At 70.7% G+C, this 57671-nt stretch carries 45 protein-coding genes, 4 pseudogenes and 1 riboswitch (1 of these 50 running past the window's edge); of the genes and pseudogenes, 34 read left to right on the top strand and 15 right to left on the bottom strand.

Annotation, left to right across the window (positions count from 1 at the left end):
- The first annotated feature begins 271 nt into the window (after positions 1–271).
- The 4 genes from ACFYM6_RS09110 to ACFYM6_RS09125 are packed head-to-tail and all read left to right on the top strand — an operon-like array spanning position 272 to position 4813.
- Positions 272–2551, top strand: coding sequence for an FAD-dependent monooxygenase (locus ACFYM6_RS09110; protein WP_387273773.1), 2280 nt, complete (start codon positions 272–274; stop codon positions 2549–2551).
- A 23-nt stretch (positions 2552–2574) separates the two neighbouring features.
- Positions 2575–2868, top strand: coding sequence for a putative quinol monooxygenase (locus ACFYM6_RS09115; RefSeq protein WP_387273775.1), 294 nt, complete (start codon positions 2575–2577; stop codon positions 2866–2868).
- Positions 2865–4091, top strand: coding sequence for a cytochrome P450 (locus ACFYM6_RS09120; protein WP_387273777.1), 1227 nt, complete (start codon positions 2865–2867; stop codon positions 4089–4091). Before ACFYM6_RS09115 ends, ACFYM6_RS09120 begins: the two co-directional genes overlap by 4 nt.
- 59 nt (positions 4092–4150) lie before the next feature.
- A complete protein-coding gene (locus tag ACFYM6_RS09125; RefSeq protein WP_357445205.1) occupies positions 4151–4813 on the top strand; it encodes a TcmI family type II polyketide cyclase in 663 nt (220 codons plus the stop codon).
- Positions 4814–4858: 45 nt separating this feature from the next.
- On the opposite strand, the gene ACFYM6_RS09130 is transcribed toward ACFYM6_RS09125, so the two are convergent.
- The gene (locus ACFYM6_RS09130; protein WP_198940372.1) at positions 4859–5026 is read right to left on the bottom strand and encodes a hypothetical protein; all 168 of its coding nucleotides are present in this window, start codon (positions 5024–5026) and stop codon (positions 4859–4861) included.
- A 169-nt stretch (positions 5027–5195) separates the two neighbouring features.
- On the opposite strand from ACFYM6_RS09130, the gene ACFYM6_RS09135 reads away from it, so the two are divergent.
- Positions 5196–5579, top strand: a complete 384-nt coding sequence (locus ACFYM6_RS09135; RefSeq protein WP_387273779.1) for a DUF1622 domain-containing protein — start codon at positions 5196–5198, stop codon at positions 5577–5579.
- A gap of 11 nt (positions 5580–5590) precedes the next feature.
- Here the strand turns inward: ACFYM6_RS09135 and ygiD are convergent, their stop codons facing one another.
- Positions 5591–6460, bottom strand: coding sequence for a 4,5-DOPA dioxygenase extradiol (gene ygiD / locus ACFYM6_RS09140; protein ID WP_387273781.1), 870 nt, complete (start codon positions 6458–6460; stop codon positions 5591–5593).
- 306 nt (positions 6461–6766) lie between these two features.
- Between ygiD and ACFYM6_RS09145 the strand changes: the two are divergent.
- The 3 genes and pseudogenes from ACFYM6_RS09145 to ACFYM6_RS09155 all read left to right on the top strand — a co-directional run bounded on the left by ACFYM6_RS09145 (position 6767) and on the right by ACFYM6_RS09155 (position 9102).
- Positions 6767–8367: pseudogene (locus tag ACFYM6_RS09145) on the top strand (HAD-IC family P-type ATPase).
- A gap of 33 nt (positions 8368–8400) precedes the next feature.
- Entirely contained in the window at positions 8401–8691 is a 291-nt protein-coding gene (locus ACFYM6_RS09150; RefSeq protein ID WP_387273783.1) for a GNAT family N-acetyltransferase, read from the top strand.
- Between the two features lie 129 nt (positions 8692–8820).
- Complete coding sequence (locus tag ACFYM6_RS09155; protein WP_387273785.1) at positions 8821–9102, top strand: hypothetical protein; 282 nt, start codon at positions 8821–8823, stop codon at positions 9100–9102.
- Positions 9103–9484: 382 nt separating this feature from the next.
- Here ACFYM6_RS09155 and ACFYM6_RS09160 read toward each other — a convergent pair whose 3' ends face one another.
- Both ACFYM6_RS09160 and ACFYM6_RS09165 read right to left on the bottom strand, forming a co-directional pair.
- Complete coding sequence (locus ACFYM6_RS09160; RefSeq protein ID WP_387273787.1) at positions 9485–11296, bottom strand: sulfatase; 1812 nt, start codon at positions 11294–11296, stop codon at positions 9485–9487.
- A gap of 28 nt (positions 11297–11324) precedes the next feature.
- A complete protein-coding gene (locus ACFYM6_RS09165) occupies positions 11325–12062 on the bottom strand; it encodes a CDP-alcohol phosphatidyltransferase family protein (RefSeq protein ID WP_387273788.1) in 738 nt (245 codons plus the stop codon).
- Positions 12063–12155: 93 nt separating this feature from the next.
- Between ACFYM6_RS09165 and ACFYM6_RS09170 the strand changes: the two genes are divergently transcribed.
- The 7 genes from ACFYM6_RS09170 (at position 12156) to ACFYM6_RS09200 (ending at position 17929) form a co-directional block, all read left to right on the top strand.
- On the top strand, positions 12156–13133 hold the full coding sequence (locus tag ACFYM6_RS09170) for a dehydrogenase (RefSeq protein WP_387273790.1): 978 nt from the start codon (positions 12156–12158) through the stop codon (positions 13131–13133).
- A gap of 3 nt (positions 13134–13136) precedes the next feature.
- Positions 13137–13535: a 6-pyruvoyl tetrahydropterin synthase family protein gene (locus ACFYM6_RS09175; RefSeq protein WP_387273792.1), complete on the top strand. Its 399-nt coding sequence runs from the start codon at positions 13137–13139 to the stop codon at positions 13533–13535.
- 4 nt (positions 13536–13539) lie between these two features.
- Positions 13540–14574, top strand: a complete 1035-nt coding sequence (locus tag ACFYM6_RS09180) for a glycosyltransferase (protein ID WP_387273794.1) — start codon at positions 13540–13542, stop codon at positions 14572–14574.
- Positions 14571–15383, top strand: coding sequence for an SAM-dependent methyltransferase (locus tag ACFYM6_RS09185; protein WP_387273795.1), 813 nt, complete (start codon positions 14571–14573; stop codon positions 15381–15383). Before ACFYM6_RS09180 ends, ACFYM6_RS09185 begins: the two co-directional genes overlap by 4 nt.
- 224 nt (positions 15384–15607) lie before the next feature.
- Positions 15608–16513 (top strand): lysylphosphatidylglycerol synthase domain-containing protein, encoded by a 906-nt coding sequence (locus ACFYM6_RS09190; protein ID WP_387274530.1) that lies wholly within the window; start codon positions 15608–15610, stop codon positions 16511–16513.
- Between the two features lie 70 nt (positions 16514–16583).
- Positions 16584–17231: a GTP cyclohydrolase II gene (gene ribA / locus ACFYM6_RS09195; protein ID WP_387273797.1), complete on the top strand. Its 648-nt coding sequence runs from the start codon at positions 16584–16586 to the stop codon at positions 17229–17231.
- Positions 17228–17929 carry a RibD family protein gene (locus ACFYM6_RS09200; protein ID WP_387273799.1) on the top strand — a complete coding sequence of 234 codons (702 nt, stop codon included), beginning with the start codon at positions 17228–17230 and terminating at the stop codon, positions 17927–17929. Before ribA ends, ACFYM6_RS09200 begins: the two co-directional genes overlap by 4 nt.
- Before the next feature lie 81 nt (positions 17930–18010).
- Here ACFYM6_RS09200 and ACFYM6_RS09205 read toward each other — a convergent pair whose 3' ends face one another.
- The 5 genes from ACFYM6_RS09205 to ACFYM6_RS09225 all read right to left on the bottom strand — a co-directional run bounded on the left by ACFYM6_RS09205 (position 18011) and on the right by ACFYM6_RS09225 (position 22468).
- Positions 18011–18766: an amino acid ABC transporter ATP-binding protein gene (locus ACFYM6_RS09205; protein ID WP_387273801.1), complete on the bottom strand. Its 756-nt coding sequence runs from the start codon at positions 18764–18766 to the stop codon at positions 18011–18013.
- Complete coding sequence (locus ACFYM6_RS09210; RefSeq protein WP_387273803.1) at positions 18763–19560, bottom strand: amino acid ABC transporter permease; 798 nt, start codon at positions 19558–19560, stop codon at positions 18763–18765. The genes ACFYM6_RS09205 and ACFYM6_RS09210 overlap by 4 nt, the downstream gene beginning before the upstream one ends.
- 41 nt (positions 19561–19601) lie before the next feature.
- A complete protein-coding gene (locus ACFYM6_RS09215) occupies positions 19602–20462 on the bottom strand; it encodes an ABC transporter substrate-binding protein (protein ID WP_387273805.1) in 861 nt (286 codons plus the stop codon).
- A 103-nt stretch (positions 20463–20565) separates the two neighbouring features.
- Positions 20566–20691 (bottom strand): hypothetical protein, encoded by a 126-nt coding sequence (locus ACFYM6_RS09220; RefSeq protein ID WP_387273807.1) that lies wholly within the window; start codon positions 20689–20691, stop codon positions 20566–20568.
- 32 nt (positions 20692–20723) lie between these two features.
- Positions 20724–20835: riboswitch (SAM riboswitch) on the bottom strand.
- Positions 20836–20917: 82 nt separating this feature from the next.
- On the bottom strand, positions 20918–22468 hold the full coding sequence (locus ACFYM6_RS09225; protein ID WP_387273809.1) for an NAD(P)/FAD-dependent oxidoreductase: 1551 nt from the start codon (positions 22466–22468) through the stop codon (positions 20918–20920).
- Between the two features lie 236 nt (positions 22469–22704).
- Here ACFYM6_RS09225 and ACFYM6_RS09230 point away from each other — a divergent pair, with 236 nt between their 5' ends.
- Positions 22705–23970, top strand: a complete 1266-nt coding sequence (locus ACFYM6_RS09230) for a hypothetical protein (RefSeq protein ID WP_387273811.1) — start codon at positions 22705–22707, stop codon at positions 23968–23970.
- On the opposite strand, the gene ACFYM6_RS09235 is transcribed toward ACFYM6_RS09230, so the two are convergent.
- A complete protein-coding gene (locus ACFYM6_RS09235; protein WP_387273813.1) occupies positions 23963–24511 on the bottom strand; it encodes a hypothetical protein in 549 nt (182 codons plus the stop codon). The genes ACFYM6_RS09230 and ACFYM6_RS09235 overlap by 8 nt on opposite strands.
- A gap of 157 nt (positions 24512–24668) precedes the next feature.
- Here ACFYM6_RS09235 and ACFYM6_RS09240 point away from each other — a divergent pair.
- Positions 24669–24923, top strand: a pseudogene (locus ACFYM6_RS09240) (GNAT family N-acetyltransferase); the annotation flags it as partial.
- A 56-nt stretch (positions 24924–24979) separates the two neighbouring features.
- A complete protein-coding gene (locus tag ACFYM6_RS09245) occupies positions 24980–25390 on the top strand; it encodes a type II toxin-antitoxin system Phd/YefM family antitoxin (protein WP_387273815.1) in 411 nt (136 codons plus the stop codon).
- Positions 25391–25484: 94 nt separating this feature from the next.
- On the opposite strand, the gene pgi is transcribed toward ACFYM6_RS09245, so the two are convergent.
- Positions 25485–27119: a glucose-6-phosphate isomerase gene (pgi, locus tag ACFYM6_RS09250; RefSeq protein ID WP_387274532.1), complete on the bottom strand. Its 1635-nt coding sequence runs from the start codon at positions 27117–27119 to the stop codon at positions 25485–25487.
- A 245-nt stretch (positions 27120–27364) separates the two neighbouring features.
- Between pgi and ACFYM6_RS09255 the strand changes: the two genes are divergently transcribed.
- From ACFYM6_RS09255 to ACFYM6_RS09265, 3 genes are all read left to right on the top strand, one after another.
- Positions 27365–29308 carry an ABC transporter ATP-binding protein gene (locus tag ACFYM6_RS09255; RefSeq protein ID WP_387273817.1) on the top strand — a complete coding sequence of 648 codons (1944 nt, stop codon included), beginning with the start codon at positions 27365–27367 and terminating at the stop codon, positions 29306–29308.
- Positions 29309–29401: 93 nt separating this feature from the next.
- Positions 29402–30451 carry an aldo/keto reductase gene (locus tag ACFYM6_RS09260; protein ID WP_387273818.1) on the top strand — a complete coding sequence of 350 codons (1050 nt, stop codon included), beginning with the start codon at positions 29402–29404 and terminating at the stop codon, positions 30449–30451.
- A 63-nt stretch (positions 30452–30514) separates the two neighbouring features.
- Positions 30515–31054 carry an RNA 2'-phosphotransferase gene (locus tag ACFYM6_RS09265; RefSeq protein ID WP_387273820.1) on the top strand — a complete coding sequence of 180 codons (540 nt, stop codon included), beginning with the start codon at positions 30515–30517 and terminating at the stop codon, positions 31052–31054.
- A 109-nt stretch (positions 31055–31163) separates the two neighbouring features.
- On the opposite strand, the gene ACFYM6_RS09270 is transcribed toward ACFYM6_RS09265, so the two are convergent.
- Together ACFYM6_RS09270 and ACFYM6_RS09275 are read right to left on the bottom strand one after the other, a co-directional pair.
- Entirely contained in the window at positions 31164–31679 is a 516-nt protein-coding gene (locus ACFYM6_RS09270; protein WP_387273821.1) for an NUDIX domain-containing protein, read from the bottom strand.
- A gap of 165 nt (positions 31680–31844) precedes the next feature.
- Positions 31845–32405 carry an NADAR family protein gene (locus ACFYM6_RS09275; RefSeq protein WP_387273823.1) on the bottom strand — a complete coding sequence of 187 codons (561 nt, stop codon included), beginning with the start codon at positions 32403–32405 and terminating at the stop codon, positions 31845–31847.
- Positions 32406–32608: 203 nt separating this feature from the next.
- Between ACFYM6_RS09275 and ACFYM6_RS09280 the strand changes: the two genes are divergently transcribed.
- Entirely contained in the window at positions 32609–33667 is a 1059-nt protein-coding gene (locus ACFYM6_RS09280; protein WP_387273825.1) for a WxL protein peptidoglycan domain-containing protein, read from the top strand.
- A 416-nt stretch (positions 33668–34083) separates the two neighbouring features.
- Here ACFYM6_RS09280 and ACFYM6_RS09285 read toward each other — a convergent pair whose 3' ends face one another.
- On the bottom strand, positions 34084–34893 hold the full coding sequence (locus tag ACFYM6_RS09285) for an alpha/beta fold hydrolase (protein WP_387273827.1): 810 nt from the start codon (positions 34891–34893) through the stop codon (positions 34084–34086).
- A 130-nt stretch (positions 34894–35023) separates the two neighbouring features.
- Between ACFYM6_RS09285 and ACFYM6_RS09290 the strand changes: the two genes are divergently transcribed.
- The 6 genes and pseudogenes from ACFYM6_RS09290 to ACFYM6_RS09315 all read left to right on the top strand — a co-directional run bounded on the left by ACFYM6_RS09290 (position 35024) and on the right by ACFYM6_RS09315 (position 49418).
- A complete protein-coding gene (locus ACFYM6_RS09290) occupies positions 35024–35617 on the top strand; it encodes a TetR/AcrR family transcriptional regulator (protein WP_387273829.1) in 594 nt (197 codons plus the stop codon).
- 219 nt (positions 35618–35836) lie between these two features.
- Complete coding sequence (locus ACFYM6_RS09295; protein ID WP_387273831.1) at positions 35837–44896, top strand: DNRLRE domain-containing protein; 9060 nt, start codon at positions 35837–35839, stop codon at positions 44894–44896.
- Between the two features lie 24 nt (positions 44897–44920).
- The gene (locus ACFYM6_RS09300; RefSeq protein WP_387273833.1) at positions 44921–45340 is read left to right on the top strand and encodes a hypothetical protein; all 420 of its coding nucleotides are present in this window, start codon (positions 44921–44923) and stop codon (positions 45338–45340) included.
- Positions 45341–45440: 100 nt separating this feature from the next.
- Positions 45441–47453 (top strand): polymorphic toxin-type HINT domain-containing protein, encoded by a 2013-nt coding sequence (locus ACFYM6_RS09305; protein ID WP_387273834.1) that lies wholly within the window; start codon positions 45441–45443, stop codon positions 47451–47453.
- A 76-nt stretch (positions 47454–47529) separates the two neighbouring features.
- Positions 47530–48069, top strand: a complete 540-nt coding sequence (locus ACFYM6_RS09310; RefSeq protein WP_387273836.1) for a hypothetical protein — start codon at positions 47530–47532, stop codon at positions 48067–48069.
- Between the two features lie 530 nt (positions 48070–48599).
- A pseudogene (locus tag ACFYM6_RS09315) lies at positions 48600–49418 on the top strand (IS5 family transposase).
- Between the two features lie 381 nt (positions 49419–49799).
- Here the strand turns inward: ACFYM6_RS09315 and ACFYM6_RS09320 are convergent.
- Positions 49800–50414, bottom strand: a complete 615-nt coding sequence (locus tag ACFYM6_RS09320) for a dihydrofolate reductase family protein (protein WP_387274534.1) — start codon at positions 50412–50414, stop codon at positions 49800–49802.
- A 266-nt stretch (positions 50415–50680) separates the two neighbouring features.
- On the opposite strand from ACFYM6_RS09320, the pseudogene ACFYM6_RS09325 reads away from it, so the two are divergent.
- The 6 genes and pseudogenes from ACFYM6_RS09325 to ACFYM6_RS09350 form a co-directional block, all read left to right on the top strand.
- Positions 50681–51253, top strand: a pseudogene (locus ACFYM6_RS09325) (RNA polymerase sigma factor).
- Positions 51254–51276: 23 nt separating this feature from the next.
- On the top strand, positions 51277–51792 hold the full coding sequence (locus tag ACFYM6_RS09330; protein WP_387273838.1) for a hypothetical protein: 516 nt from the start codon (positions 51277–51279) through the stop codon (positions 51790–51792).
- The gene (locus ACFYM6_RS09335; protein ID WP_387273840.1) at positions 51735–53435 is read left to right on the top strand and encodes an IS701 family transposase; all 1701 of its coding nucleotides are present in this window, start codon (positions 51735–51737) and stop codon (positions 53433–53435) included. Before ACFYM6_RS09330 ends, ACFYM6_RS09335 begins: the two co-directional genes overlap by 58 nt.
- Positions 53436–53496: 61 nt before the next feature.
- Complete coding sequence (locus ACFYM6_RS09340; RefSeq protein ID WP_387273842.1) at positions 53497–56223, top strand: tetratricopeptide repeat protein; 2727 nt, start codon at positions 53497–53499, stop codon at positions 56221–56223.
- Between the two features lie 125 nt (positions 56224–56348).
- On the top strand, positions 56349–57044 hold the full coding sequence (locus ACFYM6_RS09345; RefSeq protein ID WP_387273844.1) for a hypothetical protein: 696 nt from the start codon (positions 56349–56351) through the stop codon (positions 57042–57044).
- A protein-coding gene (locus ACFYM6_RS09350) for a DUF2306 domain-containing protein (protein ID WP_387273846.1) crosses the window boundary here: on the top strand, positions 57041–57671 show its 5' portion. It continues 38 nt past the right edge of the window; 631 of the gene's 669 nt are visible here — the first part of the coding sequence; it begins with the start codon at positions 57041–57043; its stop codon lies off the right edge, out of view. The genes ACFYM6_RS09345 and ACFYM6_RS09350 overlap by 4 nt, the downstream gene beginning before the upstream one ends.

Genomic DNA, 57671 nt, shown 5'->3' on the forward strand with positions numbered 1-57671 from the left:
ACATCGACCGCCGCACCTACAAGGCCACCACCAGAATCGACGTCATCACCGACGACCCTTGACGAACCAGCCACCGCCCTAACTGAACGGCGTTGCGACTAGTCCGGGCCCGTCCCCACGGCGTCACCGGTCGCGGACTGCCCGCCGCCCGCCGGTGACGGCGGGTTGACGCGACCTCCGGCAGGGTGCGCAGGACGACGTCGTGGTGGTCCGGGCCCGCTGGCCTCGACAGGTCCACCGTCTGCCCGCGTAGGCCGTCGAAGGAGACCTCATGATCAGGACGATGGTCCGGATGCGCGCGCGTCCGGGGTGCGAGCCCGCCGTGGCAGCGGCGTGGCGGACGGCCGCCGGGCAGATCGCCGGCCTGGCCGGCAACCTCCGGCAGGACCTGCTGCTCGACGCCAGCGACCCGCGCGTGTTCGTCGTCGTCACCGAGTGGGCCGACGAGTCGGCCCTGCGCGACTACGAGAACGGGGCGGTCGCCGGGCGCTTCGCCGGCGCCGTCCGGCCGCTGGTCGAGCCGCCCGGCCCGGGCAGCTACCGGGTGATGCGCGATCCCGGCGGCGCCGGCTCGACGATCTTCGTGGACGTCGAGGTCACCGTGCCGGCCGCCCGGCTCGCCGAGTTCGAGCGCGGCTACGCCGAGGTCCTCACCCGGATGGCCGGGATACCCGGGTACGTGCGCGAGGAGCTGCTGCGCGAGCCCGGTGCGGACATCTTCCACATCTTCGCTGAATGGAACAGCGAAGCCGAGTTCCACCGCTGGATCGGCGACCCGGCGCACGCCGAGCAGGAGGCTGGGCCGATCGCACCGTTCCTTCTCGACTTCCGGCGCCGCCTGTTCCACGTCGCGGCCGATTCCGGGAGCACCTGGGCACTGAGTACCGGCAGGGAGGCCGACGTGGACAGGACAACGGACGTACTGGTCGTCGGGGCGGGGCCCACCGGGCTGACCGCCGCCGTCGAGCTGGCCCGGCGCGGTATCGAGTGCCGGGTGATCGACAAGCTGGCCACGCCGCCCGGGCAGGCGGACAAGGCGATCGGCGTGCACTGCCGCACGATGGAGCTCTGGGAGGACCAGGGCATCGTGCGGGAGGCCATGGACGCCGGGCTCTGGCTGACCGGGAACATGGTGTTCGTCAACGGTGTGGAGACCCACCGGATGAGCTGGGAGCTGCCCGAGCTGCCGTACGCCCACCTCGGCCTGCCCCAGTACGAGACCGAGCGGATCCTCACCGAACGGCTGGCCACCCTCGGCGTACGCCCGCAGCGCGGCGCCGAACTGGTCGAGTTCACCCAGGACGACGACGGCGTGCTGGCCACGGTCGCGACCGCCGACGGTGGCCGGGAGACGGTCCGGGCGAAGTACCTGGTCGGCTGCGACGGCGCGCACAGCCGGGTCCGCGAGCTGCTCGGCTTGACCTTCACCGGCGGGCTCGGCCGGTTCCCGCAGCTGTTCATGCTCGGCGACGTCGACGTGGACTGGGACATGCCGGACGGCCACCTGCTCCGGTTCCTGCACGAGACCGACGGCCGGATGGACGGGATGCTCGTCTGCGTCCCGCTGCGCGGCGAGGCCCGGTACCGCATCGCGACGTTGGCGCCGCCCCGGTTCTTCGCCCAGACCGGCGGGCAGGACGCACCGCCGGGGTTCAGCGAGGAGCTGGCCGCGCCGACGCTCGCCGACGTCCAGGCCGCGCTCGACCACCTGGCCCCACCCGGCACCCGGGCGTCGAACCTGCGCTGGTCGTCGGTGTTCCGGATCAGCCACGGCATCGTCGACCGATACCGGGACGGCCGGGTGTTCGTGGCCGGCGACGCCGCGCACCTGCACCCGCCCGCCGGCGGCCAGGGCATGAACACCGGGATCCAGGACGCCTGGAACCTGGCCTGGAAGCTGGCCCTGGCGGTACGCGGAATCGCGGCACCCGGACTGCTCGACAGCTACGAGACCGAACGGCGCCCGGAGGGCGAGGAGATCGTCGGGCGCGCGGTCCGGATGGCCTTCACCGACGAGCTGGACCGCGAGGACCTGAAGCGTCAGTTCCTCCAGGAGATGTCCATGCTGCTCAGCTACGCCGACAGCCCGCTCGTCGGCGAGTGCCTGACCGACCCGGACGCGCTGCGGCAGGGCCCCCGGCCCGGCGACCGCGCCCCCGACGTCGGCGGCCTGCGCCGGCAGGGCGTCGGACACCCGCTGCGTCTGCGCGACCTCACCCGCGGCACCCGGCACACCCTGCTGGTGTACGCGGACGGCTCCGCCGACGAGGCGGCGCTGGCCGCGATGAAGAAGCTGTACGCCGAGGTCCGCGGCCAGACGGCCGGGGAGGTCGACGGGTACCTGCTGCTCAGCCCGGACGCCCAGGCGCCGCGGCTGCTCGCGCCGCCGCTGGTACGCGACGACGAGGGCCAGTTCCGCGCCACGTACGGGGTCGCCGGCACCGCCCTGTACCTGGTCCGGCCGGACGGGCACGTCGGGTTCCGCAGCCAGCCGATCGACGCCGACGCGCTCCGCAAGCACCTGCACCTCGTGTTCGGCGGTGCGCGATGACCCGGGTGCGCACCGTGCTCGCGATGCGGACCAGGGAAGGCTGCGAGGACCGCTTCGAGGCGGAGTGGCTCTCCGCGGCCGAGGAGATCCGCACCCTGGACGGCTGCCTGCACCAGGACCTGATCCGCGACGCCGACGACCCGCGCAGCTACCTGATCATCAGCGACTGGGCGGACCGGGAACGGCTGGACGCCTTCGGCCGCAGCGAGCACCGGGACCGGCTCCTGCGCATGATCCGTGAGCTGCGCGAATCCGCGCAGCGGCACACCTACCAGGTGCTGCACAGCGTCGGCAGCGAGCCCGAGGAGGCGAGATGACCGAGCAAGCCGTACCCGCTTCGGAGTTCTACACCGACGAGTTCGCCGCCGACCCCTATCCCAGCTTCGCGCGGCTGCGGGACGACCGACCGGTGTGCCCGGTCAGCTCGCCCCGCTTCGACCAGTACCTGATCACAAGGTACGACGACGCCAAGACGGCGCTGACCGACCCGCGACTGTCCAAGGACCTCTACGGCCCCGGCCAGCACTACCTGCGGCTCTTCGGGCCGAACTCCGAGGGCCTGAACAAGAACATGCTCAACTCGGACCCGCCGGAGCACACCCGGTTGCGCCGGATCATCTCGCAGGCGTTCGCGCCGCGTCGGATCGACGCGCTGCGGCCGCGGGTGGTGCAGATCGTGGACGGCCTGCTCGACAGGATCGTCCCGCAGGGCCAGGCCGAGCTGATGCACGAGTTCGCGATCCCGCTGCCGATGATGGTGATCTGCGAGCTGCTCGGCATCCCGGAGGCCGACCACGGGCGGGTGCTCGACTGGACCCAGGTGATCCGGACCTCCGGGTCCTCCCGCCGCCCTCCACAGGAGGAGCGGGCGGCCGTACAGGAGGCCCAGCTGAAGCTGCACGACTACCTCGTCGACCTGATGCAGGCCAAACGCGCGCACCCGGCCGACGACATCATCGGCGCGCTGATCGACTCCTGTGACCGGGATCGGGCATTGTCCGAAGCGGAACTGGTCACCACCACATTCCTGCTGCTGTTCGCCGGGCACCAGACGACCGCGGACTTCCTCGGCAACGCCACGCTGGCCCTGCTGACCCATCCCGAGCAGCTGGAACTGCTGCGCACCACGCCACACCTGCTGCCGTCGGCGATCGAGGAACTGCTCCGGTTCGACGGCCCGCTGCCGGTGGCCAGCCCGCGGATCGCCACCGAGGACGTCGAGTACGAGGGGGGGTGCATCCCGCGCGGGTCGATCGTCGGAGTGGTGATCAATGCGGCCAACCACGACCCAGCGCACTTCACCGACCCGGACCAGCTGGACCTACGGCGCGTCCGCGGCCCGCACCTCGGCTTCGGCCACGGCGTCCACTACTGCCTGGGCGTCTCGCTGGCCCGGATGGAGGCGCAGATCGGCCTCGGTGCGCTGCTGCGCCGGCTGCCGGGGCTGCGGCTCGCCGTGCCGGTCGCCGAGGTACGCCGGCTGCCGGCCGCGTCGCCGTTCCGGGGCCTGCTGGAGCTTCCGGTCACCTTCGCCGCCTAGCACCTCCGGCGCGCCGCGTCCCCGTCCGCCTACCACCGAAACCCACCCAAGGAGCAGCCATGGTCTTCCGGAACGTGATCGTCTGCCGCATGGTCCCCGGCAGTGAGAACATCGTCGGCGACGTCTTCGGGCACTACGACAAGACCACCCGACCGCAGGACCTCGGAGTCATCGGGCGGATCCTGCTGTCGCACCACGACCTCTACATCCACGTCATCGAGCGCAAGCAGGACCCGAAGGTGTCCGGCCAGACCCGTGGGCTGCCCGCGTTCCAGAAGATCGCCGAGGCCATCGGCCCGTACGTGACGCCGTACCCGAGGTACTGGAAGAACCCGTCCGACTCCGTGGCGAAGGAGTTCTACCAGTGGGTGCCGGACGGGAAGGGGCCCGAGGACACCACGCTGACCATGATCGTGGGCCGGATCAAGCCTGGCGCCGAGCCCGACGTGGCGCGCGTCTTCACCGAGTCCGACGCCGGCCCGCTCCCCGCCGAGCTGGGGGTCACCGGGCGCTGGCTGTACGCCATCGACGACGTCTACGTGCACCTGCTCGAGCAGGACGCGTCGCTCGCCGAGGCCATGCGGCACAACCACGACAAGCCGGCCTTCAGCAAGGTGATGGAGGACCTCAGCCCCTACATCAGCCCGTACCGTCCGGACATCTGGCGCGGGCCGCAGGACTCGGTGGCCAAGCCGTTCTACCGCTGGCGAGCCGAGGACTGACCAGTACGACCGGGGTGGGGGCGTCGGCGGACGCCTCCACCGTCGTCACTCGTCCACGACGGTGTCCGTCTCGCCGTCGTGCTGGAACCGCACGGGCTGGTGCTCGTCGGGCCGTGGGTTCTGCGACGGGGTGTGGTGCGGGTCCCCGTCGGGGGAGAAGAGCACCTCGTCGGTCTTGTGGGTCTTCTCCTCGTCCTCTTCCGGCTCCGTCACGTCCGCTCCTCGCCAGCTGCGCCTCGCCTGTGTTCCCACCCTAGGTGGGCGGGATGGGCCGCCGCAGGCTTTCCCGTCGTCGCACTCCGAACTGCCGAAACCGCCCAGACGGCGGCCGGAGATGCGGGATGGTGGGTCCCGCAGCGAGCCGGGTGCCGGGGGGTGACGGATGCCGACCAGGGACATCATCCAGCTGATCGGCGAGTTCCTGGACCTCGCCGGGGTGCTGGTCATCGCCGTGGGCGTCATCATGGCCACGGTCGTCTTCGTGCGCGGCTGGTGGCGGACCCGCCGGCTGGTCGACGTCTACCCGCCCTACCGGCAGGGCGTCGGGCGGGCCATCCTGCTCGGCCTGGAGTTCCTGGTCGGTGGTGACATCATCCGAACCGTGGCGGTCTCGCCCACCTTCGCCAGCGTCGGCGTGCTGGCCCTGATCGTGCTGGTCCGGACCTTTCTCAGCTTCTCGCTCGAGGTGGAGATCGACGGCCGGTGGCCCTGGCAGGGCCGGAATCCGGCGACCGGTCTGAGCGCGGGCCCCCGGGCGGGGCGGTAATTCCGCGGCGGTCAAATGTTGGCTGAGTCCGGCGGCACTTCCCGCGGGAGCGCGGGTGCGCCGGCGGCGGGCTTCTCCTGGCGGCAGTTGAGCCCCAGCGTGTACGCCGTCATCGACAGCGACCCGTACGCGTATCCGTCGACCAGCACGTCCGGCCGGCCGTCGGCGGCGCCGGCCAACCCGGCCAGGTAGAGCAGCGGGATGAAGTGGTCGGGGGTCGGTACGGCCAGGTCGAAGTCGCGGTGCCCATCCAGCCGGGCGGCCTCGGTCGGGCTGCCCCGCATGATGTCCCGGGCCGCGTCGTCGAAGCGCCGCGCCCAGTCGAAGCCCTCGTCGGTCAGCCGTGGGTCAACTCCACCCAGGTTGTGCACCACGTTGCCGCTGGCCACGACGAGGATGCCGCGCTCGCGCAGCGGCGCGAGCCGGGCGCCGAGGTCGAGGTGGTAGTCCAGCGGCTTGAACGCGTTGATGCTGAGCTGCACCACCGGGATGTCCGTGTCAGGGAAGGCGTGCGTCAGCACCGACCAGGTGCCGTGGTCGATGCCCCACGAGTCGAGGTCGGCGCCGACCCAGGTGGGATGGACCGCGTCGCTGATCTCCTCGGCCAGTTCGGGCAGTCCGGGCGCCGGGTAGCGCACGTCGAACAGCTCCTGGGGGAAGCCGTAGAAGTCGTGGATGGTGCGCGGCCGGGGCATCGCGGTGACGGCGGTGGCGCCGATGTACCAGTGGGCGGACACCACCAGGATCGCCCGGGGCCGGGGCACCGCCCGGCCGAACTCCCGCCAGGCGGCCGTGTAGCGGTTGACCTCCAGGGCGTTCATCGGGTTGCCGTGCCCGAAGAACGCCGCCGGCATCGCCGTCTCGGTCGTCTGGCTGCTCATGCCGTCCTCCGGCTCCGTCGTGAGCCGAGCGTAACCCGGGGTGGCCGTCCGCACCGGCCCACCGCCGCGGTACCGGCAACTCGGCAACCACCCCGAGCCGTGCCTACCGGGCTGTGGCCCGCCACGTCCGGCACTTGTTGGTCTGGTCTCGCCGCTTTGCCCGTGCGGCGGGGAGCAGGGAGCCGTAGCGTGCGATGGAACCCGCGGGAGGCGAGAGCGGTGGACCACAGCGGCAGGCGGCCCGGCGGTGCCGGCGGCCGGGCGGCGCACCACCGGCACGACAAGCACACCGGCCACGACCCCGCGATGTTCCGCCGTCGGTTCTGGCTCTGCCTGGCGCTGACCGTGCCCATCCTGCTGACCAGTCAGCTGGTGATGAGCTGGCTGCACTATTCGCTGCACGTCCCAGGTGTGACGTGGGTGGGTCCGGTGCTCGGCTCGGTGGTGTTCGGTTACGGCGGTTGGCCCTTCCTGGTCGGGGCCGTCCGAGAGGTGCGGGACCGGGCCCCCGGCATGATGCTGCTGATCGGGCTGGCGATCACCGTGGCCTACCTCGCCTCGGTGGCGACCACCATCGGCGTCTTCCACCTGGACTTCTGGTGGGAGCTCGCCGCATGGTCACGATCATGCTGTTCGGCCACTGGCAGGAGATGACGGCGATCGGCCAGGCGCGCGGGCCCTGGCCGCGTTGGCCGCCCTGCTGCCGGACGAGGCCGAACGGGTCGGGCCGGACGGTTCGGTGCAGCGGGTGGCGGTGGCCGGGCTGCGCCCGGATGACCTCGTGCTGGTCCGCCCCGGCGGGCGGGTGCCCGCGGACGGGCACGTCGTCGAGGGCGCCGCCGAACTGGACGAGTCGATGATCACCGGGGGAGTCGCGACCGGTGCCGCGGGGAACGGGGGACCGGGTGGCGGCGGGCACGCTGGCCACCGACTCGGCCCTGCGGGTACGCGTCGACGCGGTGGGGGAGGACACCACGCTGGCCGGTATCCAGCGGCTGGTCGCCCAGGCGCAGGAGGCCGGCGGCCGAGCCCAGGCGCTCGCCGACCGGTCCGCCGCGTGGCTGGTCTACGTCGCCACCGCCACCGCCGTGGTCAGCCTGGTCGTCTGGGCCGCGCTGGGCCGGGTGGACGAGGCCGTGGTACGCACCGTCATCGTGCTGGTGATCTCCTGCCCGCACGCGCTCGGCCTGGCGATTCCGCTGGTCATCGCCCTGTCGACCAGTGTGGCGGCGCGGGTCGGGATCCTGGTGAAGGACCGCCTGTCGCTGGAGCGGATGCGCAGCGTGGACGTGGTGCTGATCGACAAGACGGGCACGCGCTGGAGGACGAGGTACGCCCCGAGGCCCGCCAGGCGATCGTCGAACTGCGGCAACTCGGGGTCCGGAAGATCGCGATGATCACCGGGGACGCCCGCCCGGTGGCGGAGGCGGTGGCGGTCGACCTCGGGTTCCGGCCCGACGTGGACGAGGTGTTCGCCGAGGTGCTGCCCGCCGACAAGGACGAGATCGTGGCGGGCCTGCGGGAGCGCGGCCACCGGGTGGCGATGGTGGGGGACGGCGTCAACGACGCGCCCGCCCTCGCCCGCGCCGACGTCGGGCTGGCCATCGGCGCCGGTACGGACGTGGCCATCGAGTCGGCCGGTGTCGTGCTCGCACCCGCGCGGTGTCCCCGCCGCGGTGCGGCTGTCCAAGGCGTCCTACCGCACGATGGTCCAGAATCTGATCTGTTCGGCCGGCTACAACGTGGTGGCGATCCCGGTGGCCGCCGGTGTCTTCGCCTGGGCCGGTGTCTCGCTCAGCCCGGCCGCCGCCGCCGTGCTGATGTCCGCGTCGACGATCGTCGTGGCCCTGAACGCCCAGACACTGCGGTGGGTGCGGCTGACTCCCGGGGACCCGGGAGCCCGCTGACCGCCGTGGTTGGATGGCGGGGTGCAGTTTACCGTGACAGACGTACCTGAGCGGGAGCGATTCGAGGCGCGGGACGAGGCGGGGACGCTCGCCGGGGTGGTCACCTATCAGCTGACCGGCAGCATCATCGCCTACACCCACACCAAGGTCGACCCGGAGTTCGAGGGTCAGGGGGTCGGATCGACCCTGGCCCGGGCGGTGATGGAGGACGCGCGGAGCAGGGGCCGGACGGTGGTGCCGATCTGCCCGTTCCTCAGCGGGTGGCTGGGCAAGCACCCGGAGTACGAGAAGCTCGTGGTCCGGTCGACCCGGAAGATCAAATAGACGGCGCACCCGGCCTGAGAATTCCCTGAGTGACGGACGCCTCATGGACGGTGACCGGTCGCCCGGGGCAGGTTTGACGTCAACCTGCTCCGGTCATCGAACCCGGAGCGAGGACGAGAGGGGAAAGGGGTGCCCGAGGCGAACCGCATCCGGCCCAGTCACGACGCAGTGCTGCCGGACGACGTGATCGACACGCTGCTGTGGCGGGTGGCGTACGACGTGGCCGCCGCTCACCAACCCGACGCGACGGGCACCTGTGCCAGTCCGCTCTGCGTCGACCAGGGCGTGCCCTGCGCGCCACTGGTCTACGCCCGCCGGGCGATGCTGGTGGCCCGGGGCGGCGGGCGGCGGTACGCGACCCAGGAGGCGTCCGACCCGATGGCAAGCGACCGGCGGCGCGACGCCGCCTGACGACGGCGCACCCAGCGACCCGCGGGGTCGCCGACACTTGCCGCGGTCTGAGCCCGGCGCCGGCTCGCCGGCTGCGGCACCGAGCGTCGCGGAGACGCGACCACGTCACCGCCCCCGCGCCGAAGCTGCTGCCGGCCGTGGCGGAGGTGCTCCTCGCCCCGGACCTGCCGCGGGGCACCCTGGCGGAGGTTCTCCTCGCCCACTACAGACCTGATGGCGTAAACGATTCAGGCCCGGTCGCCGTGGGCTGAGTCGGTTACGCCATCAGCTCGAAAGAGCCCGACGAGGACAGGCCTGCGGGCCGATCCAGCTACGTCATCAAGTTCGTCGGCGGCACCGCCCCTCCAGGCCTGCCGACCACCCGGAGCATGGCGCGGCCGGCTCAGTGGGTCGGGCCGAAGGCGGCGAGGAACCGGTCCCGGAAGGCGTCCATCGGCCACACCGGGGCCTGCGCCCCGGGGCGTAGGCCGTCCTGCCAGCCCCAGCCGGCGATCCGGTCCAGCACCCTCGAGTCCTTCGCCACGATGGTGATCGGCACGTCCCGGCTGGCGTGCTCGCCGGTCACCGGCGCCGCCGGCTGGTGGTCGCCCAGGAACACCAGCACCAGGTCGTCCCCGCCATACGTCAGCACGTACGAGACCAGGGTGCGCAACGTGTACTCGATCGACTGCCGGTAGCCGGCGCGGATCCCGGCGCTGTCCCGCTGCACCGGGCCCTCGATCCTGGCCTGGTGGAAGATCGTGCCGTCGCCGACCGCCGCCCATGGCACCGGCTGGGGGATCGCCGACCACGGCGAGTGGCTGGAGATCAGCGGGATCTCCGCCATCAGCGGGGCGTGCGGTTCCGCCCGTTCCAGCCGCTGAAAGGTGGCCAGGGCGTACTGGTCGGGCATCGGCGCGTAGCTGAACTTCGGGCCGCGGTAGGCGAGCTTCTCGGCGTCGTAGTAGCGGTCGAACCCGAAGAACCTCCCCTCCGGCCACGGCTGGGTGGCGGCCGGCATCACCCCGACGGTCTGCCAGCCGGCCCGGTGGAACGCACCGTTCAGGGTCAGCCGGTCGCCGGCCAGCAGGTCCCGGTGGCGCTGGTCGTTGTCGATCCACAGCCCGGAGAGCAGGGTGTCGTGCGCCAGCCAACTGCCGCCGCCGAAGGTGGGCGAGCGGAGGAAGCCGCTGCGCGCGTCGTACCCGGCCGCCCGTAGCCGCCGGTAGCCGTCGTCGAGCACCGCGGCCACGCCCGGCGCGAGCCCGGGGGCCTCGACGGCGTCCCGGCCGTAGCTCTCCACGAACGCGACCAGCACGTCCTTGCCCCGCAACCCGGTCAGCAGCCGGTCACCGGGGACGTCCCGGTACGCGTCGACGGACACCTCGCGGGCGAACGCGACGCGGTCCCGCAGCCCGGCGCGGATCTGTCCGGCGTGTGCCGCGACCAGGGCGGTGGCGTCCCGGTCGGCGACCGGCACGCCGGCGGCGAGCCGGACCCCGAACAGGGCGCAGCCCAGCCAGAGCACCGACAGCGCCGCGACCACCCGCACCGAGGTGGCCCGGTGCCGGACGGCGACCCGGGCCAGCCGCAGCACACCCCAGGCCATCAGGACCGGCAGGCCGACGGCGAGCAGCAGCGCCCCGGCCGCCGCGGCGACCGCGCCGGTCCGGCCGACCGAGTCGGCGAGGAAGCCGAAACCGTCGTCGAACAGCCCCCAGTCGAGCAGCACGTCGAATGTGCGGCCCCGGGCCACGAAGAAGCCCATGTCCAGCAGCTTGAGCAGGCCGAGCAGCCCCAGCACCAGGCCGAGCAGCACCGCGACCGGCCGGCGGGCCCGGGCCGGGAGGACGAGCAGCAGCCCCGCCGCGACCAGCCCCTCCAGCGGGATCCGCAGGAACGCGCCCGGCTCGAGCCGGTGCAGCTCGTCCGGTACGACCAGCGCCGCCACCACCAGCACCGCGGCGAGCCCGGTGCCGGCCCCGGCCAGGATCCGGCGCCCCCGCGCCGCCGCCACCTCGCGTGGCGTGGTCGGCGCCTCCGGCGCGATCGCCCCGCCCGGTAGCGTCGGCTCCTTCGGCGGCCCGGCCTCGCCCGGCAACGTCGGCTCCTTCGGCGGGCCGGCCTCGCCGGGTGCGGGTGCCGAGGCCGGGGTGCGGGGCGGCGGGACGGGCGGGCCGACGGCCAGCCGCCGCCGGGAGATGAGGGGTGACACGGCGACGTCCTTTCCTGCGGGGGTGAGCTCAGACCGGCTGGTGAGCGGGGATCCGGGCGGGCGGGGCTGCCGCACCGGCCGGGCGGTTCCGCCAGAGCCAGGCCACATCGTGGCCGAACGACTCGACCAGCAGGGCCAGGGCGCCGGCGACCAGCGCGGCGGTCGCCACCGGCGGCAGCAGGTGACTCGCCGCGACCGCCAGCACCACGCCCTGCGCCGCCGCGACGACCTTGCGCCAGTACCGGGGCGGCAGCGTGCCGCGCATCCAGGGCAGCAGCCAGCTCGCCGCGACGAAGGCGTACCGCATGCCGCCGATGGCGAGCACCCAGCCGCCGACGGACGGCGCCAGGTGGGCGCTGAGCACGAGGATTAGGAACGCGTCGACCTCCATGTCGAACCGCGCGCCCAGCGCGCTGGCCGTGCCGGTACGCCGGGCCACCACGCCGTCGACCGCGTCCAGCGCCAGCGCCACGGCGGTGAGCGGGACCAGCACCGCCACCGGCGCCGGCCCGGCGCCGCCCGGCACCACCAGGGCCAGCACCCCGCCGACCAGCAGCGCCCGGGCCAGGGTCACCCGGTCGGCCGGGCCGAGCCGCTCCGCGCCGCTCGCGCGCAGGCCGCGCCACAGCAGGCCGCAGAGCACCCCGCCGTACGCCAGGCCGGCGAGCCAGCCCGGCATGCCGATCCCCACCGTGCCGGCGAGCCCGGTCAGCAGAACGAACTGGACGATCAGCCCGACCAGTGGGCCGTTTCGAACCGTGGACACCCTGCCTCCGTGTCTATGATCGACAACCCCTGTCCATCAACACGGGAAATCCGGCCGACCGGTTCGGTCCGGATGCGGAGCAGAGGAGAATCGGTGACCCGGCAAGCCCGCGCCTTCTGGCTCCGCGCCCCAGGCGAGGGTGAACTGCGCCCGGTCGAACTCCCCCCGCCCGGCCCCGACGAGGTGCTGGTCCGCACCCTCTTCTCCGGTGTCAGCCGGGGCACCGAGACCCTGGTCTTCACCGGCCGGGTCCCCGCCGACCAGTACGCCAGCATGCGCGCCCCGTTCCAGGAGGGCGACTTCCCGGCCCCGGTGAAGTACGGCTACCTGAGCGTCGGCACGGTCGAGGAGGGCCCGGACGCGCTGCGCGGGCGGATCGTCTTCTGCCTGCACCCCCACCAGACCGGGTACGTGGTGCCGGCCGACGCGGTGGTGGCCGTACCCGAGAACGTGCCGGCGGCCCGGGCGGTGCTGGCCGGCACGGTGGAGACCGCGGTGAACGCGCTCTGGGACGCCGCGCCGCTGGTCGGCGACCGGGTGACCGTGATCGGCGCGGGCATGGTCGGCTGCTGCGTGGCCGCCCTGCTGGCCCGCTTCCCCGGCGTACGCACCGAGCTGGTCGACGCGGACCCGGCGCGGGCCGGGGTGGCCGCCGCGCTCGGGGTCGACTTCGCCCTCCCCGCCGACGCGGCCGGCGACCGGGACCTGGTGGTGCACGCCAGCGCCACCGCCGCCGGGCTGCAACGCGCGCTCGACCTGCTCCGCCCGGAGCGCAGCGTGCTCGAACTGAGCTGGTACGGCGACCGCCCGGTCACCCTGGCCCTGGGCGGCGCATTCCACTCGAAGCGGCTGGGCGTGCGGAGCAGCCAGGTCGGCACGGTGTCGCCCCGGCGGGCCGACCGCAGCTACGCCGACCGGCTGGCGCTGGCCCTGGAACTGCTCGCCGACCCGGTGTTCGACGCGCTGCTCACCGGCCGGTCCCGCTTCGCCGAGCTGCCCGACGCGCTCGACCGGCTCGCCTCGGGCCGGCTGCCCGCGCTCTGCCACCTCATCACCTACGACGAGGAGTGATCCGTGTTCAGCGTGACCGTCCGGGACCACATGATGGTCGCCCACAGCTTCCGGGGTGAGGTGTTCGGCCCGGCCCAGCGGCTGCACGGCGCCACCTTCGTCGTCGACGCCACCTTCCGCCGGGCGGAGCTCGACGCCGACGGGATCGTGGTCGACATCGGCCTGGCCACCGAGCAGCTCAAGGCCGTGCTCGGCGAGCTGACCTACCGCAACCTGGACGACGAGCCGGCCTTCGCGGGGGTGAACACCACCACCGAGGTGCTGGCCCGCACGGTCGCCGACCGGCTCGCCGAGGCCGTGCACGCCGGCCGCCTCGGCGCGGGCGCCCGCGGGCTCGCCGGGATCACCGTCACCCTGCACGAGTCGCACGTCGCCTGGGCCAGCTACGAGCGGTCACTGTAGCCGGATGACCGTCGTCCACGTGGTGCTGCCGGGCGACATCGACGACCCGGCCACCCCCAGCGGCGGCAACGCGTACGACCGGCGAGCCTGCCACGGCCTGACCGCCCTCGGCTGGGCGGTGCGGGAGCACCCGGTGCCCGGCGGCTGGCCGCGTCCCGGGCCGGGGGAGCGGGCTGCCCTCGCCGGGGTGCTCGCCGGGTTGCCCGGCGGCGCGCTCGTGCTGCTCGACGGGCTGGTCGCGTCCGTGGTGCCCGAGGTGCTGGCGCCGCACGCCATGCGGCTGCGCCTGGTGGTGCTGGTGCACCTGCCGCTGGAGGACGAGGCCGAGGCGTGGACTCTGGCGCTGGCCGCCGGCGTGGTCACCACCAGCGAGTGGACGCGCCGCCGGCTGCTCGACCGGTACGCGTTGCCCGCCGGCCGGGTGTGGTCCGCCCCGCCCGGCGTGGACCCGGCGCCGGTCGCCCCCGGCTCACCGGCCGGCGGCCGGCTGCTCTGCGTCGCGGCGGTCACCCCGGTCAAGGGGCACGACGTGCTCGCCGCCGCCCTGGCCACCCTCGCCGACCTGCCCTGGACGTGCGACTGCGTCGGCGCGCTCACCCGGGATCCCGGCTTCGTCGACCGGCTCCGGCGGCAGCTCACCGACGCCGGCCTGGCCGACCGGGTCCGGTTGCCGGGCCCGTGCACCGGCACCGCTCTGGACGCCGCGTACGCCGCCGCTGACCTGCTGGTCCTGCCGTCCGGGCAGGAGACCTACGGGATGGCGGTCACCGAGGCCCTCGCCCGGGGCGTACCGGTGCTGGGCAGCGCGACCGGCGGGCTGCCGGAGGCGCTCGGGCACGCCCCGGACGGGGCCCGTCCCGGCCTGCTCGTACCTCCCGACGACCCCGCGGCGCTGGCCGCGGCGCTGCGCGGCTGGCTCACCGGGCCGGACCTGCGGACCCGGCTGCGCGGCGCGGCCCGACGCCGGCGGGACACCCTCACCGGCTGGACGATCACCGCGGACCGGCTGGCGACGGCCCTGACGGAGGCGACGGCATGACCACCCTGCTCCCACCCGACTTCGCCGACTGGCTGCGGCTGCGCGAGCCCGCCGACGCGGCGGCCCGCTCGGCCGAGCTGGTCGACGCGGTCCGCCACCGGCTGCCGGCCCACCGCCCGGTGGTCGTGCACGACCTGGGCAGCGGCACCGGCTCGATGGCCCGCTGGCTCGCGCCCCGGCTGCCCGGACCGCAGCACTGGGTGCTGCACGAGCGGGACGGCGACCTGCGGGCGCTCGCCGCCGCCGAGCCGGTGCACGTGGCCGCCGACGGCAGCCCGGTCACCGTGGAGACCTGCGGCTCCGACATCACCCGGTTGCGGGCCGCTGACCTCGCCGACGCCCACCTGGTCACCGCGTCGGCGCTGCTGGACATGCTCACCGCCGAGGAGATCGAGCAGATCGTGACCGCCTGCGCCGGCCACCCCACCCTCTTCGCGATCTCCGTGCTCGGCCGGGTCGAGTTCAGCCCGGCCGACCCGCTCGACGCCGAGTTCGCCGCCGCGTTCAACGCCGACCAGCGCCGCACCGTCGACGGGCGGGCCCTGCTCGGGCCGGACGCGGTGGACGCCACCGTGGCGGCCTTCCGCCGCCGGGGGGTCGGCGTGCAGGTCCGCGCCAGCCCGTGGCGGCTCGGCCCGGACCAGGCGGCGTTGACCGCCGAGTGGCTGGTCGGCTGGCTCGACGCGGCCGTGGCGGAGCGGCCGGAGCTGGCCGGCGCGGTCGGGGCGTACCGGGACCGGCGGCTGGCCGAGGCGGCGGCCGGCCGGCTGCGGGTGGTGCTGCACCACGCCGACCTGCTGGCCGGGTGAACCGTGGCGCCCCACGGCACGTGACAACAGGTGGATCCAAGGAGGACGGGTTGTCACATGCCAGCATCGTCACGACCACCAAGGCGCTCCCGGACCCTCCCTCCGGCCACTCCGGCTCGGCGTGTCTGACGCCACGCCGCGACCCGGAGCAGCCGGTCGCCCGCTCCGGCCCGGCCGCCGTCGAGGCCGGCCCGCCCCCGGCGACCCGGTCGCCCTGGCCGTGGATCCGAGCGCTCGGCGGGCTCGGGGTGCTCGCCGTACTGGTCTGGTCGGTGGGCACCGGCCCGTTCCTGGCCGGGCTGCGGCTGATCGACGCGCCGGCCCTCGCCGCCGCGCTCGCCATCGGGGCGGTCACCACGGTCTGCTGCGCCTGGCGCTGGTCGCTGGTCGCCGGCGGGCTGGGCATCCGGCTGCCGCTGCCCGCCGCCGTGGCTCACTGCTACCGGGCGGTCTTCCTCAACTCCACCCTGCCGGGCGGGGTGCTCGGCGACGTGCATCGGGCGGTCCGGCACGGCCGCGACGCCGGGGATGTGCTCCGGGGCGTCCGGGCGGTGGTCTGGGAGCGTACCGCCGGGCAGGTGGTGCAGCTGGTCATCGCGCTGGCCGTGCTGGCCGTGCTGCCCTCCCCGGTCCGGCCGTACCTGCCGGCGGTGGTGGCCGGGCTGGCCGCCGCCGGGCTGGGACTGGTGCTGCTGGCCCGGGCGGTGCCCCGCTCCGGCGCGTCCAGGTGGGCCCGGGCGGCGCGTACCGCGGTGGCGGACGTCCGGGCCGGGCTGGTGGCCCGACGGACCTGGCTCGGCGTGGTGCTGGCCTCCGCCGTGGCGGTCGCCGGCCACCTGGCCACCTTCCTGATCGCGGCGCGCACCGCCGGCGCCGACGCGCCGCTGTCCCGGCTGCTGCCGCTGACCCTGCTGGCCCTGCTCGCCATGGGGGTGCCGGCGAACGTGGCCGGTTTCGGGCCGCGCGAGGGGGTGGCCGCCTGGGCGTTCGCCGCCGCCGGGCTTACCGCCGCCCAGGGCGTCGCCACCGCCACGGTGTACGGGGCGCTGGTCCTGGTCGCCAGCCTGCCCGGCGCGGCGGTGCTGCTGGTGCGCCGGTTCCCTTCGCGGGTGTCCGGCGACTGTCGGTGATCCCGCCTACGGTGAGGGTGCGAGGTGTGCGTTGCCGGCGCGTCCGGCAGCCCCGGACGAAGGAGAACGGATGGACGAAGCGCTGCCCACGGCGACGGTCCGGACCCAGGTCACGGTCCCGTTGCGGTTCCCCGACGGGTACGTGACGGCCGCCCGGGTCTACTCCTTCCACGGCCTGGTGGACGGCCGCGAGCACCTCGCCTTCGGGCTCGGCGACCGGGCGGGGGACCCGGCCGCCCCGGACGCGTCCCCGCCGCTGGTGCGCCCGCACAGCGAATGCCTCACCGGGGACGTGTTCGGCAGCCAGCGCTGCGACTGCGGTCCCCAGCTGCGGGAGGCGGTCGAGCGGATCGCCGAGGCCGGCGGCTACCTGCTCTACCTGCGCCAGGAGGGCCGGGGCATCGGCCTGTACGCCAAGCTCGACGCGTACGCCCTCCAGGACGGGGGCCTCGACACGTACGAGGCGAACGTGGCGCTGGGCCGGGGCGCCGACGAGCGCGACTACACGGTGGCCGCACAGATGCTCGCCGCGCTGGGCGTGACCCGGGTGGACCTGCTCAGCAACAACCCGGACAAGGCGGCCCAGCTCGACCGGCTGGGCGTGACGGTGGTCGACCGGGTGCCGACCGGGGTGCACCTGTCCCCGGCGAACGCCAGCTACCTGGCGGCGAAGGCGACCCGCGCCGACCATGCCCTCGACCTGCCGTTCGTGCCGTGACCGCCCGGCCGTACGTGCTGCTCAGCTGCGCAATGTCGATCGACGGCTACATCGACGACGCCTCCACCGAGCGGCTGCTGTTCTCCAACGACTCCGACTTCGACCGGATCGACGCGGTCCGGGCCGGCTGCGACGCCATCCTGGTCGGTGCGGCCACGGTCCGCCGGGACGACCCGCGGCTGCTGGTGCGCTCCGACCGAAGGCGGGCCGACCGGGTGGCGCACGGCCTGCCGCCGTCGCCGGTCAAGGTCACCGTCACCGGCAGCGGCGACCTCGACCCGACCGCCCGCTTCTTCACCCTCGGCGACGGGGCGAAGCTGGTCTACTGCCCGCGCGGCGCGGTGGAGAAGACCCGGGAGCAGGTGGGCGCGGTGGCCACCGTGGTCGACGCCGGCGACCCGGTCACCCCGGAGGCGGTGCTCGCCGACCTTGCCGCCAGGGGCGTACGCCGGTTGATGGTCGAGGGCGGCGGCAGCGTGCACGCCCAGTTCCTCGCCGCCGGCCTCGCCGACGAGCTGCACCTGGTGGTGGCGCCGTTCTTCGTCGGCGACGGTCGGGCGCCCCGCTTCGTCGCGGACGGGCGCTACCCGTGGCACCCGGGCCGCCGCGCCCGGGTCGTCGAGGTACGCCAGATCGGCGACGTGGTGCTCACCCGGTACGCCCTCTCCGACCGCTGCGACGGACGCGGCGGCGGGTAGCGGCGCGAGGTCGGCGAGGTGGCCGTGTCCCGACGCGCCGGACACCGCCGCCTCGCCGAACTGGCGCAACCGGTCGGGCGCTCAGAGCACCTGGGACAGGAACCGGCGCAGCCGCGGGTGCTCCGGCGCCTCGAAGACGGCGGCCGGCTCGCCGGCCTCCAGCACGACGCCCCGGTCGATGAACGCCACCGTGTCGGCCACCTCGCGGGCGAACCCCATCTCGTGAGTCACCACCACCATGGTCATGCCGGCGGCGGAGAGGTCGGCCATCACCCCGAGCACGCCCTTGACCAGCTCCGGGTCGAGCGCCGAGGTGGCCTCGTCGAAGAGCATCACCTGCGGCCGCAGGGCCAGCGCCCGGGCGATCGCCACCCGCTGCTGCTGCCCGCCGGAGAGGTGCGCCGGCCGGGCGTCGGCCTTGGCGGCCAGCCCGACCAGCTCCAGCTGGGCCCGGGCCACCTGCACCGCCTCGTCCTCGGAGAGCTTCTTCAGCTTCCGCAGGGCGAGGGTGAGGTTGCGCAGCACGGTCATGTGCGGGAAGAGGTTGAACTGCTGGAAGACCATGCCGATCCGCTGGCGCAGCGCGTCCGGGTCGTCGCGCAGCACGCTGCGGCCGTCCAGCAGCACGTCGCCGCGGTCCGGCTCGATGAGCCGGTTGATGGTGCGCAGCAGGGTCGACTTGCCGGATCCGGACGGGCCGATCACGCAGGTGGTGCCGCCCCGGGCCACGTCCAGGTCGGCGCCCCGCAGCACCTCGTGCGCGCCGAAGGCCAGGTGCACGTCCCGGACGGCCAGGCTGACCGAGGTGTCGGTGGTGGCGGTGGCGGTGGCGGTCATCGCGGGTCCCTCCGTCCGGTGGCGGGCAGGCCGGTCTCCCCGGCCAGGGCCAGGCCGGCGTCGTCGGCGTCGTCCGGGGCGACGGCGACGGTGCGGCCCTGCCGCAGCCGGCGGTCGATCCAGTTGACCGCGTGGGTTAGCGGCACGGTCAGCGCCAGGTAGAACAGGCCGGCCAGCAGCAGCGCCGACTCGTTGCCGGTGGTGGCCGCGTAGTCCTGGCCGATCCGGAACAGCTCGCGCTGGCTGGCCACCAGGCCCAGGAAGTAGACCAGGCTGGAGTCCTTGATCAGGGCGATCAGCTGGTTGACCCACGCCGGCAGCACCCGGCGTACCCCCTGCGGGACGATGACCAGCCGCATCGCCTCGCCCCAGGAGAAGCCGAGGGCCCGGGCCCCCTCCAACTGGGCGGCCTCCACGCTCTGGATGCCGGAGCGGAAGATCTCCCCGATGTAGGCGGCGGCGATCAGAGACAGCGCCAGCACCCCGAGCGGGTAGGGGTTCGGCCCCCACACCTGCATGCCGAGCGGCGCCAGGCCGACGCCGATGAGCAGGATGGTCGCCGCCGCCGGCAGGCCGCGGAACACGTCGGTGTAGACCCGGGCCGGCCACCGCAACCATCGGGTACGCGAGATGCCCGCGATCGCCAGCAGCATGCCCAGCACCGAGCCGAGCAGGGCGGCGGAGACCGCCAGGATCAGCGTGTTCGGCAGCCCGACCGTCAGCATCTCGGGCAGCGCCTCGCGCATGGAGTCCCAGTCGAAGAAGGTCTCCCACAGGGTGCTCAACGGATCCATCAGACGTCTCTCCTACCGCCCCGCTCGTTCGTCGTCGTACGTCAGGAAGCCGCCGACGGCGACGGCACCGCGACCGCGCCGCTGCCGGGCTTGAAGTCGGCCGGGATCGGCCGGCCGGGGTAGTACTGCGCCTGCAGCTTGCTCCAGGTGCCGTCGGCGATCACCTCGTCGAGGCCCTTGTTCAGCGCCTCGCGCAGCTTGTCGTTGCCCTTGGCGAACGCGTATGCGGTCGGGGCCGGGCTGAGCTGCTTGGCGGCCACCTTGATCTTGCCGTTGCTGTCGGCGGCGGACTTGTCGCCGATCTCGGCCGGGGCGATCCAGGCGTCGGCGGTGCCGGCCTTGAGCTGGTTGATCGCGCCGTTGTAGTCGGGCACCCGCACCGGGTTGAGGTTCTCCCGGGTGGCGTAGTCGTCCTGCACCGTGCCCTGCACGACCACCACCCGCTTGCCGGCGAGCTGGTCGAAGCTGGTGATCGACGAGCCGGCCGGCACGTCCAGCCCGAAGTAGCCGAAGTCGTAGCCGTTGCCGAAGTCGACGGTCTTCTTGCGGGCCTCGGTGATGGTGATGGACGAGCTGCCCACATCGAACTTGTGGTTGTTGACCTGCGAGAGCAGGGCCGAGAAGTCGGTGCCGACGAACTCGACCTTCAGGCCCACCTTGGCGGCGACCGCGCTGAGCAGGTCGTTGTCGAAGCCGGTGAACTTGCCGTCCTTCAGGTAGACGTTCGGCGGGGCGTCGGTGAGCGTGCCGGCCCGCAGCACGCCGGCCTGGAGCAGGCCGTACGGGTTGGCGGCCTCGCTGGTGGCGCCGCTGTTGGCGCCGCAGGCGGTCAGCGCGGTGGCGGCGAGCACGGCGGCGGCGCCGAGCGCGGCGACGCGAGTCAGGGCAGGAAGGAATCGCACAGGTGTCTCCAGGGTCGAATGGCGACGTGGGCGTACGCCGCCGACGGCGCGCCCGCGACGGACGAGCCGGAAGGGATGGTGCGGAAGGAAGGGAGCTGAGCGCTCAGCGCATTCGGCGACAGGCGTCGCTGCACACCCGCATCAGGTCGACGTGCCGGCGCTTGACCAGCGCGAAACCGGCCGGGTAGGCGACGCCGTCGGCGGGCAGGGTGCGGAAGTGAGCAGACACGGTTCTCCCTGGTCGGTGATGACCTGGGTACCAGGCCACGCTTGCACCGGCGTGCTGCCGATGCCTGGTCCTCACCCGGGGCACCCCACCGCGGAGGAGGGTTGCCGGCCAGCGAGCCGGGGCTTGGCGCTGGCGCTCATGACCTGGCGAGAAGGCTAGCAGCAGTCCCGCCCGGGACGTCCAGCCGTTATGACCACCCTCACGTCACAGCCCTTACCCGGCCGGCTCAGGGTCGCCGTGCCGGAGCGGGCCGGGCGGCCCGGACCGACCCGATCCGGCGGTACCCGACGCGGCCGCTCGGGCGGGCGGGCACGATCGGGGCATCCCGGCCCGTGCCGTGCCGGCCGTCGCCGGACGACCGCTGCTCGTGGTACTCCTGCTCGACGTTGACGGTCCAGACGTCGTGCCGGGTGCCGTGGGCGATGTTCTCGGCGGTCAGCATCGCCGTCAGCATCGAGTGGTCCTGGTTGTTGTAGCGGTGCATCCCGTTGCGCCCCACCGGGTGCACGTTCGGCACCTCGCGGGCCAACCAGTCGCGGATCACGTCCAGGTTCCGCTGGTACCGCTCGTCGTAGACCGGGTACGCCTTCGGCATCCGCACCACGTGGCCGGCCTTTACGCAGCCGGGCCGGACCAGACCGAGCCGCTCCAGCTCCGCGGTGGCGAGCGCGACGAGTTCCTCGTCCGGGGTACGCCACATCTCGTCGTCCTCGAAGACGAAGTACTCCAGCCCGAGACAGGTACGCCCGTCCTTGACCAGGTACGGCGACCAGGAGCCGAAGTTCTGGATGCGGCCCACCCGCACGGCCGGATCGTGCACGTAGATCCAGTTGTCGGGGAAGGAGAACTCGGCGGGCACCACCAGGGCGACGGTCAGAAAGTCCCGGTAGCGCAGGTCGTCGGCGGCGGCGCGGACCTCGGGCGGGGCCGCCGGGCGCATGGCGTGGACCAGCGCGGAGATCGGCATCGAGCAGACGACGTGGTCGGCCCGCTCGGTGCGTTCCCCGTCCGCGTCGGCCACGGTCACGCCGGTCGCCCGCCGGGTCGCGGGATCCCGGTGCACGGCGGTCACGCGGATGCGGGTAGCCACCGATCCGCCCCGCTTCTGCACCTCCTCGGCGCAGCGCTCCCACATCATTCCGGGCCCGAACTTCGGGTACTGGAACTGGTCGATCAGGCTGGTCACGTCCGTGCGGTTGCGCCCAGGCAGCAGGGCGTTGCGTAGCGCCTTGGCGAGCGAGAGGTTCTTGATCCGCTGCGCCGCCCAGTCGGCCTGCAACTGGTCAGCCGGCATCCCCCAGACCTTCTCGGTGTAGGTCTTGAAGAAGATCGAGTAGAGCCGCCACCCGAACCGGGCCGACACCCAGCCCTCGAAGTGCGACTGGTCCTTCGGCGGCCGCAGCCGCGTCCACGCGTACGAGCCGAGGCAGCGAACCGCCTCGGCGATGCCCAGGTTGCGCAGCGCGTTGCCGGCGTTCAGGGGGTAGTCGAAGAGCGCACCGCGGTAGTAGATCCGGCTCATCCGGGGTCGGAGCAGGAAATCCTCGTCCGGCAGGATCTCGTGCCAGAGGGCCTCGACCCGGGCGACCTTGGTGAAGAACCGGTGCCCCCCGATGTCGAAGCGCCAGCCGTCCCGCTCGACCGTGCGGCTGATGCCGCCCACGACGTCGTCGGCTTCGAAGACACGGACGGGCTCGCCGTGGCGCAGCAGTTCGTACGCGGCGGTCAGACCCGCCGGTCCCGCGCCGATGATCACGGTGCCGTTGTCGTCGCCCATGCTGCCCGGAGCCCCCCGCTGCCGTGTCGGATGCGGCAGCGCGCATACCCGTCCGGCGCCCCTTCTCACCTGTGTCGGCCGGGCGAATCTCACCCGCATCCGGTCCGCCGCGGCTCCGTCCGTGGACACAATCCACTTGGTTCGGCGACGACCACCGGTGGGTGAGGTGCCAACGGGATGTCGGGGACTCCGCGGTCCGGCGGTCGGTCGCGGTCGCGACGACCGGTGGGGGACGGATGGGTGGTGGGCTGCGGGCGGGCCGTGCGGCCCCGGTTGCCCGCCGCTCCCGCCTCCGCGATCGGCTGCGGCCGCCGGCCCGTGCGGCGTCCGGGCTCGCCGCCCGGGTGCCCGCCCCCTGGGGTTTTGTGCTCGCGGTCTTCGTCGGGTCGAAGGTCGTGCTCAGCCTGATCGGCGTGGCCGTGCTGGCCGCCTGGGACGGGGTGCCCGGCGCGCCACCCGCAGACGAGACGCTGATGCGCGCCCAGCAGCACGATGTGTCGCCGCACCGGTGGATCTCCCTCTGGTTCGCCTGGGACTCCTTCCTCTACGACCATCTAGCCCAAGTGCCGCTCGACCGGCCCTGGCGCGACTTCGGCTTCCCGCTGCTCTACCCGTTCCTCGCCCGGCCGTTCGCCGTGCTGCTCGGCGGGCACACCGCGTGGGCACTGCTGCTGGTCAGCAACGCCGCCCTCGTGTTCCAGCTCTACTACGCCCATCAACTCGGCGGTCGCCTGCTCGGCGACAACGGCGCGGACGCCGCCGCCTCGGGGCGTCGGTTCACCCGCTACCTGCTGCTCCTGCCGGCCGCCTTCCTGTTTCAGGCGGCGCTGACCGAGTCGCTCTTCCTCTGCCTCGCCCTGGCCGCCTTCTGGTACGCCGAGCAGGGCCGCTGGCCGCTGGTCGGGATCGTCGGCTACTTCCTCGCGCTGAGTCGCTCGATCGGCTTCCTGGTGGTCGTCCCGCTCGCCCTGGTGCTGCTGCGCCAGCACGGCTACCGCCTCGGGCTCCGGTCGCTCGGTTGGTACCTGAGGATCGGCTGGCCGCTGCTGCTCGTACCGGCCGGGTGGCTGACCTTCATGGCGTTCGGCAAGTGGCAGAGCGGCGACTGGTACGCGTACAAGCATGCTCAGGAAGAGGGCTGGGGCATCAGCGTGCAGAATCCGCTGGGGGTGATCAGCCACGGGCTGACCGGCTCGTCGGGCGACGCCCTACGGGCCTGGGTCGCCGTGGCCGTGTTGGTGATGGCGCTCGTCGGCCTGCGTCGGGCCGAGCTGCCTTACCTGGTCTACACGGTGATCGTGGTGCTGGTGCCGCTGTCGATGGGACCGCCGGTGTACCGGAGCCTGCTCCGCTACCTGCTCGCCGCCTTCCCGGTCGCCCTGGTGCTGGCCCGCTGGGCCCACCGAGCCACCCTCGACAGCTGGCTGACCGCCGCCCTGGCGCTGATCCAGGGCGCGCTGTTCGCGGTGTGGCTGACCTACTGGACGCACTTCATCATTTGACGTGTGTGACGTCCAGCGCGGCGGCGAGCCGCCGGGCTTCGGTCACCAGCCGGCTGCCGCCGCCCCGGGCCACCACGTCGGCCAGGCCCGGCACCTCGATCCGTACCCTGGTCGCGGTGGCCGTCTCGGCGGCCAGGGTGAGCAGGTCCGGGGTGCCCCGGGGTGGGGTGGGCGCGGCCAGCAGCGGCGGCAGCACCGCGGCGAGCAGCCGCCAGGTGCTCAGCCGGGCACCGGCCGCGACCATGTCGCGCAGCGGCGTCGCCGCCCGGGTCAGCGTCACCTGGCCGTCCGCCGCCAGTGCGCGCAGGTGCCCACCCACGGCCGGCGCGTCCAGGTTTCCGGCCGCGGCCAGCATCAGCAGGGCGTCGAGCGCGGCGACCCGGTCCACCTCGTGCCGGGCGCACAGCCCGTACGCCAGGGCCAGGTCGAGCGCCGGACCGCCCGCGCCGGTGCACTCGGCCAGCGCCGGCAGGATCGTGGCGCCCTCGCGGACGTCCTCCTGCGCTGCCTCGGCGATCTCCCGGAGCAGGTGGGCGGCCACCAGGCCCCGGTGCCCGGGCAGTACGGCCGGTCAGAGGTCGTCCCAGCCGCTGTGGTGCCGCCCCACCGGCCGGGCGTGACGGTGAGCAGACCGAGCGGGTCCGCCACGCCCTCCAGTGGCGTCGTGGCGACCAGCGTCCGCCGTACCGGCAACCGCCGCCGAGGGGCAGGGACTGGTCACCCGCGCCGCCCGGGTGATCATCGACTGGGCGGTCCGGGAGCGTGGCATCCACCGGGTGGAGTGGGTGACGAAGGCCGGCAACGAGCGCAGCATCGCCGTCGCCCGACGGTTGGGCATGCGCCGCGACGGCGTCCTCCGCGCGGCCGCCCCGGGCCCGACCGGCCGGGCCGACATGGAGGTCTGGTCGGTGCTGGCACCGGAGTGGACGGCAGAGGCCCCGGCCGCCCGCTGAGCCGCGTCACCGCCACGCGGCGCAGTTTTGTCGTACCCGGGCGTGAACATCTGTCCATGGCTGCCCCCGCCCTGGCCGACCGGTCCCCCCAGCCGCGCGCCCTGCCGCTGCGCGAGGTCCGCACCCGGCTCACCCAGCTCGTCGCCCTCGCCGAGCTGACCGACACCGTCACCGTCGTCACCCGCGACGGCGACACCCGCCCGGTCGCCGCGATCGTGCCCGCCCCGGCGGCGCGCACGGCGGCCCAGGCCCGGGCCGACGCCGAGCGGATCGCCGCGATCAGCGCCGGCTGGTCCCGCCGCCTCGAGGAGCTGCACCGGCAGAGCAGCCGGCGGCACGCGGCCGAGCGGCGCGCGCTCACCGACGCCCTCGCCGAGGTCTGGGCCGAGCTGGAGCGCCGCGTCCCGGCCGGCGACCCGGCGCTGGCCCGGCTCCGGGCCGCCCACGCCGAGTTCCTCCGCGACTGACCCGCGCGACCGGCCCAGCGCCCGCCGGACCGCCATACCTCGGAGCCCTTAGCGGTCGCTCCTCGGCATGGCGGTCACCGCGCCGGAATGCGGGTCAGTCGCGGCCGCGCTGGGCTCGGTAGCGACGGATCAACGCCGCAGTCGACGAGTCCACGTCGCCGAGCTCGGGGTGGGAACCGGTGAGCTTGGGCGCGAGCTGGTTGGCCATCACCTTGCCCAGCTCCACCCCCCACTGGTCGAACGGGTTGATGTCCCAGACCGTGCCCTCGGTGAAGACGATGTGCTCGTACAGGGCGATCAGCTGGCCCAGCGTCGACGGGGTCAGCTTCGGCGCGATGATCGACGTGGTCGGGTGGTTGCCCGGCATCACCCGGTGCGGCACCACGTCGGCCGGGGTGCCCTCCGCCTCGACCTGCTCCCGGGTGCGGCCGAAGGCCAGCGCGGCGGTCTGCGCGAAGAAGTTCGACATGAACAGGTCGTGCATGTCGCCCAGGTCGTGGTTGGGCTGGCTGAACGCGATGAAGTCGGCCGGGATCAGCCGCGTCCCCTGGTGCATCAGCTGATAGAAGGCGTGCTGGCCGTTGGTGCCCGGCTCGCCCCAGAAGATCTCCCCGGTCGGGTACGTCACCGGCCGGCCGTCGACGGTCACCGACTTGCCGTTGCTCTCCATGGTGAGCTGCTGCAGGTATGCCGGGAACCGGTGCAGGTACTGCGCGTAGGGCAGCACCGCGTGGGTCTCCGCGTCGAAGAAGTCCGTGTACCAGACGTTCAGCAGGCCCAGCAGCGCCGGCACGTTCCGCTCCACCGGCGTGGTCCGGAAGTGCTCGTCCACGGCGTGGTAGCCGGCCAGCATCTCGCGGAACCGCGTCGGCCCGATCGCCAGCATCACCGACAGGCCGACCGCCGACGGCAGCGAGTACCGGCCGCCCACCCAGTCCCAGAAGCCGAACATGTTCTCCGGGTCGATGCCGAAGTCGCGGACCCGCTGCTCGTTGGTGCTGACCGCGACGAAGTGCCGGGCGATCGCGGAGTCGTCGGCGTCCAGCCCGGCGAGCAGCCAGCGCCGCGCCTGATCGGCGTTGGCGAGAGTCTCCTGGGTGGAGAACGTCTTGGAGACCACGACGAACAGCGTGCTGGCCGGGTCCAGGTCGGTGGTCTTGTCATGGATGTCGGTCGGGTCGATGTTGGACACGAATCGGCAACTGATCCCGGCGTCCCGGTACGCCTTCAACGCCTCGTACGCCATCACCGGCCCGAGGTCCGAGCCGCCGATGCCGATGTTGACCACGGTGGTGATCCGCTCGCCGGTGTATCCGCGCCAGGCGCCCGATCGGACCCGCTCGGCGAACGCCGACATCCGATCCAGCACCCGGTGCACGTCGGCGACCACGTCCTGCCCGTCCACCACCAGCGACGCGTCGCGGGGCAGGCGCAGCGCGGTGTGCAGGACGGCCCGGTCCTCGGTGGAGTTGATGTGCTCCCCGGCGAACATGGCGGCGATCCGGTCGGTCAGCCGGACCCGCTCGGCGAGCGCGGTGAGCAGGCGCAGCGTCTCGTCGGTGACCAGGTTCTTGCTGTAGTCCACGTGCAGGTCGGCGACGTCGCCGGTGAGCCGCTCACCCCGCTGCCCGTCGGCGGCGAACAGGTCCCGCAGGTGGGTGCCGCGCAGTTCCTCGGCGTGCTTGCGCAGGGCCTGCCATTCGTCCGTGGTGGTGACGTCCACAGCCATCAGGTCGATCTTCTCCTTCACGACGTGGTCTGCCAGCGGGCCGTCGTCGCCCCGCTGCCGGCGACCCCACCAGCCTGCCACCCACCGGAGGTGCGCGCGACGGGACCGGGCATCACCCATCCCTTGGAACGGGCGCCACGCGCCACGCCGGTTGCGACACCTGTTCGACACGCCGACTACGGGGAGACAGCGTGAAGTAGCGGATCGTACGCTCCGGTCACTGACCGTACCGGCGAGGAGGGCCCATGACGACGGTGATCGGGCCCCGGCCTCCGTCCGACGAGGACGAGCCGGCCGACGGCGCGGCGGAGCCGCTGCCGGAACTGGAGGACGGCCACTGGATGCATCGGGCCACCGAGTTTGCCCACACCAGCTTCGGCTCGGTGGCCCGCCGGCTCCCCGCCCTGGTCCGCGAGGCGGTCGCGCTGGCCTGGGCGACCAGCCGCCGGGACACCCTCGCCTCGATCGGGCTGAACGTCGCCGCCGGCGTGCTCACCACGCTGGGGCTGCTCGCCACCACCGGGGTGCTGCGGCAGCTCTTCGCCGCCGGTCCGACCCCCGACCGGATCCGCGCCGCCCTGCCGGCCCTGCTTCTCGCCGCGCTGGCGGTCACCGCACGCGGCGCGCTGACCATCGCCGCCGGCTGGGCGCAGGCCCGGCTCATCCCGCAGATCAACTACCAGGTGGAGCTGCGGCTCTTCGAGACCACCACGGCGGTCGAGCTGGCCGCCTTCGATGACGCCGGCTTCGCCGAGGAGATGGACCGCGCCCGGGACAAGGGCATGGCCGAGGCCGCGTCGATCGTCGACGACACGGTCAACCTGGTCACCGGGCTGGTGGGGGTGCTGGCCACCGCCGTCGCGGTCACCGTGATCCAGCCGGTGCTGCTGCCCTGCCTGCTGCTCGCCGCCGCGCCGGAGGCGGTGACCGCGGTGAAGATGGCCCGCCGCCGGCACCTCGACTGGCTGGGCCGGATCACCCGGCGCCGTCGGATGTGGATGCTCGCCCAGCTGATGGCCGACCGGCACACCGCCGCGGAGATCCGGGCCTACCAGATGCGGGACTTCCTGCTCGCCGAGTATCGCCGGGTCATCGGTCTGGAGACCCGCGCCGAGCTGCGGCTGGCCCGCGCGCTGACCGCCACCCGCGCGGTCGGCCTGTCGATCACCGGGGTCGCCGCGTTCGCCCTCTACGCGGTCCTCGGCGGCCTGCTGCTGACCGGCGTGGTGGCCCTCGCGGCCGCCGCGACCGCCCTGCTGGCGGTGCAGTCCGCCCGGGCCGGGCTGCGGACCGCCGTGTTCGCCACCAACTCGCTCTACGAGGACGCGCTCTACTACCAGGACTACCGAAACTTCGTCGACCGCGCCGGGCAGCGGGTGCCGGCTGGCGGCGACCGGGGCGTCGACGCCGTCGAACACATCGAGCTCGACCAGGTGACGATGTGCTACCCGGACACCAATGTCCGGGCCGTGGACGGCGTCAGCCTCACCGTCCGGCGGGGGGAGGTGGTTGCCCTGGTGGGCGAGAACGGGTCCGGCAAGACCACCCTCGCCAAGCTCATCGCCGGCCTCTACCGGCCCACCGAGGGGATGATCCGCTGGAACGGGGTGGACCTCGCCGAGCTGGATCCTCGGCAGACCGCCGGCCAGGTGGCGGTGATGAGCCAGGACTGGCGGAAGTTCCCGTTCACCGCCCGGCAGAACATCCGGATCGGCCGGCACGACCGGGCCGCCGGCCCCGCCGGCCCGACCGTCGAGGACGCCGCCCGCGGCGCCGCCGCCCACGACATGATCACCGGGCTGCCGTTCGGGTACGACACGCTGCTCGACCGGCAGTTCAAGAACGGACAGGACCTCTCCGGCGGCCAGTGGCAGCGGCTGGTGGCCGCCCGCGGCCTCTACCGGGACGCCCGGCTGCTGATCTGCGACGAACCCTCGGCGGCCCTGGACGCCCGGGCCGAAAACGCCCTCTTCCAGCACCTGCGGCGGCACCCCGACCGCGCCGTCGTCCTGATCACCCACCGGCTGGCGAACGTCCGACACGCCGACCGGATCTTCGTGCTGGACCACGGCCGCCTCATCCAGCAGGGCAACCACGACGAGCTGATGGCGCAGGACGGGCCCTATCGGGAGCTGTTCGAGCTCCAGGCCGCCGGCTACCTGGCCGAGGCGGGGGAGGGGCCGGGCTGACCGGTTGACCTCGAGTGCACTCGAACTCCTAGGGTTGCCGGACCGGCCGCCGCCCGGTCAACGCGGCGTACCCCCTCAGGAAGGAACGACCCTGTGCGTTACCGCGTTCTCGGCGGCACCGGCATCCAGGTCAGCACCCACTGTCTCGGCACCATGATGTTCGGCGCGGTCGGCAACCCCGACCACGACGACTGCGTACGCATCGTCCACGCCGCCCTCGACCAGGGCGTGAACTTCGTGGACACCGCCGACATGTACTCCGCCGGCGAGTCCGAGGTCATCGTCGGCAAGGCGCTGCGCGGCCGGCGGGACGACGTGGTCCTGGCGACCAAGGTGCACTTCCCGATGGGGGAGGGACCCAACCGGGGCGGCAACTCCCGGCGCTGGATCGTCCGGGAGGTGGAGGAGAGCCTGCGCCGGCTGGGCACCGAGTGGATCGACCTCTACCAGGTGCACCGGCCCGACCACACCACCGATGTGGAGGAGACCCTCGGGGTGCTCACCGACCTGGTCCGGGCCGGCAAGATCCGTGCCTTCGGCTGCTCGACCTTCCCGGCCGAGGAGATCGTGGAGGCGCACCACGTCGCCGAGCGGCGGGCGCTCGGCCGGTTCCGCACCGAGCAGCCGCCGTACTCGATCCTGGCCCGGGGGATCGAGACTGCGGTGCTCCCGGTCTGCCTGCGGTACGGCATGGGCGTGCTGGTCTGGAGCCCGCTGGCCTCCGGGTTCCTGTCCGGCCGCTACCGGCAGGGCCGCACCGTGGACCTCGCCGCCGGTCGGCCGGCGCTCACTCCGGCCCGCTTCGATCCGGCGCTGCCCGGCAACGCGGCGAAGTACGCCGCCGTCGAGCAACTCGTCGCGCTCGCCGACGAGGTCGGCTGCACCCTGCCCGAGCTGGCCGTCGCGTTCACCGTCGCGCATCCCGGGGTCACCTCGGCGATCATCGGGCCGCGCACCATCGAGCAGCTCGACGGCCTGCTCAAGGGCGCGTCGCTCACCCTCGACGACGCGGTGCTCGACCGGATCGACGAGATCGTCCCACCCGGCACCAACCTCTACCAGCCGGACGGCGCCTGGTCGCCGCCCGTCCTCACCGACCCGGCCCGCCGGCGCCGCCCCCTCGCGGATCGCGCCGCCGCCTGACCGCCCGGCCGCCGGCGGCTGATATCCGTCGACCGGTGCGTCGGCGTGCGCCACACTGATGGTGTGGATCATCGTGATCTGGTCCGGGTGAGCAAGCGGATGTCGCTGGCGCTGCGGCATCGCCCGGACCGGTTCGGCCTGGCGCTCGACCGGGCCGGCTGGGTGCCCGTCGCCGACCTGCTCGCCGCGCTGCGGATCAGCCGCGTCGACCTCGACGCCGTGGTCGCCGGCAACGACAAGCAGCGCTTCGCCGTCGAGCGCGGACCCGACGGTGTCGACCGGATCCGGGCCAGCCAGGGTCATTCCGTCCCGGTGGACCTCGGCCTGGCACCGACCCCGCCGCCGGACCGGCTCTACCACGGCACGAGCGAGAGCGTCCTGCCGGCGATCCGGGTCGAGGGGCTACGCCGGGGCCGCCGGCACCACGTACACCTGTCGCCGGACGTGGCGACCGCCCGCCGGGTCGGGGCGCGCCGGGGCGGTGCGGTGGTGGTGCTGACCGTGGACGCCGCCGGCATGGCCGACAACGGCTATGTCTTCTACCGCAGCGCCAACGGCGTCTGGCTGACCGACCTCGTCCCCGCCGCCTACCTGACCGCCTGACCCGCCCGGACCGCGTTGACCGTGAAGCTGTCGCCACAACACGCCGACTGGCGACAACTGGGTCAGATCGCGGTGACCGGGTGGCGGACGATGCCGTCGGAGACGAGGATCAGGGCTGCCGCTGCTCGGCGAGAAAGTCGGCCAGCACCCGGGTGTGCGTGGAGAAGGCCAGCTCGACCGGCTCGGTGAGGACCAGCCACTCGGTGGCCTCCTCGGTCGGCGCCGACGGCGGCAGGTCGCCGACCGCCCGCTCGGGCAGCACGCCGAAGACCATCATGGTGCCGCCGGCCGGCGCGCCGTGCACCGCGAACAGCCGCGCCTGCTCGGCATCGGCCAGCAGGCCGGTCTCCTCCCGCAGCTCCCGGACCAGCGCCTCCGACCACTCCTCGCCGTACTCGATGAAACCGCCGGGGAGCGCGAGCTGACCGCGGGCCGGCTCGATGTCCCGGCGGACCGCCACCACGCCCAGGCCGGTCGGCGTCCGGACCGGCAGCACCGCCACCGCGACCGGCAGCGGGTTCCGCCACACCGTCCCGCCGCAGGCCGCGCAGACCCGCGGCCAGCCGGCCTCCGCCGAATAGGCGGCGCCGCAGTACGAGCAGTGCGAGTACGGTGTGACGGTCACGCCGCAGCACGTTACCCGCCTGGCTCGTGAGCCGTCAGGCTTCGGCCCCGACGGGGCTGCGGCGCCGCCCCTCCGGCGTGAACCAGAACTACTCCCCGAACCGCCGCCCGCCATCCCCGGACACGAGCAACAGCGGCTCGTCGCCGGAGCGAGGGCGCGGGGCGGTCACGGCCGGGCCGCGCGCAGCGTGGCGCGCGCCTCCATCAGGGCGAAGCCGAGCAGATTCTCGCCTCGCCATCGGGCCGGATCATCGGCGCACGGGTCGTCGGCGGCCAGACCGATGCCCCAGATCCGGTCCACCGGGCTCGCCTCGACGAGCACCCGCTCCCCGGTGCCGAGCAGGAAGCGCCCCAGCTCCTCGTGCTGGCCGAACTTGGCCACGCTGCCGGCCACCACGATGTCGTAGCGGCGCGCCGTCCAGGTCGCCTGGTCGAAGCCGCGGACCTGCCGGCCGAGCGCCTTGGCCCGCTGCGGGTGCCCGGTGGCGAGCAGCCTGTCGGCGATCTCTGCGTCGCCGAACACCGTGGCCTTGTGCCACATCATCCAGTGCTCGGCGGTGGCGTACGTCCGGCCGTCCACCGTGAACGGCGCCGGCCACCACTGGCTAAGGCAGCCGGCGCCGACGCTGCCGTCCCGCTGCGGGCGGTGACCCCAGAAGTGCAGGTACTTGACACGCCGTCCGGACCGGACGGTGGTGACGAGGTCGGCGACGGATCGGGGCGACATGATCGACAGTCTGCCCGAGGGCAATGACCTTCCGCTGCCGCGTTTCGACGCAGCCGCAATCGGTTGGCCGGGCCGCCGCCGGTAGCCTGCGCCGACCGAGCGGAGGAGGATGCTCTGGCGGTGGCGGGGGGGGCCCCGGGGGGGGCCCCCCCCCACCGCACGTGTTCCATCCCGCCGCTCCCAGACCGTCCGAGGATCATCAGATGCACCTGCCCAAACCGCGTACGACCGCAGCAGTCCTCGCCCAGGCCACTGTCGTGGTGCTGCTCGCCGCGTTCGGCTTCCTCGCAGTAGAGGCCGGACCCGCCGCCGCGGCGGACGGCGACGTCTCCTGGGCAGTCAGGACGGCCTCCAACAACTTCGGGTCCGGCCGGCAGAACTACACCTACACCCTCAACCCCGGCGGGCAGCTCAAGGACGGTCTCGTCGTCGTCAACCACGGTGCCACGCCGCTCAACCTGGCCGTGTACGCCGCCGACGGGTTCACCACCAAGGAGGGCCAGCTCGACCTGGTCACCCAGGACGCGAAGTCGACAGGGATCGGTGCGTGGATCCACACGGATCGCCCCGACGTGACGGTCGGGCCCGGCCAGTCGGTTGAGGTGCCGTTCCAGCTCACCCTTCCGGACAACGCCGCGCCCGGCGACTACCTGGGCGGCGTCGTCACCTCGCTGACGCAGGCCAGCAAATCGGATGGGACGAATGTGGCCCGGCGTGTGGGCATTCGGATCCGCCTGCGGGTGGGTGGAGCGCTCAAGCCGAGCCTGTCGGTGGAGGATCTGCAGGTGCGCTACTCGGGCACGCCCAATCCGTTCGGGAAGGGTGACGCCACCGTCACGTACACGATCCGCAACACGGGCAACGCCATCGTCACCGCTCGGCAGGCGGTGTCCATCTCCGGCCCCTTCGGGGGCCTGAACGTCCGCGCGGGGCAGATCGAGGACTCGCCCCCGCTGCTCCCAGGTGACACCTGGAAGGTCTCCGTGCCGGTACCAGGAGTGGCTCCCGCGGTGAAGCTGACGGGGACCGTCACCCTCGTCCCACTGCTCACCGACGTGTCGGGCTCGATCGCTCCACTCGCCACCGTCGAGGCCACTACGCACGCCTGGGCCCTCCCCTGGCTACTGCTGCTCCTTCTCGCAGTCCTCTCCGGGCTCCTCGTCGTCACGGCTCTGGTTCCTCGCCGCTGGCGGGCCAAGCTCCGCGAGAACGTCCCAATCCACAAGCCCGCCGAACATTCGGTGTCTCCACTTGATGCCTGACACTCCAACGAACTGTTGGTGGGAGGGCCCATAGGCAAGCATCGGTCTACGGATCAGAAGGTTAGGGGTTCGAGTCCCTTCGGGCGCGCAAACGATCGAGGCCGTGACCAGCGGAAACGCCGGTCGCGGCCTCTCTCGTTCCCATTCTCGCTGCCGAGACTTCCATCACCGGCCTACCCAAGACCCGCGTCCAACACATCCTCACCGCCTGCGGCATGAACGCCGCCCGGATCGCCGACTGGACCCACCGCAACAACCAACCGTCGACCACCCCCGTCCGCCGTCCACGTCGTTCCTACCGCTCGGGTACGACAAGACCGCCGGCCACGCTACGACGGGTCATCGACGATGTCGCGCGATTTGTCCCGTCTGGGGCAACCCTCCCGCGGTCACCCCGACCACTCCTCGCTGTCGCGTCAGCCCGGCTGCTGGACGAAGCGGAGAATTCGAGCGTTGATCTTGTCGGCGTACTGGCCGGAGATGGCGTGGGTAGCGTCCGGCCAGAGCTCTACCTGCCCGTTCCCGATCAGCCTTCGGGCACGTCGGTGCGCCTGGGCGGGGTCGTGCATGACGCTGCGCCCGGCGACGACCGCCAGGACCGGCATCGCCAGCGAACGCAGCTGTTCATCGGTGAAGTAACCCGGCTGGGGCAGCGCGGGACGGTAGCAGCGCATCGCCGCGTCGATGACTCGCCCGACCGGATCAGCCCCCGGATCGGAACCTTGACCGTCGACCCAGCGCAGGAACCGCGGCCGTGCCCACGTCGACACGATCGGGAGGAGGGTGGGAATGGTCCGTAGCACCACGCCGATCGGTAGGCGGGCGAAGGTGTTGGCGGGGTCGAGCAGGCTCAGCGACGCCACCCGCTCGGGTCGGCGCACGGCGTAGTTGCAGGCCAGCCATCCACCGATGGACACGCCCACGACATGAGCGGCGTCCAGTCGGAGACCTGCCAGTGCGCCGTCCAGCCAGGCGGCCTGATCCTGTGCGTCCCGGATCGCCGCGGTCTGCACGCTGGCACCGGGCTCCCCGAGCAGGTCGACCGAGTACACGCGCCGGCGCTCGGCCAGCGCCGCGATATTCGGGCGCCACGACACAGTGGTTCCGTTTCGGCCGTGCAGCAGCACGATCGGGGTGCCCTCGGCCGATCCGAAGCGGTACACGCGAACGCTTCCGAAGTCCGTTCGGACATCATTCACCGCTGCGGGAGTCGGCAGGAGCCGCATTCCGTCGTGGTAGACCGCCTCGAAGTGCTGGCGGGCGGCCGGTGAGGTGAACTGACCCTTCCTCTCGCGCGACATCGGACCTCCTCGTTACAATATGATCATATTGCAACCAACCATAGGATGTTCCGACGTGCCGAAACAAGTCGATCACCACGACCGTCGCCAGCGGATCGCGGAGGCCGTCTGGCGGATCGCCGCCGACCGTGGGCTGGAGGCCGCGAGCATGAGCGCCGTCGCCGTCGAGGCCGGCGTGTCCATCGGCCTGATCCAGCACTACTTCGACAGCAAGGATCAATTAGTGGTCTTCGCGGCCGCACAGCTGCGCGAGCGCATCGACCGACGGGTGCAGGACCAGCTCGCGGCGGCCCCGGAGCCGCGGACCCCAATGACCCTGCTCCGTGCCACCCTGACCGCGCTGCTGCCCCTGACTTCCGAAGACCGCACCGTGGCCCTCGCCGGCGTCGCGGTGTTCATCCGCGCATTGCACGAACCGACACTGACCACGCAGTATCGACGCGGGCACACCCAACTGGCGGCGGCGCTCGCGGGGCAGATAGCCGCCGCCGCCCGTGCCGGCGAACTCCGCGCGGACCTGGATCCCGGGATCGAGGCGAGCATCCTGGCGGCGCTGGTCAGCGGGCTGGCCTCGGACCTCCTGCTCGGCGCCTGCCCGCCGGCACGAGCTGCGGCCATGATCGAGCGTCATCTCGAGCACCTCCGCTGAACTCATTCAGCACGAGCTCGGTGGTCGTGTCCACATTGTACCTAACCATGAGCGAGCTCCTCTTGCCGATATATCGCTGCGTATATCGGCCCATATATCGATGGCCTCTAGCCTTCACTCGTCGTGTCTCCATGGGACCGGAGGGTGATGGTGAAGAGACGTGCGAGGGGCCTCCTGATCGGGGGCCTGGCGGTGGCCTTGGTGGCCACGATGGGCGGGATGGAGGCCCTGTCGGGCCGTGATCCCGACCGGGCCGGCCGTGCCGACCAGGCGGCGAGCGGTGCGAAGGATGGCGACGACGGTCTGTTGTCGCGGATCGGTGATGCGGCGCGTGGGCTGGTTGGTTCTGGTTCGGGTGGGGCGCGGCCGGAGGTGGTCAGCGCCGGGTTGTTCCGGGACGAAAAGCCGCCGGTGGGTAAGGCGTGGCCGGCGCAGAAGCGGGTCAAGGAGTTGACCGGCGAGCGGACCGCGAACACGAAGACGTTCCAGTTGTCGGATGGTCGGACGCAGGCGGAGATTTCGTCGATGCCGGTGCATTACCGGGATGCGAAGGGTCGGTGGCAGGCCATCGACACGACGGTCCGCCCGACCAACGAGAAGGGGTACGTGCAGGGCAACCGCACGAACTCTTTCACGAGCCTGTTCGGTGACAGTTCGAAGGATCTGGTGCGGTTCGAGGCTGAGGGTCGCAGCATCGAGTTGGGCCTGACCGGTGCGGCGAAGACGGTGACGCCGACGGTGTCGGGGTCGACGGTGACCTATCCGGGCATCGCGAGTGGCGCGGACGTGGTCTACGACGTCACCTCGACCGCGTTGAAGGAGAAGATCGTCCTGCGGAAGGCGCCGGCCGGGCCGGTGTCGTGGACGTTCACCCTGGACACCGCCGGCCTGACCGCACGGCAGCGGGCGGACGGGTCGATCGCGTTCGTGCGCCCTGGTGGTGGTGAGCCGGTGTTCGTGATGCCGGCGCCGTTCATGTACGACAGCAAGGACGACAAGTCGTCGCCGCACGGCAAGGTGTGGTCGGACAAGGTCACCCAGCGAGTGCAGCAGGTGTACGGGCAGACCACGGTGACGGTGTCCGCGGACGCCGCCTGGCTGACCGACAAGGCGCGGGTGTATCCGGTGGTGGTCGACCCGACGATCAAGATCCAGCCGGTGCCGACCGACGGTCAGGACGTGGCGATCTTCTCGGGTAACGCGACGAAGAACTACAACGACACGTACCAGTTGCCGGTGGGTACGACGTCGAGCCAGGTGTGGCGGTCGTTGCTCAAGTTCAATGTGGATTCGATTCCGGCGAACACGCCGATCGATGACGCGCAGTTGCAGTTGTATTACTCGCAGACGCACACGGACTGGGCGTATGACGTGCCGATGCAGGCGCATCGGGTGACCGCGGACTGGGTCGAGGGCGGCACGGGTGGTGCGACGTGGTCGTCGATGAACACCAAGTTCGCTGGCGCGCCAGCCGGGAATGTGGTGCTCAAGGATGACGGGGATTCCGGGACGTCCGTGGTCGGGTCGTGGCCGTACTCGACGAACGGAACGTTGACGCCGAAGGCGATCAACGGCGATTACCGGTATCACGGCAGTTCCAGCGGGTCGGACACGCATACGTGGGTGCCGACGATCACGGAGGCGGGTGACTACCAGGTCGAGGTGCACTACGTGGGTGCGACCGACCGGCCGGACAACGCCCCGTACACGGTGCACTACTCGGGCGGGTCGAAGACGTACAACATCAACCAGAAGACGCCGGACAGCCAGGGCGCGTGGGTGACGTTGGGAACGCATCCGTTCGTGGCGGGCACCACCGGGAAGGTGGTGCTCAACGGTGTGCCGGGCACGTCGGCGAACGCGGACGCGGTGCGGTTCACCAAGGCCGGCGCGGTGAAGAAGTACGCCAAGTCGAGTGTGTGGAACTCGTTCCCGGTGCGCAGTGTGGTGCAGGACTGGGTGAACCGCACGTACCCGAACTACGGGTTCATGCTCAAGGCCCTGGACGAGGCGACGAAGGGCCGCGGCGGCCCGATCTACGAGGCGTCGGAGTTCGCGTACAACAACGCCCGGCGGGACTTCAACCTGCCGAAGCTGGTGGTCACCTACGGCCGTCCTGGCGTGGCGGTGAACCCGCCGACGACGATCACGTCGACCGGTGCGGTCCTGGACTGGCCGGCGTACTCGGGCTCGGACATCGTCGAGTACCAGGTGCACCGCAGCATCTACCAGAACTACACGCCGTCGGCGGCGACGCTGATCGCCCCGGTGTCCACCGGTACCCGGACGTACCAGGACACGACGGCGGTGCCGACGCCGGCGGACAACACGGACCCGTTGGCGCGGAAGTTCTACTACTACATGGTCGCGGTGAAAACCACCGACGGGCAGCTCATCGCCGGCCCGACGCAGCCGGCGATCCTCCCGAAGGCGGGTCAGATCACCCGGATCTACCGCACCGGCCAGACCGACACCACCCTGTCGCAGGCGCGGCCGACGGAGAACGTGGACGTCTACGACGGTGATCCCTATGTCAGCCCGGGCAACAACTCGACCTACTACGGCGACACCCGCGGCCTGATCAAGTTCCCGGCGTTGACCGGGATCCCGACGGACGCGCAGGTCGTGGACGCTGAGCTGCGGATGTACAACACGTACCTGTATCCAGGCACGGACACCGACGAGTACGTCGACGTGTACAAGCTCAAGCGGAACTTCACCGAGACGAAGGCGACCTGGAACACCTACGACGGGGTCAACGCCTGGACCACGGCGGGCGGTGACTACGACACCGCCTGGAAGGCCTCGACCACCGGGATCACCAACGACCCGGAGTGGCAGACCTGGGACGTCACCCCGGCCGTGGACGGCTGGCTGAAGAACTCGGCCAGCAACAACGGCCTGCTGTTGCGGCAGCGCGACGAGGTCAACCAGACCGCCCGAGCGATGCTGCTCTCGTCCGAGGGCGCCGAGCCGATGCTCCGCCCGACCCTCGAAGTCACCTACCTGGAGCAGACCGCGGAGTCGACGTACTACGCGGCTTCGACCCCGACGGTGGCGACGGCGAACTCCGCGTACACGGTGCCGGTGACCCTGTCCAACCCGACTCTGGCCGCCTGGAACCCCAGCGACTGGGAACTCGGGTATGACTGGAAGCGGGCCGACGGCACCACCGACGGCGCGGACCCCTCCTTCGAGGTGGTCACCCCGCTGCCCAAGAGTGTCCCGGCCGGCGGGACGGTGGACGTCAACGCGCAGGTGAAGACCCCGCCGTCATCCACGGAGGGCAACAAGCGCACCGACTACGTGCTCAAGTGGGACCTGCGCAACAAGCTGACCGGTAAGAAGCTGTCGGAGACCACTCCGGCGATCCAGCCGTTGCCGCAGAACGTGGCGGTGGAGGAGCCGACCTCCGACCAGTTGGGTCTGGAGAAGTTCTACTCGTACGCGGGGAAGAACACCGGTGCCGGCGGCACGTTGATGAACAACCTGTACTCCGGCAACACCGTCTGGTCGTACAACGCGTTCAACAACCCCTCCCGGGGTCTGTCGACGTTCGTTCGCCTGGCCTACAACTCCCTCGACACCAGCGACACTGTCGCCGGCTACGGGTGGTCGCTGCAGGCCAGCTCGATGATGCGGCTCGGCGCACCCCTGGACTTCCACCCGAATCCGAACCCGACCAAGGTCACCTTGACCGACGGGGACGGCACCAGCCACTGGTTCACCTGGGACGCGACCGCAGGCGAGTGGAAGAGCCCGAAGGGTGTGCATCTCTACCTGCAGAAGTACAGCAGCGTGGACTGCAAGCCCAACACCCAGGAGCGCAAGGCGTGGGTGTTGACCCGGCCGGACCGGACGCAGTTCTTCTATGACTGCGAGGGTTTCCTGTCCAGCATCGTGGACAACAACGGCAACGAAATGGTGTTCACGTACGAGGAGCGGAAGTCGAACAACAAGCCGACGAAGTTCCTCAAGTACATCACCGACGCGACGGGTCGGAAGACCCTGACGGTTGATTACTTCGCGAAGGGTCAGGCGTTCGACTACATCGATGACATCACCTGGACGCGGAAGTCCGGGACCAACCTGACCAACCCGAAGATCATTGACCACATCTCGCAGATCACCGACATCTCGGGGCGGAAGCTCTCCTTCACCTACACGGACAAGGGTCTGCTCGGTGAGTTGATCGACGGAGCCGGGTCGACGGACGGGACGCCGAAGACGTTCAAGTTCGCCTACGACATGACGCAGGGGAACAAGAACGTCAAGCTGGTCAAGGTCACCGACCCGCGCGGCAACGCCACCGGTCTGGTCTACAACTACCCGCAGACCGGTGACGACCCGAAGTTCCACTGGACCACCAAGTCCTACACCGACCGGCTCGGCTACCTCACCCAGTTCGGCTACGTCGACCCGGACGGCCCGCAGGGCAGCAACATCAACGCCACGGTCACCGACGCCGAGAACCACGCCGCCCAGTACCTGCTGGATGGTTACGGCCGGGCGTACCAGACGACCAACGCGAAGAACGAGGTCACGAAGCTCGGCTGGGACGACGACCACAACGTCATCCGGTTGGAGGAGGCCAACGGCGCGGTCTCGACCTGGGCGTACGACCCGAAGACCGGTTACCCGACCGAGGTCAAGGACGCCGAGGCGGTCCGCAACGGCTGGCCGGGCACGGTGCTGACCTACCAGCGCCAGCTCAACGGGTACGTGGCCGAGGTGATCAGCAAGACCAGCTCGGAGGGCCGGAAGTGGACGTTCACGTACACGGCCGCGGGTGACGTCGAGACGGTCACCGACCCGGTGGGCAACACCACGGCGACCGATGGCGACTACACGAGCCGGAACACCTACGACGCGTGGGGCCAGCTCGTCGCCGCCAAGGACGCCAACGGCAACACCACCGAGTACCTCGACTTCCACGCCAGCGGCTACCCGGCGAAGATCAAGGACGCCGGCAGCGGGCTCTCGTACTTCACCTACGACGACCGGGGCAACGTCCTCGAGGTCAAGAACGGCAAGAACGCCAAGGTCACCCAGGCGTACGACACCTTCGGCCGGCCGAAGGACAAGGTCGAGCCGATGGACGCGGCCAACAACCGCTTCATCACCACCAAGGCCTCGGTGTACGACGCCAACGACAACATCGTCACGGCGTACGCGGCCAACGGGACGGCGTCGACCTCGGTCTACGACAAGGCCGACCAGGTGATTGAGTCGTACGCGCCGAAGGATCTGGTGACCGATCCGGAGCGCAAGACCACCACGACGTACGACAAGGTCGGCAACGTCCTGACTGTCACGGAGCCGCAGGGCAACCTGACCTCCGAGGTGGGCGACTACACCACGACGACCAAGTACGACGCGATCTACCAGCCGATCGAGGTCACCAACGGTCTCGGTCAGAAGGTGGTCTCGGAGTACGACAACGTCGGCAACGTCACGGTGCTGTACGACGCGCGCAAGACCGCCAGCCCGGAGAACGACTTCACGACCAAGTACGAGTACGACTGGAACCACCGGGTCGTCAAGACGATCGACGCGCTCGGCAAGTTCACCACCGCCCGGTTCGACAAGGACGGCCTCACGGTCGGGACCACCGACGCGGAGGGCAACGAGTCGCTGGCGGCCTACGACGCCCGCGGCGCGCTGATCGAGTCGAAGGTGCCGCACACCAAGGACGGCGCCGGCGCGATCACCTACCGCACCACGAGGTATGAGTACGACCAGGTCGGTAACCAGACGAAGGGGATCACCCCGCGCGGGGTGAACACCACCGACGACGCCGACGACTTCGCCGTGGTGACCGTCTACGACGCGCTCAACCGCAAGAAGGAGGAGTGGTCGTCCTACGACAAGGACGACAGCCGCTACAACACGCCGGACAAGACCTTCTACACCTATGACGAGATCGGCAACCTGGCCAAGGTCAGCGCGCCCCCGTCCGAGGGGCAAACGGTCCGCAACGACACCGAGTACACCTACTACGACAACGGGTGGACCAAGACGTCCAAGGACCCGTGGGACATCGTCAACTCGTACGACTACAACGACCTGGGCCAGCAGACCAAGAACACGCTGAGCTCGGCCGGTGGGTCGACCACGCGGACGATGACGTGGGAGTACTACCCCTCCGGCAACGAGAAGGGGCGCTCGGAGGACGGCCTGCCGGTCGGCAAGGACGTGATCCTGGTCGACAACTCCGACTCGAACAACACCGCGAGCCAGGGCGCCTGGAGCAGCGGCGGCGCGACCGGGCAGTGGGGCTACGACGTGGCCACCGCGCCGGCGGGCAGCGGCTCGGCCCAGTTCAACTGGCAGCTGAACGTCCCGCGCGACGGCAGCTACGAGGTGTTCGTGCGGCACCCGCAGGTCACCGGTGCCGCGACGGACGCGAAGTTCACCATCACCCACAACGGTGGCAGCGTCACCAAGACGGTGAACCAGACCCAGAACACCGGCACCTGGATCAGCCTGGGCAGCTACTCCTTCGTCGAGGACGGCATCCAGAAGATCACCATCACCGACCAGGCGACCGGCAAGGTGCTCGCCGACGCGGTCAAGCTGGTGCGGGACAACGCCGGTGACGTCGACAACGAGAAGAAGGAGTTCACCTACAAGTACAACCCGAACGGGTTGCTGGTCGAGGTCAAGGACCTCAGCCCCGGGGCCAAGATCAGCCGGTACGACATCGCCTACGACCAGCTCAACCAGATCTCCACGGTCAAGGAGTTCACCGGCGCCACCGACGCGACGCCGAAGAACACCACGGCGCTGACGTACGACGACAACGGCAACCCGCTCACCTCGACCCACGACCTGACCTGGTCAAAGATCGAGTACGACGCGCGGGACATGGTCGCGAAGGTGACCAACGCCGACTCGCCGACAGCGGGCAACCAGCAGATCTCGTCGTTCACCTACACCGCTCGCGGGCAGCTGCTCAAGCAGACCAAGCCCAACGGCAACACCGTGGACTTCGAGTACTACCTCGACGGCGCCACCAAGCACCAACTGGAGAAGACCTCCGGCGGGGCGACCGTCGCCGAGCACACGCTGGAGTACCAAGCCAACGGGCACCCGTCCCGGGACGTGCTCAAGTTGATGAACGCCGACAACTCGTCGGACTACATCGACAACACCTACACCTTCACCTACGACCCGCAGGACCGCATCAGCCGACTCGACAAGACCGGTGACAGCACCTCCACCGAGGCGTACGTCTACGACGCCAACGGCAACACGGTGTCGCAGACGATCGAGAACGTCACCAGCACGAGCAAGTACGACCGGAACCGGCTGCACTCCACCACGACGGCTGGGGTGACGTCGACGTACAACTACGACCCGCTGGGCCGGCTGGACACGGTGTCGGTCGGTGGTGAGCGGGCGCAGAAGTACTACTACGACGGTTTCGACCGGACGGCGAAGACCGTCGCGGGTGTCGGTGCGAACGCCAAGTCGACGACCTACGTGTACGACCCGTTCGACCGGACGGTGTCGCGGACGGCGGCCGGTAAGACGACGCTGTTCACGTACCTGGGGATGGACAACCAGGTGCTGCGTGAGGAGGTCGCCGGCAAGGCCGAGAAGTCGTACCAGTACGCGCCGTGGGGTCAGCAGCTGACCCAAATCAAGCACAAGGACGACGGCGGCCGGGAGTACTCGCAGTTCATCTACCGGCCACGCGGTGACGTCATCGGCATCACGAAGGAGAACGGCAACACCCGCGCCACCTACGGGTACACGGCGTACGGCAAGGACGACGAGTCCCAGTTCACGGGTGTGGACAAGCCGGGCGCTGCGCCGGAGGGTGAGGAGCCGTACAACGCGTTCCGGTTCAACGCCTCCCGGTGGGACGCGGGCTCGGGCACCTACGATATGGGGTTCCGTAACTACGACCCGGGGCTGAACCGGTTCCTGACGCGGGACACCTACGGCGGCGCCATGGCGGACATGGGTCTGGCCATGGACCCGTTCACCGGCAACCGGTACGCCTTCGCCGGCGGCAACCCGATCAGCTTCATCGAACTCGACGGACACCTGTTCGGGATGTCGTGGTCGGACATCGGCCACGCCGCCCTGGACGTCGCCGGCATGGTACCGGTGATCGGTGAGGTCGCCGACGTGGCCAACGGCATCTGGTACCTCGCCGAAGGCAACTACGTCGACGCCGCCATGTCCATGGCCTCCGCCATCCCCCTCGCAGGCAACGCAGTCGCCGCAGCCAAGCTGGCCAAGACCGGCAAGAAGATCGCCGACGGCATCGACACCGCCAACGACACCCGCAAAGCCGTCAACGCAACCACCGACGGGTCGAAGGCGCTGCCCACCAACACACCCAAGCCGAAGGAGACCGAGGCGCCATCCGGCCCGAGCTGTACCAGGAAGAACAGCTTTGTACCGGGGACCAAGGTACTGATGGCCGACGGTGGTCAGAAGTCGATCGAGGACCTGAAGGTCGGCGACCAGGTCCTGGCCACGGATGTGGAGTCCGGGGACAACCAGGGCCGAACGGTCACCAACGTTCGCAGCCACGAAGGCACCAAGACTCTGATCACCTTCACGGTTGACCTTGACGGCAAGGACGGGTCAAAGACCGGCAGCATCACCGCCACTGATGCTCATTTGGTCTGGCTGCCCGACAGCGGCATGTGGGTCAAGGCAGACCAGCTCAAGTCAGGCATGTGGCTGCAGACCTCGGCCGGGACCTGGGTCCAGGTCACCGCCGTCAAGCGCAGCGTCCACCACGAACGAGTCCACAACCTCACCGTCGCCGGCGTCCACACGTACTACGTCCTCGCCGGCGACAGCCCACTCCTGGTCCACAACTGTGGCGGAGGCACGAACGCCAACGGCCAACCGTGTACTTGCACCAAGAAGCAGCCGCGGGCGAATCCTGGACATGTCTACCGAGGCGGTACACATGGCGACCTGAAGGTGACGATGCCCGACGGCCGGAAGCTGAACCCGCCCGGTATTGAGATCAACCACATGCCGCCGCACTCGACAACCAACATCCCGTTCTCTCAGGGGCCGGCAATCCAGATGGATCGGGCGGACCACGCCCAGTTGTGGAGCACCAGCGGTGGGCCTAACTCGATGCAGGCGAGGTACCGGGAGATGCAGCGCGACCTGATCGCGCGAGGCGATTGGCGAAAGGCCTTGGCGAACGATATCCACGACGTCAGGAGCCGCTTCGGCACCAAGTACGACGATGCGATCAATGAGATGTTGAGTAAACTCCCGCCTGGCGGTATCCACTGAAGCCACTACTTAGGGAGCTAATCCGTGACGGGCCGAGATGAACCATTCGAGGTGCTGCCGGGGGAGGGTATATCCGAGGCGCGTTTTGGCGAGCCGCGAACCCTCCACCGGGAAAGGTTGGGCGATCATGTTCCGTTCGAGCGATTCCCGGGCTCGGTCCTGGACTCGTACTACGACATGACACTCATCCTTACGTACGACGCCAGCGACAGGCTGATTGAGATCGACATGTCCGACTCAATCGATGTGCTCTGGCGTGGAATATCGCTTGCCGGGAGACCTCTGGGAGAGGTCTTGAGCAACCTCGAAAACGAGGGGTTCAGCCCCGACGAGTTCGAATTGGAGTCGTTGAGGTTCAGCGCACTGGGACTGAGTCTCTACACTCCGGCGCCCGAAGAACTTGACGAAGATGTCAAGCACGTGATTCTCGGCCCGATCCACTGACGCTCCGCTGAGGGGTACGCCGGCAAGGCTCCTGGCGCAAGCACTCGCTTCACGAGGGTGCTTCGCCGGGAGCCTTGCGGCTATCTGGCACCTGTTCGGGATGTCGTGGTCGGACATCGGCCACGCCGACCTAGCGACCAAAGATCGTCAGGCCAACGGGCACCCGTCCCGGGACGTGCTCAAGTTGATGAACGCCGACAACTCGTCGGACTACATCGACAACACCTACACCTTCACCTACGACCCGCAGGACCGCATCAGCCGACTCGACAAGACCGGTGACAGCACCTCCACCGAGGCGTACGTCTACGACGCCAACGGCAACACGGTGTCGCAGACGATCGAGAACGTCACCAGCACGAGCAAGTACGACCGGAACCGGCTGCACTCCACCACGACGGCTGGGGTGACGTCGACGTACAACTACGACCCGCTGGGCCGGCTGGACACGGTGTCGGTCGGTGGTGAGCGGGCGCAGAAGTACTACTACGACGGTTTCGACCGGACGGCGAAGACCGTCGCGGGTGTCGGTGCGAACGCCAAGTCGACGACCTACGTGTACGACCCGTTCGACCGGACGGTCGCCACCTACGGGTACACGGCGTACGGCAAGGACGACGAGTCCCAGTTCACGGGTGTGGACAAGCCGGGCGCTGCGCCGGAGGGTGAGGAGCCGTACAACGCGTTCCGGTTCAACGCCTCCCGGTGGGACGCGGGCTCGGGCACCTACGATATGGGGTTCCGTAACTACGACCCGGGGCTGAACCGGTTCCTGACGCGGGACACCTACGGCGGCGCCATGGCGGACATGGGTCTGGCCATGGACCCGTTCACCGGCAACCGGTACGCCTTCGCCGGCGGCAACCCGATCAGCTTCATCGAACTCGACGGACACCTGTTCGGGATGTCGTGGTCGGACATCGGCCACGCCGCCCTGGACGTCGCGGGAATGGTGCCGGTGATCGGTGAGGTCGCCGACGTGGCCAACGGCATCTGGTATCTGGCCGAGGGCAACTACGTCGACGCGGCGATGTCCATGGCCTCGGCGATTCCCCTGGCGGGGAACGCGGTGGCCGCGGCGAAGCTGGCCAAGACGGGTAAGAAGATCGCCGACGGCATCGACACCGCCAACGACACCCGCAAGGCCGTCGACGCGACCGTCGACGGGCAAAAGGCACTTCCCACCAACACGCCCAGCCCGAAGACCGACAACCCGACCACACCGACGAAGTGCAACAGCTTCGTACCGGGCACCAAGGTGCTCCTCGCCAGTGGTGGCACCAAGGCGATTGAGGATCTGAACCTCGGCGACGAGGTCCTGGGCACCGATGTCGAGTCGGGCGACAACCAGGGCCGCGCTGTCACCAACGTGCGTAGCCACGAGGGCAGTAAGACGTTGGTGACGATCACGGTCGACGTGGACGGCCAGGCCGGTTCGAAGACCGGCTCGATCACCTCCACGGCGGAGCACCTGATCTGGTTGCCCGACGTCGGACAGTGGGTCACCGGTGGAGAGCTCAAGCCCGGCATGTGGCTCCAGACCGCAGCCGGTACCTGGGTGCAGATCACTGCTCTCACCAGGACCCACCGGCACGAACGAGTCCACAACCTCACGGTTGAGGGCATCCACACCTACTACGTCGTCGCTGGTGAGAGCCCCGTTCTCGTTCACAACTGCCCGGGAGGCGTTGACGCAAACGGCAATCCGTGTACCTGCAGCAATCCGAATGCTGCTGGCGGTACGCCGAGCGCTACGGGGGGCACGCAGAACCTTACCGGCGGTCATTCCCCCAATGCTCAGGCCGGACAGAATGCCCACAAGTCGCCGGATTGGGCCGCGCACCTGAACTCGTTGGGTTACCATCCGGGTAAGAATATCGATCCCAAAAACATTCCCGACGGTTTCACTCGTAACGGGTACCCGGTCGAATTGAAGCCGGATACCGAATCAGGGCTGAAAGCAGGAACCCGACGGCTGCGAAGGTACATGAATGCTATGGGTAAGGATTACGGAGAGGTGTGGCTCTGGAGCCAGGACGCTGCAGGTAACTATTCCTTTAGGTTGGGCGCGGTGCCCAAGCCGGGTGCCAAGCGCAGGTGGTTGAAGTTCTAGGATTGGTATGGGAAGGGTTTCGGCAGCGAGCATTTGGCGGCAGTTGGCCGGGCTCGGGGTAATACCCGAGGGTGCCGTGATCACCAGCCGTGGGATTGTCACATGGCAAAAAGGCGATCTGGAGTTTATCGCCTGGCTGGAAGAGGATCCAGTCGGGTTGGTGAAGGCGGCCATGAACGTCGGCGACGCTCGACTAGGGCCACTGATGGACGAGTTCGGTCGCATGGCAGTGCGCCTGAGACTAAGGCTGCGGGGCATTCCCTGGCCGGAGAGGAAGGTGCTTGAGGATCAGGAAGTCAGCTATTTTCAGAAAGTTGTAAGCGCAGAGCAGGATTTCCTCAAGGGTAGACGGGACTTGATCAATGTCCTTATGTCGGAGTCGGAAGTCGTGCGTGGCGACATCTATGCTTGGCAGGATAAGGGCAGTTATGTCGCACGACGCGTTCAAGCCTTGATCCTTGCCGAGGACGCGGGTGACCAGGCTCTGGCTAGTCGATTGCGTGAGTCCCTGAAAGCTAGTACCAAGCAATCGCCGGGTGACCCGCCCGTGCTGGTCCAAGCAAGGAGATGGGCAGACGAGTACGCGAAAAAGGTGAATCGAAAGGTAGTAATCTAGCGCCGTTCGTCTAGCGAACTGTCGGGGGTCAAGCTTGCGTTGGCCCCCGACAGTCGCGTTGCAAATCAGTTCGGTCTTTACTCTGCCGTCTTTCCGAGTTGGTGATGTTGATGTTCGAAGGGCATCGAGCGCCCGATGGGATTGTGGATGCCTGGGGTACTGCGTGAGGAGGTCGCCGGCAAGGGGGAGAATTCGTACCAGTACGCGCCGTGGGATCAGCAGCTGACCCAGATCAAGCACAAGGACGACGGCGGCCGGGAGTACTCGCAGTTCATCTACCGGCCACGGAGCCGTACAACGCGTTCCGGTTCAACGCCTCCCGGTGGGACGCGGGCTCGGGCACCTACGATATGGGGTTCCGTAACTACGATCCGGGCGCTTGCGGATCTCGGGTGATGAAGAATCAAGGCCGACTGCCATACGATTTCAGATATGGTACTGAACCTGTCGGGTGCCAAAACCCTACCGTTTGGTCTAAGAGCGTGTCTCAGGTGGCGGTCGGCTGACCTTGGTGGTAGATCACTTCTACTATGGACGACCGGTTGATCTCTGAGTGGGTGCCTGACGAGTTGTGGAGCCTGGCCAGCCCGTTAGTTCCGCCGCCGCCTCGACGTCCGCAGGGCGGGGGTACACCCCCGATCGAGGCGCGGGCTGTGTTCGCCGCGATCGTGTACGTGTTGAACACTGGCTGCGCCTGGCGGCACCTGCCACCCGGGTTCGGGGTCTCCAAGGCCACCGCGCACCGCCGGTTCGTCGCCTGGACCCGGGCCGGGCTGTGGCGCAGGCTGCACGTCGCCGCCCTGGACCAGCTCGGCGCGAAGGGGTTGATCGACTGGTCCCGGGCCACCGCCGACGCGGCGTCGGTGCGGGCGAAAAGGGGGGGGCGACCTGACCGGACCGAGCCCGGTCGACCGAGGCAAACCCGGCAGCAAGATCCACGCCCTGTCCGACCGCAACGGGTTACCTCTGTCCGTCGGCGTGTCCGCCGCGAACACCCACGACAGCCGCTGCCTGGAGTCCCTGGTCCAGGCCATCCCCGCCATCCGCTCCCGACGCGGACCCCGCCGCCGGCGCCCGACAAGCTGCACGCCGACAAGGGCTACGACTACCCCCACCTACGCCGCATGCTCCGCGCCCGCGGCATCCGACCCCGCATCGCCCGTCGCGGCATCGAGTCGCCGAACCGTCTCGGTCGGCACCGCTGGGTGATCGAGAGGACGTTCGCCTGGTTCACCGGCTACCGCCGGCTGACCATCCGCTACGAACGCTCGGCCAGCCTCTACTGCGCGTTCGTCACCCTCGCCGCCGCCCTCACCTGCCACAAGCGCTACCTCAAACTCACCACCTGAGACACGCTCTAACTACGACCCGGGGCTGAACCGGTTCCTGACGCGGGACACCTACGGCGGCGCCATGGCGGACATGGGTCTGGCCATGGACCGTTCACCGGCAACCGGTACGCGTTCGCCGGCGGCAACCGGCCGCGGCCGGGTAGCCCGTCGGGGTGCCCGGGTTGGTGCGGGCGCGGATTCTCGCGTTGACCCGGGTGACCCCCCACGCGAAGTGACCGGCCTGGCGCATTGGTCGAGCCGGGAAATGGCGTCGCATCTGGCCCGGCACGTTGACATCCGGGTGCCGCACAGCTTCACCGCCGACCTGTAGCGGCGTAACGGGCTGCGGCCGCACCGGCAGGGGCATGTGGCGCCGTTGCGGCGCCCCCCCGAAGGCGGCTATTTCCCTCCGGGTACCTGGTCCTTGACCTCGTCGTAGCCGACCTTGGTGGGTGCCTCGGCCGGCGAGTAGATCACGCGAATCACGCCCGTCGGAAACGCCTCCGTCGCCGTCATTCTCAAGTGGTACGGCGCGTCGCCCTCGTCGAACAGCCTGCGGCCCTTACGCGCCGCCACTGGGTGCACCAGCAGGCGCAGCTCATCGACTAGCCCCGCGGCGAGCAGCTGCTGCACCACGGAGATCGAGCCGGGTATGAGGATGCCTCTGATGTCGGGGTCGGCCCTGAGCGAGGTGACGGCATCGAGGAGATCACCCTTGATCAGCTCGGAGTTGCGCCAGGAGAACTCCAGCGGCTGGCGCGAAACGACCACCTTGCGCACGTCCCCGAGTTGCTTGGCGAACGGCGCGTCGTCCCCACCCCCGGCCTCGCGGTCGGGCCACGCTCCGGCGAAGCTGTCGTAGGTCTCCCGGCCGATGAGCAGCACGTCAGCGCTGTCATAGTCCTCGCCGACGGCGCGGCCCATGTTCTCGTCGAAGTACGGGAAGTGCCAATCAGGGTCGATCTCGGCCACACCATCGGCCGACATGAACAGCGTGGAGATGACCTTTGCCATCGCGGTGATCCCTTCGAGCAGGTGGTATCGGTAGGTAGACCGGCGCAGCATCCCACATCGGCCAGCCACAAATCCGTCCCGACGGAGAGCCGGCATTTCGACCTCGTCGTGATGCATCGGTTGCTCGGGCACCGCAGCAATTTTTTTCAACGGTTGGCCGTGAACCGGAAACGCCTCTCGCGGCGAGAACGAGTGACAGTCGCCAGCGTCGAGAGCGAGAGGTAGCCCATGACTGGTTCGAACACCCGACGACGATCGTGAGCACGTTGGAGGTCAGCACGGCGAACGACTCGACGATCATCGAAGCGTCGTGGCGGGAACCACACCTATTTGCGGTGCTCTACCAGCGATACGCCACCGACGTGCACCGTTACACGTTTCGGCGGGTCGGACCGGACCTGGCCGACGACCTGGTCGCTGAGACGTTCCTCGCCGCGTTCGCCAAACGTCACACCTACGATACGACATTCGCCAATGCCCGACCCTGACTGTTCGGCATCGCCACCCGAGAGATCTCGCGGCACCGACGGACGGAACGGGTCCGCTACCGAACGCTCGCCAGAGCGGGACCCGACGACCTGCCTGACGACGGTCACGCCGACCGGGTAGCCACCGAGATGACGGCTCGGATGGCATACCCGGCCCTGACCGAGACACTGGCCCGGCTACGGTCCGGCGACCGTGACTGTCTGCTGTTATACGCCTGGGGCGGCCTGAGCTACGAGGAGGTCGCGGCCGGACTTCAGATCCCGATCGGCACCGTCCGGTCTCGGCTCAACCGAGTACGCCGCAAGCTCCGCGCGGCGCTGGGCGGTGTCGACCCGATGACAATCCAGTGAGGAAACCCATGCAACGATCAACTTTGCTCGACAACCTCGGATCGATACTCGATCCGACCCACCCCGGGCCGGGCGAACGGGTGCGCCACGACCTGCAACAGGCCATCGACGTCGCCGCTTCCGCACGATCTGCGGGCCCCGCCGCACGGCGACGCGGCACGGCAAGCAGTCGCCGACGGCTGGTGGCCGTTGCGTCCTTCGCCGCGGCGCTGACTGTCGTCACCCTGGCGACTCAGACAATGCGTATTGCTGGCCGGCCGCCCGCTTCGGTCGCCAGCGCAGCCGACATCCTCAACCAGGCCGCGCTGGCGGCTGACCGCGAACCCGAGCTCACGGCCCGCCCGGAGCAGTTCGTGTTCACCGAGTGGATCGGGGATGCGCCGATCGAACCGCCGGAGACCCGCCGTCTCCAGCGCTGGCTGTCGGCTGACGGCTCACGCGACGGGCTGTTCCGCTGGCGCCTGGAGGCTGAGCCGTCACGATGGCACGACGAGACGCAAGCCGGGTCGGGGCAGCCGGCCTACCACGCGGAGCCCTGAAGAAGGGCGTGTGCTCGGTCGGGGTGCAGCGGCAGTACACCGGAACCGCCGGCCGTGTGGAGAACAGCCAGGTCGGGGTGTTCCTGGCCTACGTCTCACCCCTGGGGCGGGCGATGATCGACCGTCGGCTCTACCTACCCGAGACGACCTGGTGCCAGCAGCCCGACCGCCTCACTGCCGCCGGCGTCCCCGACCAGGTCGAGTTCGCCACGAAACCGGCCCTGGCCCGGCAGATGATCGCCGCCGCGTTGAACGCCAACGTCCCGGTCGGGTGGGTGACCGGCGACGAGGTTTACGGCGCCGACCCCGGCCTACGCGCCGACCTGGAACAGCGCGGGATCGGCTACGTCCTGGCCGTCGGCTGTGACCGACGCGTGCATGTCAACGACGGCCGGACCCTCGTACGCGTCGACGAGATCGCCGACCGGATCCCCACCAGCGAGTGGCAGCTGCACAGCTGCGGGCCAGGGGCGAAAGGGCCCCGCGACTACCTGTGGGCCTGGGTCACCACCGCCACCGGCTCTGGTGAGCATCGGTGGCTGCTCATCCGCCGCAACTGGAGCACCGGCGAGCTGGCCTTCTACCTGTGCTGGGCGCCTCGCCCGGTGCCGCTGCACACTCTCGTGACCGTGGCCGGATCCCGCTGGAGCATCGAGGAGTTGTTCCAGACCGGCAAGGGCCAGGTCGGCCTGGACCACTACCAGGTCCGCGGCTGGACCGGCTGGCACCGGTTCATCACCCTGGCCATGCTCGCCCTGGCCGTCCTGACCATCCTCGCCGCCCAGCAGCCCGATTCCGACCCGGAGATCATCGCGTTGACCGTCGCCGAGATCCGCCGACTCCTCAACGCCTTCGTCCTCGCTCTGCCGCTACCGCCAGCGCACACCCTGCACTGGTCGATCTGGCGACGAACATCCCAAGCCCGAGCCCGACGTTCCACTACCAGCGCGCAGACAGGCGAAGTGACGTTGGAGTACCAACCTAGTCCCTCGCCAAATAGACGGATGCCATGCTGGCATCCCGGTCGACAGGGGCGGGGGCACCCCTCGCCCCCTTCTGCCCTCGTGGTCCTTCCCCGTCCGTGTCGCCGCCAGGTTAGGGGTTCGAGCCCCTTCGGGCGCGCAAGATCCAAAGAGCCTGACCTGCGGAAATGCGGGTCGGGCTCTTTGCTTGTCCGTCCCTTGTGGACGTGTGGCTGCTCGGTGGCTGCTCGTCCGACGAGCATTCCTTGCGTCTTGCTGGGTCCGGGGCGTTTCGGGCGTGTCCGGTCCGGTCCAGCGGGCACTGGGTTGATGATCACCGAATCAATCGCCGTGGGCGAATCGACTGCGGCGGCGCTCAGCCAGGCCCCTGGCGTGCGCGGTATCGACGATCTCCAGCGGGCCTTGGGCGCCCTCAACGCGTTCATCGTCGGAGCGCTCCGCAGGGAGATCACCGAGCGACGCACCGCCCGTTTAACCGGCACCGACATGTCCGCTTGGCAGGCCACCCTCGGGCCCTACCTGACCCGCATGCTCGAAACAGGCCGCTACCCCACCATCGCCCGGCTCGTCATCGACGGCGCCCACCTCAACGCCGAGGAAACCTTCCACCACAACCTGATCACCATCCTGGACGGCATCACCAGCCATCCCCACACGTGACCTACTGCTCGCAGGCCAGTACCGGCTGACCACCGCCTCACAGCGGGCCTACGATGGTCGAATGCCTGTGCTGGGCACCAAGCTGCACCTGCCCTCGCCGCGTCGTCGGCTGGTGCGGCGCGCCCGCCTCACCGACCAACTGCGCACGGACGGAGGCGAAGGGCCGCGGCTGGTCCTCGTCGCGGCACCGGCTGGGTTCGGCAAGACCACACTTCTGGCGCAGTGGCTGGCGGGGGCCGAGAAGTCGCAGCGCAGAGTTGCGTGGTTGGCTCTCGACACAGGCGATGCCGACCTCCGACAGTTTCTGACCCACCTCGTGGCCGCGATTCAGACCGCTGAGCCTGAGGCTGGTGTCGACGCGCTCGCCCTGCTGGAGGTCGGCGGCGCCACGCCAACCGACGCTGTCCTGGTCAGCCTGATCAACGATCTCGACGTCCTCGCCGGTCCCACGGTGGTGGCGCTCGACGACTACCACGTCATCGACGCGGCCGCCGTCCATGAGGCGGTGACCTTCCTCCTGGACAACCTGCCTCCACAGGTCACGCTGGCGGTGGCCACTCGGGCCGACCCGCCGCTCCCGCTGTCCCGTCTGCGTGCGCGGGGCGAGCTCGTGGAGGTGCGGGCCGCTGACCTCAGGTTCACCACGGACGAGGCGGAGGTTTTCCTCAACGAGGTGATGGGGCTGCAGCTCGAGCCCGCGCTGGTGGCCGCGCTCGAGGCGCGCACCGAGGGGTGGGCGGCGGGGCTGCAGCTGGCCGCGCTGTCGGCCCGGACCCATGCCGCCGCCGACGGGCCTGGAGATGTCGCTGGGTTCGTCGAGGCATTCTCCGGGAGCCATCGGTTCGTCCTCGACTACCTCGTTGAGGAGGTTCTGGACCGGCAGCCGGAGGAGGTGCGCGCGTTCCTGCTCGACACCTCCGTGCTCGACCAGCTGACCGGCGGCCTTTGCGACGCCCTGACCGGTCGCTCCGACGGTCAGCCGATGCTGGAGACCCTTGAGCGCGAGCACCTGTTCGTCGTCCCGCTCGATGACGAGCGGCGGTGGTACCGCTACCACCAGCTTTTCGCCGACGCATTGCGTGCCCGCCTGGCTGCCCGGCGGGCCGACCGGGTCGGTGAGCTGCACGCCGCGGCCAGCCGATGGCTCGCCGAGAACGGGCTGCTGGCCGACGCCGTACGGCACGCGATCGCGAGCGGCGACCACGAGCACACCGCCGACCTCGTCGAGCTCGCCGAGGCCGACATGCGCCGACGACGCCAGGACCGCATCCTTCGCGACTGGCTGGTTGCGCTGCCCGGCGACGTCGTCCGTCGCCGACCGCTGCTGGCCACCTTCGTGGGGTGGAGCCGGCTCTCCGAGGGCGACTTCGACGGGGTGGAGGCGTGGCTCGACGCCGCTGATGCTGGTCTCGACACGATGCCGCCATCGACCATTCCCACCGCGGGCTCGCTGGCCGAGGCGGCCCGGGACCGGGAGGGCGAGCTCCGCTCCCTCCCGGCCATGATCGCGGTCTACCGCGCCGCGGTCGCCCAGGCCAGGGGCGATGTCGACGGTACGGTCTCGCACGCCCGCCGGGCACTCGCGCTGGCCGGGCCGGAGGACCACTTCCCGCGCGGTGCCGCCGCCGGCTTCGTCGGCCTGGCGGCTTGGGCGGCGGGCGACCTCGGCGCCGGGGTGGACACGTTCACGGCGGCGGTCGCCAGCCTGCACGCGGCCGGCATGGTCGCAGACGAGCTGGGCGCGACCGTCGTGCTGGCAGAAATGTGGCTGGCGCGCGGACGTCCGGTCGAGGCGCGCCGGCTCTACGAACGGGCGCTGGCCGCGGCCGAGAGCCACCCGGGCCCGGTGCTCCCCACCACCGGCGACCTGCACGTCGGCCTCGCCAACGTCCTCCGCGAGCAGGGCGACCTCGACGCGGCCGCGGAGCACCTCGAGGTCGCCCGCGAGCTCGGCGACCGGGCGTCGCTGCTGGAGAACCGGCACCGCTGGTACACCGCGACGGCCGCACTGCTGCAGGCGCAAGGCGACCTCGACGGCGCGGTCGCGATGCTCGACCAGGCGGAGCCGCTCTTCCTGCCCGGCTACTTCCCGGACGTGCGGCCGATCGCCGCGACCCGAGCACGGGTGCGGATCGCCCAGGGCCGCCTCGATGAGGCGCGAGCGTGGGCCCGCGAGCGCGGGGTCGTGCCGACGGATCCGCTGGCCTACCTGGCCGAGTACGACCAACTCACCCTCGCCCGGCTGCTCATCGCCGAGGGGGACGCGCGCGCGGCGCTCGACCTGCTCGACCGCGTGCTGGACGCCGCGCGGACGGCGGGCCGCGACGGCAGCCTGGTCGAGGCGGGCCTGGTGCGGGCGCTCGCCCACCAGGCGAACGGCGACGTGGACTCGGCGGCGCCTGACCTCGCTGCCGCCCTCGCCAAGGGGGTGCCGGCCGGCTACTGCCGGCTCTTCCTCGACGAGGGATACCCGATGGTGGAGCTGCTCGGGAAGGTCGCCCGCGCCGCGCCGCACGACGTACGGACGCACGCCGAGCACCTGCTGGCCGCCGCACAAAGACCGTCGGCACCCGCACCCGCCGGACCCGCCTCCGAGGAAGGACTCAGCGGGCGTGAGCTCGAGGTGCTGCGCCTGCTGGCGACCGACCTCAGCGGGCCGGAGATCGCGCGACAGCTCTTCGTATCGGTGAACACGCTGCGCACCCACACCAAGCACATCTTCACCAAGCTCGACGTGAACACCCGCCGCGCCGCGGTACGCCGAGCCGCGGACCTCGGCCTGCTCTGAGCGTCACCGCGGCCGAATCACCACCCCGGTCACATCACATGGTGATGTGGCCTCACCACGTCGGCTCCTAACCTCCCGGATATCGCCGGACACCCCGCCCGGCACCGGGCACCGAGGAATCCGACATGAACATCACCACCCACCGCATCACCGCAGCCGCCGGTCTGTGCGCGGCCGCCGCCGGCGCCATCTACGCAGGCGTCCAGGTCAACCACCCACCGGCCGACGTCGCGCACATCGTGACGACCGAGATGGCGGTCCGTGAGACCGCCAAGGCCGTGATGGCCGTCCTGTCGCTGGCCGGCTTCGCCGGCATGTTCCTCCGCAACCACCGGCGGTTCGGGCTCCTCGGGGTCGCCGGCTACGTGCTGCTGACCGTCGGATACCTCGCGATGTTCGCCAACCAGGTCATCGTCGCCTGCGTCCTGCCGACCGTAGCCAAGACGAGCCCCGGCTACGTCCAGGACTATGTTGACGCCGCCATGGGCGGCAGCCCGAGCGGCGACATCGGCGGCATGACCGTCCTGTTCGGCATCACCGGCATCGGCTACTCGCTCGGCGGCCTGCTTTTCGGCATCGCGCTGTTCCGAGCGGGCATCTTGCCCCGCTGGGCCGCCCTGCTGCTGGCCTATGGCACCGTCTCCGCGCTGGCGCTGTCCGTGCTGCCGGAGTCCTTCGACCGCCCGTTCGCGGTGCCCACCGGCGTCGCGCTGATCGGCCTCGGCATCTCGCTGTGGCGCGACGGGCACCGGCGGGTCGACGCCGCCGAGGCGGTCGACGCCCGGCCCACGGTCCACGCCGACGTCGCCACGGTCCGGTGAGCACCCGGAAACTGAGCTGGCCGGCGCCGATGGCGCTGGTCGCCCTGAGCGCGATCCCGCTGACGGCCGGGACGCTGCGGCTGATCCAGCTGGCCGGCGGCCCGGCCGTCATCCCCGCTGACCACCGGTTCACCGGCCTCCCGCTCCCGCTCGTGGTGCACATCGTCGGCGCGGCGATGTACGCGCTCGTCGGGATCCTGCAGCTCGTGCCACGGTTCCGCCGCCGGCACCTGGCCTGGCACCGCCGTGCCGGCCGGGTGCTGGCCGTGGCCGGCCTGCTGGTGGCGACCTCGGCTCTCTGGATGACGCTGTTCTACGAGGCGCAGCCCGGCACCGGCGGCCTGCTCTACGTGCTCCGCCTGGTCTTCGGGTCCGCGATGGCCGCCTGCCTTGTGCTCGGCTTCACCGCCGTACGTCGCCGCGACATCGCGGCCCACCGGGCGTGGATGATCCGGGCGTACGCGATCGGCCTGGCCGCCGGTACCCAGGCCTTCACCGAGGGCATCGGCGGCGCGATCTTCGGCCCCGGCGTGCTCGCCGCCGATCTCGCCAAGGGCGCCGGCTGGGTGATCAACCTGGCCGTCGCCGAGTGGGCCCTCCGCAGTCCCGCCCGTCGGCGCCCCGCAC

Source organism: Micromonospora sp. NPDC006431 (assembly GCF_042870725.1).
Taxonomy (GTDB): Bacteria; Actinomycetota; Actinomycetes; order Mycobacteriales; family Micromonosporaceae; genus Micromonospora.

Excerpts from the sequence above, each read along its gene's own strand:
- ACFYM6_RS09110 (WP_387273773.1), top strand. The coding sequence starts at position 272 with ATGATCAGGACGATGGTCCGGATGCGCGCGCGTCCGGGGTGCGAGCCC.
- ACFYM6_RS09115 (WP_387273775.1), top strand. The coding sequence starts at position 2,575 with ATGCGGACCAGGGAAGGCTGCGAGGACCGCTTCGAGGCGGAGTGGCTC.
- ACFYM6_RS09120 (WP_387273777.1), top strand. The coding sequence starts at position 2,865 with ATGACCGAGCAAGCCGTACCCGCTTCGGAGTTCTACACCGACGAGTTC.
- ACFYM6_RS09125 (WP_357445205.1), top strand. The coding sequence starts at position 4,151 with ATGGTCTTCCGGAACGTGATCGTCTGCCGCATGGTCCCCGGCAGTGAG.
- ACFYM6_RS09135 (WP_387273779.1), top strand. The coding sequence starts at position 5,196 with ATGCCGACCAGGGACATCATCCAGCTGATCGGCGAGTTCCTGGACCTC.
- ygiD (WP_387273781.1), bottom strand. The coding sequence starts at position 6,460 with ATGAGCAGCCAGACGACCGAGACGGCGATGCCGGCGGCGTTCTTCGGG.
- ACFYM6_RS09180 (WP_387273794.1), top strand. The coding sequence starts at position 13,540 with ATGACCGTCGTCCACGTGGTGCTGCCGGGCGACATCGACGACCCGGCC.
- ACFYM6_RS09185 (WP_387273795.1), top strand. The coding sequence starts at position 14,571 with ATGACCACCCTGCTCCCACCCGACTTCGCCGACTGGCTGCGGCTGCGC.
- ribA (WP_387273797.1), top strand. The coding sequence starts at position 16,584 with ATGGACGAAGCGCTGCCCACGGCGACGGTCCGGACCCAGGTCACGGTC.
- ACFYM6_RS09205 (WP_387273801.1), bottom strand. The coding sequence starts at position 18,766 with ATGACCGCCACCGCCACCGCCACCACCGACACCTCGGTCAGCCTGGCC.
- ACFYM6_RS09210 (WP_387273803.1), bottom strand. The coding sequence starts at position 19,560 with ATGGATCCGTTGAGCACCCTGTGGGAGACCTTCTTCGACTGGGACTCC.
- ACFYM6_RS09225 (WP_387273809.1), bottom strand. The coding sequence starts at position 22,468 with ATGGGCGACGACAACGGCACCGTGATCATCGGCGCGGGACCGGCGGGT.
- ACFYM6_RS09230 (WP_387273811.1), top strand. The coding sequence starts at position 22,705 with ATGGGTGGTGGGCTGCGGGCGGGCCGTGCGGCCCCGGTTGCCCGCCGC.
- ACFYM6_RS09245 (WP_387273815.1), top strand. The coding sequence starts at position 24,980 with ATGGCTGCCCCCGCCCTGGCCGACCGGTCCCCCCAGCCGCGCGCCCTG.
- pgi (WP_387274532.1), bottom strand. The coding sequence starts at position 27,119 with ATGGCTGTGGACGTCACCACCACGGACGAATGGCAGGCCCTGCGCAAG.
- ACFYM6_RS09255 (WP_387273817.1), top strand. The coding sequence starts at position 27,365 with ATGACGACGGTGATCGGGCCCCGGCCTCCGTCCGACGAGGACGAGCCG.
- ACFYM6_RS09275 (WP_387273823.1), bottom strand. The coding sequence starts at position 32,405 with ATGTCGCCCCGATCCGTCGCCGACCTCGTCACCACCGTCCGGTCCGGA.
- ACFYM6_RS09280 (WP_387273825.1), top strand. The coding sequence starts at position 32,609 with ATGCACCTGCCCAAACCGCGTACGACCGCAGCAGTCCTCGCCCAGGCC.
- ACFYM6_RS09285 (WP_387273827.1), bottom strand. The coding sequence starts at position 34,893 with ATGCGGCTCCTGCCGACTCCCGCAGCGGTGAATGATGTCCGAACGGAC.
- ACFYM6_RS09295 (WP_387273831.1), top strand. The coding sequence starts at position 35,837 with ATGGAGGCCCTGTCGGGCCGTGATCCCGACCGGGCCGGCCGTGCCGAC.
- ACFYM6_RS09305 (WP_387273834.1), top strand. The coding sequence starts at position 45,441 with ATGTCGTGGTCGGACATCGGCCACGCCGACCTAGCGACCAAAGATCGT.
- ACFYM6_RS09320 (WP_387274534.1), bottom strand. The coding sequence starts at position 50,414 with ATGGCAAAGGTCATCTCCACGCTGTTCATGTCGGCCGATGGTGTGGCC.
- ACFYM6_RS09335 (WP_387273840.1), top strand. The coding sequence starts at position 51,735 with ATGGCACGACGAGACGCAAGCCGGGTCGGGGCAGCCGGCCTACCACGC.
- ACFYM6_RS09340 (WP_387273842.1), top strand. The coding sequence starts at position 53,497 with ATGCCTGTGCTGGGCACCAAGCTGCACCTGCCCTCGCCGCGTCGTCGG.
- ACFYM6_RS09345 (WP_387273844.1), top strand. The coding sequence starts at position 56,349 with ATGAACATCACCACCCACCGCATCACCGCAGCCGCCGGTCTGTGCGCG.